At 72.3% G+C, this 44,854-nt stretch carries 35 protein-coding genes; 26 read left to right on the plus strand and 9 right to left on the minus strand.

The genetic code is table 11. The features are described from left to right. Nucleotides 1–116: 116 nt before the first annotated feature. Together AB0K36_RS29680 and AB0K36_RS29685 are read right to left on the minus strand one after the other, a co-directional pair. Nucleotides 117–1,712: an NADH-quinone oxidoreductase subunit NuoF family protein gene (locus AB0K36_RS29680; RefSeq protein ID WP_189467938.1), complete on the minus strand. Its 1,596-nt coding sequence runs from the start codon at nt 1,710–1,712 to the stop codon at nt 117–119. Continuing rightward, nucleotides 1,709–3,340 (minus strand): hypothetical protein, encoded by a 1,632-nt coding sequence (locus AB0K36_RS29685; protein WP_364600194.1) that lies wholly within the window; start codon nt 3,338–3,340, stop codon nt 1,709–1,711. Before AB0K36_RS29685 ends, AB0K36_RS29680 begins: the two co-directional genes overlap by 4 nt. A 429-nt stretch (nt 3,341–3,769) precedes the next feature. Between AB0K36_RS29685 and leuS the strand changes: the two genes are divergently transcribed. From leuS to AB0K36_RS29710, 5 genes are all read left to right on the plus strand, one after another. Continuing rightward, the gene (leuS, locus tag AB0K36_RS29690; RefSeq protein ID WP_364600196.1) at nt 3,770–6,622 is read left to right on the plus strand and encodes a leucine--tRNA ligase; all 2,853 of its coding nucleotides are present in this window, start codon (nt 3,770–3,772) and stop codon (nt 6,620–6,622) included. Nucleotides 6,623–6,788: 166 nt separating this feature from the next. Next, nucleotides 6,789–7,541, plus strand: a complete 753-nt coding sequence (locus AB0K36_RS29695) for a hypothetical protein (RefSeq protein WP_364600198.1) — start codon at nt 6,789–6,791, stop codon at nt 7,539–7,541. Nucleotides 7,542–7,631: 90 nt separating this feature from the next. Continuing rightward, nucleotides 7,632–8,477, plus strand: coding sequence for a DegV family protein (locus AB0K36_RS29700; RefSeq protein ID WP_364600200.1), 846 nt, complete (start codon nt 7,632–7,634; stop codon nt 8,475–8,477). A 734-nt stretch (nt 8,478–9,211) separates the two neighbouring features. After that, on the plus strand, nt 9,212–10,309 hold the full coding sequence (locus tag AB0K36_RS29705; RefSeq protein ID WP_364600237.1) for a ComEA family DNA-binding protein: 1,098 nt from the start codon (nt 9,212–9,214) through the stop codon (nt 10,307–10,309). After that, nucleotides 10,306–13,050 carry a ComEC/Rec2 family competence protein gene (locus tag AB0K36_RS29710; protein ID WP_435877960.1) on the plus strand — a complete coding sequence of 915 codons (2,745 nt, stop codon included), beginning with the start codon at nt 10,306–10,308 and terminating at the stop codon, nt 13,048–13,050. The genes AB0K36_RS29705 and AB0K36_RS29710 overlap by 4 nt, the downstream gene beginning before the upstream one ends. Nucleotides 13,051–13,166: 116 nt before the next feature. On the opposite strand, the gene AB0K36_RS29715 is transcribed toward AB0K36_RS29710, so the two are convergent. After that, entirely contained in the window at nt 13,167–13,622 is a 456-nt protein-coding gene (locus tag AB0K36_RS29715) for a pyridoxamine 5'-phosphate oxidase family protein (protein WP_364600202.1), read from the minus strand. 121 nt (nt 13,623–13,743) lie between these two features. Between AB0K36_RS29715 and AB0K36_RS29720 the strand changes: the two genes are divergently transcribed. The 3 genes from AB0K36_RS29720 (at nt 13,744) to holA (ending at nt 15,973) form a co-directional block, all read left to right on the plus strand. Further along, on the plus strand, nt 13,744–14,592 hold the full coding sequence (locus tag AB0K36_RS29720) for an arylamine N-acetyltransferase family protein (protein WP_364600204.1): 849 nt from the start codon (nt 13,744–13,746) through the stop codon (nt 14,590–14,592). 106 nt (nt 14,593–14,698) lie between these two features. Further along, nucleotides 14,699–14,944 carry a hypothetical protein gene (locus AB0K36_RS29725; protein ID WP_189467956.1) on the plus strand — a complete coding sequence of 82 codons (246 nt, stop codon included), beginning with the start codon at nt 14,699–14,701 and terminating at the stop codon, nt 14,942–14,944. A gap of 45 nt (nt 14,945–14,989) precedes the next feature. Beyond that, on the plus strand, nt 14,990–15,973 hold the full coding sequence (gene holA / locus AB0K36_RS29730; protein WP_364600206.1) for a DNA polymerase III subunit delta: 984 nt from the start codon (nt 14,990–14,992) through the stop codon (nt 15,971–15,973). A gap of 533 nt (nt 15,974–16,506) precedes the next feature. On the opposite strand, the gene rpsT is transcribed toward holA, so the two are convergent. Next, on the minus strand, nt 16,507–16,773 hold the full coding sequence (gene rpsT, locus AB0K36_RS29735; RefSeq protein ID WP_189467957.1) for a 30S ribosomal protein S20: 267 nt from the start codon (nt 16,771–16,773) through the stop codon (nt 16,507–16,509). Nucleotides 16,774–17,026: 253 nt separating this feature from the next. Here rpsT and lepA point away from each other — a divergent pair, with 253 nt between their 5' ends. The 4 genes from lepA to hemW all read left to right on the plus strand — a co-directional run bounded on the left by lepA (nt 17,027) and on the right by hemW (nt 24,586). Continuing rightward, the gene (lepA, locus tag AB0K36_RS29740) at nt 17,027–18,889 is read left to right on the plus strand and encodes a translation elongation factor 4 (protein WP_159692129.1); all 1,863 of its coding nucleotides are present in this window, start codon (nt 17,027–17,029) and stop codon (nt 18,887–18,889) included. Nucleotides 18,890–19,158: 269 nt separating this feature from the next. Then, on the plus strand, nt 19,159–21,048 hold the full coding sequence (locus AB0K36_RS29745) for an AMP-dependent synthetase/ligase (protein ID WP_364600208.1): 1,890 nt from the start codon (nt 19,159–19,161) through the stop codon (nt 21,046–21,048). Nucleotides 21,049–21,250: 202 nt separating this feature from the next. Then, nucleotides 21,251–23,338 (plus strand): SpoIIE family protein phosphatase, encoded by a 2,088-nt coding sequence (locus AB0K36_RS29750; RefSeq protein WP_364600241.1) that lies wholly within the window; start codon nt 21,251–21,253, stop codon nt 23,336–23,338. Between the two features lie 15 nt (nt 23,339–23,353). Continuing rightward, nucleotides 23,354–24,586 (plus strand): radical SAM family heme chaperone HemW, encoded by a 1,233-nt coding sequence (gene hemW, locus AB0K36_RS29755; protein WP_364600210.1) that lies wholly within the window; start codon nt 23,354–23,356, stop codon nt 24,584–24,586. 43 nt (nt 24,587–24,629) lie between these two features. Here hemW and AB0K36_RS29760 read toward each other — a convergent pair whose 3' ends face one another. After that, nucleotides 24,630–25,436, minus strand: coding sequence for a DUF3097 domain-containing protein (locus tag AB0K36_RS29760; RefSeq protein WP_364600211.1), 807 nt, complete (start codon nt 25,434–25,436; stop codon nt 24,630–24,632). Nucleotides 25,437–25,462: 26 nt separating this feature from the next. Then, the gene (locus tag AB0K36_RS29765) at nt 25,463–26,185 is read right to left on the minus strand and encodes an MBL fold metallo-hydrolase (RefSeq protein ID WP_364600212.1); all 723 of its coding nucleotides are present in this window, start codon (nt 26,183–26,185) and stop codon (nt 25,463–25,465) included. Nucleotides 26,186–26,371: 186 nt separating this feature from the next. Here AB0K36_RS29765 and hrcA point away from each other — a divergent pair, with 186 nt between their 5' ends. The 4 genes from hrcA to AB0K36_RS29785 all read left to right on the plus strand — a co-directional run bounded on the left by hrcA (nt 26,372) and on the right by AB0K36_RS29785 (nt 30,454). Then, the gene (gene hrcA, locus AB0K36_RS29770) at nt 26,372–27,397 is read left to right on the plus strand and encodes a heat-inducible transcriptional repressor HrcA (protein ID WP_005317821.1); all 1,026 of its coding nucleotides are present in this window, start codon (nt 26,372–26,374) and stop codon (nt 27,395–27,397) included. Further along, a complete protein-coding gene (gene dnaJ / locus AB0K36_RS29775; RefSeq protein WP_189467968.1) occupies nt 27,398–28,534 on the plus strand; it encodes a molecular chaperone DnaJ in 1,137 nt (378 codons plus the stop codon). A gap of 100 nt (nt 28,535–28,634) precedes the next feature. After that, nucleotides 28,635–29,711 carry a nitronate monooxygenase gene (locus AB0K36_RS29780; protein ID WP_364600214.1) on the plus strand — a complete coding sequence of 359 codons (1,077 nt, stop codon included), beginning with the start codon at nt 28,635–28,637 and terminating at the stop codon, nt 29,709–29,711. Next, nucleotides 29,711–30,454, plus strand: coding sequence for a 16S rRNA (uracil(1498)-N(3))-methyltransferase (locus tag AB0K36_RS29785; RefSeq protein ID WP_364600216.1), 744 nt, complete (start codon nt 29,711–29,713; stop codon nt 30,452–30,454). Before AB0K36_RS29780 ends, AB0K36_RS29785 begins: the two co-directional genes overlap by 1 nt. Before the next feature lie 46 nt (nt 30,455–30,500). Here the strand turns inward: AB0K36_RS29785 and AB0K36_RS29790 are convergent, their stop codons facing one another. Next, on the minus strand, nt 30,501–30,893 hold the full coding sequence (locus tag AB0K36_RS29790; protein ID WP_364600217.1) for a hypothetical protein: 393 nt from the start codon (nt 30,891–30,893) through the stop codon (nt 30,501–30,503). Nucleotides 30,894–30,967: 74 nt separating this feature from the next. Here AB0K36_RS29790 and AB0K36_RS29795 point away from each other — a divergent pair, with 74 nt between their 5' ends. The 4 genes from AB0K36_RS29795 (at nt 30,968) to AB0K36_RS29810 (ending at nt 36,159) form a co-directional block, all read left to right on the plus strand. Beyond that, nucleotides 30,968–31,495, plus strand: a complete 528-nt coding sequence (locus tag AB0K36_RS29795; protein ID WP_364600219.1) for a hypothetical protein — start codon at nt 30,968–30,970, stop codon at nt 31,493–31,495. 45 nt (nt 31,496–31,540) lie between these two features. After that, the gene (locus AB0K36_RS29800; protein ID WP_364600221.1) at nt 31,541–34,744 is read left to right on the plus strand and encodes a S41 family peptidase; all 3,204 of its coding nucleotides are present in this window, start codon (nt 31,541–31,543) and stop codon (nt 34,742–34,744) included. Between the two features lie 132 nt (nt 34,745–34,876). Further along, nucleotides 34,877–35,236 carry a histidine triad nucleotide-binding protein gene (locus AB0K36_RS29805; RefSeq protein ID WP_364600223.1) on the plus strand — a complete coding sequence of 120 codons (360 nt, stop codon included), beginning with the start codon at nt 34,877–34,879 and terminating at the stop codon, nt 35,234–35,236. Between the two features lie 14 nt (nt 35,237–35,250). After that, on the plus strand, nt 35,251–36,159 hold the full coding sequence (locus AB0K36_RS29810) for a ribonuclease Z (RefSeq protein WP_364600225.1): 909 nt from the start codon (nt 35,251–35,253) through the stop codon (nt 36,157–36,159). A gap of 144 nt (nt 36,160–36,303) precedes the next feature. Here the strand turns inward: AB0K36_RS29810 and AB0K36_RS29815 are convergent, their stop codons facing one another. Then, on the minus strand, nt 36,304–37,602 hold the full coding sequence (locus tag AB0K36_RS29815) for a YncE family protein (RefSeq protein WP_364600227.1): 1,299 nt from the start codon (nt 37,600–37,602) through the stop codon (nt 36,304–36,306). A 153-nt stretch (nt 37,603–37,755) separates the two neighbouring features. On the opposite strand from AB0K36_RS29815, the gene AB0K36_RS29820 reads away from it, so the two are divergent. After that, a complete protein-coding gene (locus AB0K36_RS29820) occupies nt 37,756–38,421 on the plus strand; it encodes a TetR/AcrR family transcriptional regulator (RefSeq protein WP_364600229.1) in 666 nt (221 codons plus the stop codon). A 341-nt stretch (nt 38,422–38,762) separates the two neighbouring features. Here AB0K36_RS29820 and AB0K36_RS29825 read toward each other — a convergent pair whose 3' ends face one another. After that, nucleotides 38,763–40,061: a glucarate dehydratase family protein gene (locus AB0K36_RS29825; RefSeq protein WP_364600231.1), complete on the minus strand. Its 1,299-nt coding sequence runs from the start codon at nt 40,059–40,061 to the stop codon at nt 38,763–38,765. Nucleotides 40,062–40,249: 188 nt separating this feature from the next. Between AB0K36_RS29825 and AB0K36_RS29830 the strand changes: the two genes are divergently transcribed. The 5 genes from AB0K36_RS29830 to AB0K36_RS29850 all read left to right on the plus strand — a co-directional run bounded on the left by AB0K36_RS29830 (nt 40,250) and on the right by AB0K36_RS29850 (nt 44,744). Beyond that, complete coding sequence (locus AB0K36_RS29830) at nt 40,250–41,383, plus strand: carbohydrate kinase family protein (protein WP_435877961.1); 1,134 nt, start codon at nt 40,250–40,252, stop codon at nt 41,381–41,383. A 180-nt stretch (nt 41,384–41,563) separates the two neighbouring features. Beyond that, nucleotides 41,564–42,580 carry a PhoH family protein gene (locus AB0K36_RS29835; RefSeq protein WP_307706359.1) on the plus strand — a complete coding sequence of 339 codons (1,017 nt, stop codon included), beginning with the start codon at nt 41,564–41,566 and terminating at the stop codon, nt 42,578–42,580. A 12-nt stretch (nt 42,581–42,592) separates the two neighbouring features. Then, complete coding sequence (gene ybeY / locus AB0K36_RS29840) at nt 42,593–43,090, plus strand: rRNA maturation RNase YbeY (protein WP_159692161.1); 498 nt, start codon at nt 42,593–42,595, stop codon at nt 43,088–43,090. Further along, the gene (locus AB0K36_RS29845) at nt 43,087–44,391 is read left to right on the plus strand and encodes a hemolysin family protein (protein WP_364600233.1); all 1,305 of its coding nucleotides are present in this window, start codon (nt 43,087–43,089) and stop codon (nt 44,389–44,391) included. Before ybeY ends, AB0K36_RS29845 begins: the two co-directional genes overlap by 4 nt. After that, complete coding sequence (locus AB0K36_RS29850) at nt 44,388–44,744, plus strand: MmcQ/YjbR family DNA-binding protein (RefSeq protein WP_364600235.1); 357 nt, start codon at nt 44,388–44,390, stop codon at nt 44,742–44,744. The genes AB0K36_RS29845 and AB0K36_RS29850 overlap by 4 nt, the downstream gene beginning before the upstream one ends. Nucleotides 44,745–44,854 lie beyond the last annotated feature (110 nt).

The following is a 44,854-nucleotide window of genomic DNA, read 5'->3' on the forward strand; positions in this document are numbered from 1 at the left end:
GAGCGCCTGCATGGCATGCAGGAGGTCAGGAGTTCAATTCTCCTTAGCTCCACAAGAGACAGTGAAGCGGGCCACCCGGATCGGGTGGCCCGCTTCACTGTTGTGCGTGGCTGCCGTCAACTACGGCCGCTGCCCAGGGCCTTGCGGTTGCTGCTGGGGAGCGCCGGACGCGCGGGCGGCGGCGTCGGGCCCGACGAGGGCACCTGCTCGATCCGCATGGCGAGGGCGGGGCAGCGGCGCACGGCCCGCTGTGCACGGCCCCGCATGTGCATGGGGACCATCGCGTCGGCCACCGACGGATATCCGTCGGGGTTGAGCCGGATCAGCTCCGGGATGATGTCGGCGCACAGTCCGTGGCCCTGACAGAGCGTCCAGTCGACGAAGATCTTCTCGCCGCTGGGAATCGACTCCTCGGCCTCCTCGTAGCCCGGCAGCGGCAGGGGCAGCACACCCGTGGTGTCGCGCCCGCAGCCGCCGTGCAGGACGTGGGCCGCCAGGTCGTCCGTGAAGGCGGACAGCGTCGAGGCGAAGAACCGCGCCGAACCGTCGGGGTGTTTGCACGCGCCACGGCCCTTGACCGCCTGGGTGACCTCGCGCAGCGCCTCCAGCGCCGCCGGGCCGCCGCCGTTCATCACATCGGCCAGACCGCCGGCGGCCGCGGGCAGCCCGAGCTTGCAGGGGCCGCACTGGCCCGCGGTTTCCGCGGCCAGCCAGTTGGCCACCCGCAGCGCCTCGCCCAGCGGGCAGGTCTCCGGACCGATCGGCAGGATCGCGCCCGCGCCCAGGGCGCCGCCCACGGACGCCAGGGACTCCTTGGACACGACGGCCTCGTGGACCGCGGCCGCGTCGATCCAGTTGCCGTGGTAGCCGCCCGTCAGCACCCCCTGCGGCTGCGGCGGGGCGCCCGCCAGCTGGAGCACGTACCGCAGCGGCACGCCCGTCGGGACCTCGACGACCATCGGCCGGGCCACCGCGCCGGAGATCGTGAGCATGACCGTGCCCGGTTCGGAGTCGAGGCCGGTGTGGCTGTAGCGGCGGGCGCCGATCCGTGCGGCGACGGCGAGCTGCGCGAACGTCTCCGCGTTGGAGAGCAGCGTCGGAGCGCCGCCGACGCCCGTCTCCGCGGCGCGCACGCGCCGGCCCGGCGGCAGCGCGGGGCCGCCGTTGACGGCCCGGATGACGGAGGACGCCTCACCGGAGACCATGCGCTCCGGGGTGCGCACCACGCGGGCGCGCAAGGCCTGGCCGCGACGGTCCGAGAGGCCGCGCTCGGCGAGCGCGGCGCGCATCGAGATCTCGGTCGAGTTGCGGGTGACCGCGACGACGAGGGTCCGGGCGCCGAGCGCCTCCGCGGCGAGCAGCGCGCCGTCGAGGATGAGATGCGGCGCCCGGTTGAGCAGCACCGTGTCCTTGCGGCAGGCGGGCTCGCCCTCGCTGCCGTTGACGACGACCACCGGCCGTATGCCGCGCCGGATGGCGGACTTGGCGACGGCCCGCAGCTTCTTGCCGAAGGGGAAGCCCGCGCCGCCGCGGCCGGTGAGGGATATGTCCTCCGCGAGCTGCGCGAGCCGCTCGCCGCTCACGGGCTCGAGCGGCCCGTGCACCTTCAGGTGCATGGGCAGGTCGAGGCGGTCGACGAGGTCGAAACCCTGCGTCAGCTGGGGGAGGCCGACGACGCGGACCTCCGGGACGTCGGGGAGGGGCGCGTTCACGGTCGTTCTCCTGCTGGTGCGTGCCAGGGCTCTCCCGCCGGGGGCGGGAAGAGGGGTCCGGGCAGTGGCGCCGTCTCGTCGTACGCAGGGACGTTTCCGTTGTCGTACGAGGACCGGTCGCCGTATGGGGCCGCGGGTGCGGGATCGGTCAGGGGTGTGTCGTAGGCGGCCGGCGGCGGGTAGCCGCCGGAGGTGTCGTACGCGGCGGACGGCGCGTAGGCGGCCGTGGCGTCCTGGGCGGGGAAGCCGCCGGTGTCGTACGAGGGGACGCCGCCGGTGTCGTACGAGGGCACGCTGCCCGTGTCGTACGAGGTGGGCGCGTCGAACTGGGCGGAACCGCCGTACGGCGCCGGCGGGGTGTCGTAGGAGGGGGCGGCGTCGAAGAGCGGCGGGGGAGGGGTGTCGTAGAGGGGCTGGGCCGGCTCGGGCCGTACCGACTGCGCCGGGGGAGGTGGCGAGGGGGTCGGCCAGCTGCCCGTCCGCGGGCCCGTCTCCGACACCACGGGTATCTCCTCCGTCATCGGCACCCGTTCGGCGAGCGGTGCCGACGGCTCACCCGCCAGCGAGACCGCGCGGTAGGCGGCGGACATGCCTGTGCGCCGGCCGCCGGTGGGCCCGCCGCTGTCCGGTACGAACGCCGGTTCCTCCTCCTGAGGGCGTGGGGCCTCGTAGAGCTGCGGCGAGGGCGCGGCGAGCCTCGGGGGCTGGGCGCGCGCCTGGCCGAGGGGCGGCTGGAAGTCCTGTTCGTACGGGCGCTGCGACGGCACGCCGTTCATTGCGCCGGTCATGCGGTCCACGCGGTCCATGCGGTCCATGCCTGCGGGTACGGTCGGGCGGCCCGTCCCGTTCATCCCGCTGACGCCCGGAAGCGGCGCCGTGGCGAGATCACGCTGAGCCTGCTCGTCCGCGGCGGCCGGCCCGTCGGCTCCGGCGGCACCGGTCAGGGACATGATCTTGGCGGCGATCCGGCGCTGGACCGGACGCGGCATCATGCGTACGGAGACCGCCGCGGCGACTCCCAGGAGGGCCAGGCAGTACATGGTCACGACCCACGTCGCGGCCGGCCGGCCCGCGTAGAGGCCGTGGACCAGGGCGAAGCACCAGGCCGGGTACGCCAGCATGTGCAGCGGCCGCCAGCGGCCGGCGACCTTGATGTTGCCGGCCAGCGCACTGCGGAGGGCGCCGGTCGTACCGGCCACGACCATCAGGAACCCGGCCAGCGAGCCGAAGCCGATGAGCGCCTCCGTGCCGGTGACGCCCAGGCCGAACGGGATCATCGCGCCGAGCAGTGGCACGTGTCCCAGTGACACCTTCACCGTGGCGTGCAGCAGCAGGAACCCGAGCGAGGCGATGGCCGTCGCCCGGTGGATGCCCTGCGCGAGCAGCCGGTGGCGGGGCGAGAGAAGCAGACGGTCGGTGGCGATGAGGCCCCAGGCGACGGAGGCGGTCAAGGACACCAGGGAGAGGACCCCGGTGGTGAAGTCGAGCGCGGCGCGGAAACTGTCGCTTCCTCCGACGGCGAGCAGGGGTAGGAGCACCAACGCGGCCACGGAGATGCCGCCTTGCACCTGGCGGCTGAGTCCGCGGCCCGGACCGGGCGACAAACGCATCTTGAGACGAGGGTTCATGGGGCGACTCCGAATGGTGCGGGAAAGCTGTCCCGTTGACGCACTCTAGGTCGACCCATACCAACCAGTACGAGGTTTCAAGGTTTATCGAGGTGAAGTGAGCGCAACTGACTCGGGGGTTGCCCTGGATAGGGTCGATACGCGGAGTAACCCGTACGCCTTGATCGTCGGAGTCGGCCGGAACCCGCCGTTCACGGCTCCGGGGGCTCGGAACGGACACTCATGCGGGCGGTTCCCCCGCTGCGGTACCCTGACGCCATGCGTGCCGTACGCCTTCTGCTTAGCGAGCCGCGCTGATCAGTCCCGACGGATGAGAAATCCGGTCGGAATCGGCGCGGCGTCCCCTCCTGTGCGAGGGGATTTTTCATTTCCCCTGGTACGTGAATCGGCTGGCAGTCGGCAGAGACGATCGATGGAGCTTCAAGGATCATGAGCGAGATGAACTCGGCTGCGGAGACAGCAGCCCCGCATCGTTATACGGCTGCCATGGCGGCCGACATCGAGGCACGCTGGCAGGACTTCTGGGACGCGGAGGGTACCTATCAGGCGCCCAACCCGAGCGGGGACCTCGCGGGGGATCCCGCGGTGGTGGCCAGGCCCAAGAAGTTCGTCATGGACATGTTCCCGTACCCGTCGGGCGCCGGGCTGCACGTCGGCCACCCCCTGGGATACATCGCCACCGACGTCTTCGCCCGTCACCAGCGCATGACCGGGCACAACGTCCTGCACACCCTGGGCTTCGACGCCTTCGGCCTGCCGGCGGAGCAGTACGCCGTGCAGACCGGCACGCACCCGCGCGTGTCGACCGAGGCGAACATCGAGAACATGAAGGTGCAGCTGCGCCGGCTGGGCCTGGGCCACGACAACCGCCGATCGTTCGCGACGATCGACCCGGACTACTACAAGTGGACCCAGTGGATCTTCGTCCAGATCTTCAACTCCTGGTACGACCAGGAGGCGGACAGGGCACGCCCGATCGACGAGCTGGTGGCCCAGTTCGAGAGCGGCGCCCGTGAGGTGCCCGGAGGCCGGGCATGGAGCGAGCTGAGCTCCCTGGAGCGCGCCGACGTCCTGGGCGGCTACCGCCTGGCCTACGCCTCCGACGCGCCGGTCAACTGGTGCCCCGGCCTGGGCACCGTGCTGGCCAACGAGGAGGTCACCGCCGACGGCCGCTCCGAGCGCGGGAACTTCCCCGTCTTCAAGGCCAAGCTGCGCCAGTGGAACATGCGCATCACCGCCTACGCCGACCGGCTGCTGGACGACCTGGACGCGCTGGACTGGCCCGAGGCCATCAAGCTGCAGCAGCGCAACTGGATCGGCCGCTCCGAGGGCGCCCGCGTCGACTTCGCCGTCGACGGCCACGACGCCGCGCGGATCACCGTCTTCACCACCCGACCCGACACCCTGTTCGGCGCCACCTACATGGTCCTGGCCCCCGAGCACGGCCTGATCGACTCCATCGTCCCGGCCGAGTGGCCGGAGGGCGTCAAGGCCGAGTGGACCGGCGGCGCCGCGACCCCCGCGGAGGCCGTCGCCGCCTACCGCAAGCAGGCCCAGACCAAGAGCGACGTCGAGCGCCAGACCGAGCACAAGGACAAGACCGGTGTGTTCACCGGCTCGTACGCCGTGAACCCGGTCACCGGAGCGCGGATCCCGGTCTTCGTCGCCGACTACGTCCTGATGGGCTACGGCACCGGCGCCATCATGGCCGTCCCCGGACAGGACGAGCGCGACTGGGAGTTCGCCGAGGCCTTCGAGCTGCCCATCATCCGCACGGTCCAGCCGCCGGAGGGCTGGGAGGGCGAGGCGTTCACCGGTCAGGGCCCCGCCATCAACTCCGCGAACGACGAGATCTCCCTGAACGGCCTGGACGTCACAGAGGCCAAGGCGAAGATCACGGCCTGGCTGGCGGACAAGGGCATCGGCGAGGGCACGGTCAACTTCCGGCTGCGTGACTGGCTGTTCAGCAGGCAGCGCTACTGGGGCGAGCCCTTCCCGATCGTCTACGACGAGGACGGCGTCGCACACGCGCTGCCCGAGTCGATGCTGCCGCTGGAACTGCCGGAGGTCGACGACTACTCGCCGCGCACCTTCGACCCCGACGACGCGGACACCCAGCCCGAGACACCGCTGTCCCGCAACGAGGACTGGGTGAGCGTCGAGCTGGACCTGGGCGACGGCCCCAAGCGCTACCGCCGAGAGACCAACACCATGCCCAACTGGGCGGGTTCGTGCTGGTACGAACTGCGCTACCTGGACCCGCACAACAGTGAGCAGCTGGTCGCGCCGGACATCGAGCAGTACTGGATGGGGCCGCGCGAGGGACAGCCGCACGGCGGTGTCGACCTGTACGTCGGCGGTGCGGAGCACGCCGTGCTGCACCTGCTGTACGCGCGCTTCTGGTCCAAGGTGCTGTTCGACCTGGGGCACGTCTCCTCGGTCGAGCCGTTCCACAAGCTGTACAACCAGGGCATGATCCAGGCGTACGTCTACCGCGACGAGCGCGGCTTCCCCGTCACGGCCACCGAGGTCGAGGAGCGCGACGGGAAGTTCTTCCACGACGGCCTGCCGGTCAAGCGTGAGCTGGGCAAGATGGGCAAGTCCCTGAAGAACGCCGTCACTCCGGACGAGATCTGCGCCGAGTACGGTGCCGACACCCTGCGCCTGTACGAGATGGCGATGGGCCCCCTGGACGTCTCCCGGCCGTGGGACACCCGCGCCGTCGTCGGCCAGTACCGGCTGCTGCAGCGGCTGTGGCGCAACGTCGTCGACGAGGCGACCGGCGAGGTGACCGTCGTCGACGGCGAGCCGGACGAGGCGACGCTGCGAGCCCTGCACAAGGCCATCGACGGAGTCTCCCAGGACATGTCGGCGATGCGTTTCAACACCGCCATCGCCAAGATCACCGAGCTGAACAACCACCTGACGAAGACGGGCGGCCCCGTGTCGCGCTCGGTGGCGGAGCGCCTGGTGCTGCTGGTCGCGCCCCTGGCACCGCACATCGCGGAGGAGCTGTGGCGCAGGCTGGGCCACACCGACTCGGTCGTCCACCAGGACTTCCCGGTCGCCGACCCGGCGTACGTCGTGGACGAGACCGTCACCTGCGTCGTGCAGATCAAGGGCAAGGTCAAGGCCCGCCTGGAGGTCTCCCCGTCCATCACGGACGAGGAGCTGGAGGCACTGGCCCTGGGCGACGCGGCGGTCGTCGGCGCCCTGGGCGGCGCCGGAATCCGCAAGGTGATCGTGCGGGCGCCGAAGCTGGTCAACATCGTGCCCGCGTGACGGGCGACGGGTTCGCGACCGCGTAAAAGGGGCGGATCCCGCCTCTGTGAAGGGTGGCGGGCCGCCGGGGGTTTCCCCTACGGGCAGGTTGGGGGTTCCGAAGGAACCTACGGCCTGCCCGTTCCGTTTACCGTGGAAGGACCACAACCGACGCCGGAGGGCGCACATGGAAGCCGCGATCATGATCCTGGCGCTGCTCTTCTTCGCCTTCGTGGCACTTGGGGTGTACGTGGGCGTCAAAGCCGTGAAGGCGGCCAAGCGCGGTGTCGAGCGCACCGTCAACCAGGCGCGGCGCACGGTCGAGGACACCGCGCTGCGCGCCAAGAGCTACGGGCAGACCGGCGTGACCGGCGAACTGGCGCAGCTCCGGCTGAAGCTTCGCACCTCGATGCGGGCGACACAGGAGGCGCTGAACGCCGGCGCGGCCGAGGACGCCTCCCTGTCCGAGTCGCTCGCCCTCTTCCGGCGGCTCAGCGCACACGGACACGAACTGGACGAGGAGCTCAGGCGGCTCGAGCGCGAGCCCGACCGGGCCACGGTCGGCTCACTGATGCCAGGCCTGCGTGAGCGCACGGAGCGGATCACCCGCTCCGCCGAGTCGCTGCGCTGGGCTGCGCGTGACCGCGCCCAGAAGTTCGCCGAGGACGATCTCGACGCGCTGAGCTCGCAGATCGACATGGAGGCCGGGGCGCTGCGGCACTGGGCCGCGACCGACGGCAGCGGGACCGCCGAGCCCGCCGCATGGCCCGAGGCGCCGGAGTCAGGGCGTCCGGCGGCGGCGCGGCCCGAGCCGGCGGCCCGCACACGGAGCGAGCCGGAGGACGAGACGCCCGGCCGGCCGCAGGCGATCACCGCGCCGGACCCGCGGCAGACCACGTACCCGTGGCAGAAGACCGCCCGCCCGGAAACCACGAACTGACGCCTGCCGCGACGGCCCGACCACCCCTGCGCACGGCGTGTGAACAGCTCGGGCTGCCGTACGGCGCCGCCTGCGGGTAACCTCCCGCTCATGTCCCGCCATGTCGCGATCGTCACCGATTCAACGGCCTACCTGCCGCCACCGGCGATGGAACGGCACGGCATCACGGCGGTGCCGCTGACCGTCGTGCTCGGCGACCAGGCGCTGGAGGAGGGCACCGAGATCTCGGCCCGCTCGCTCGCCACCGCCCTGCAGAAGCGGCGTTCGGTCACCACCTCCCGGCCCAGCCCCGAAACCTTCGCGCGGGCCTACCGCGAGGCCGCGGCCGCCGGCGCCACGGGGATCGTCTCGCTGCACCTCTCCTCCGAACTGTCCGGGACCCACGACGCGGCGGTACTGGCGGCCAAGGACGCACCGGTTCCGGTCAGGGTCGTCGACACCGGGATGATCGCCATGGCGCTCGGATTCTGTGCGCTCGCGGCGGCGGAGGTGGCGGAGGCGGGCGGATCGCTGGACGAGGCGGTCGCCGCGGCGGAGAAGCGGGCGGCGGACACCGCCGCGTATTTCTATGTCGACACACTCGACTATCTGCGCCGCGGTGGGCGGATCGGGGCGGCGCAGGCGCTACTCGGCTCCGCGCTCGCAGTGAAGCCGCTGCTCCAGCTCGTCGACGGCCGCATCGACATGCTGGAGCGGGTGCGAACGGCGTCGCGGGCGATCGCACGGCTGGAGGAGATCGCCGCCGAACGGGCCGGCACGGCACCGGTGGACATCGCGGTGCACCACCTGGCGGCGCCGGAGCGGGCCGCCGCACTCGCGGACCGGCTGAGGAACCGGGTGCCGGGGCTGGCCGACCTGCACGTGAGCGAGGTCGGCGCGGTGATCGGGGCGCACACCGGGCCGGGACTGCTCGGCGTGGTGGTCTCACCGCGCTGAGGGGGGCGCGGGGCGGGGTGGTGGTGGTCGGTCGGAGTGCTGGGTGGTCGGTCTGCGTGCCGGGGTGGTCGGTCGGCGTGCTGGGTGGTTGATCGCCGGTCCGGGTGGTCGGTCGGCCTGCTGGGAGCCTTCACCCTTAGGGGTGGTCGAGTTATACACAACTGGCCGCTTTTCCACTGGAATCGGGTGTGCTCGGCGGGTTCGGGCGAATGTGCCTACCGTCCTGTGACATGGCTCTTCGATCACGTTCCGCAACCAGTGGCCCGGGCCGCGCCCCGGCCTCCGACCGCCGCGCACGCTCTCATGGCCTCGGTCATGGCCGTGACCCTGGGCATGGGCATGGGCATGGGCATGGGCATGGGCATGGGCATGGGCATGGGCATGGGCATGGTGCCGGCTTCGGCCGACCGCCTGCCCTGACCGGGCACGGGTACCGGTCAGGGGTGGCGCAGGCCGTCGGGGGTGCGCCTGCTGGTGTTGGTGCTACCGGTTCCGAGGGCTTGGAGCCGCGGGTCTTACGGCCTTCTCGTCTGCGGGGTGGACGCGCCCCGACCGCGGAGGCAGCCGCCCTGCGACGGCGGGCGGACGCCTTGTTCATGGCCACGGCCGCTCCGCAGGGCGCGGGCGGCATGCTTTCGGGGCTTCCGCGCGGCAGTTCGCCCATGCGTCCGGCCCCGCGCCCGCCCCGGCGTCGAGTGACGTACCTCGCGTCGCACTCGCCGCCGCACCTGCCGATGCCGATGCCGGTGGCCTCGGGCCCGGTAACGCGTCCGCCCTCACGCCCGGTGCCGAGGGGGCGTCGGGCCGGCGCGGGGACCGGCCCCGGACGCGGCGGCCACAGTGGGCGGGTGCGGTCGGCGGGGCGGACCGGACTGCCGGAGGCGGCCGCCCGGACGACGGCACCGCCGGCCGGCGGCTACGGAGGGGCCGAGGCCGGAAGAGCGGCCGGAGCCGCCCCACCCGGAACCGACGGCGGCGCCCCCGCCCCGGACGCCAGGGACGACGCACCGGTGTCAGCCGCCTCCGGGGAGGCACCCGTTACCCGCGCTGACCGGGACGAATCCGTGACCCGCAGGGAGACATCCGCTGTCCGCACCGGCAGGCATGTGGCCGGGGCCGGGCCGTCCCGCTTCGGGCTCGCGATCCGGGACCGGCTGCCGGTCTGGGTGCAGGTGCGATGCGGGCTCGAGCCGAAGACGCTCGCGGCGCTCGCCGTGATCCTCGTGGCGGCGGCCGTGTTCGCGGCTCAGCACTTCTGGGTGGGCCGGCCGCAGGCGGTACGGGCCCCGGAACTGGTCCAGCAGGGTTCGGCCCAGCCGCAGTCCGGGGCCGGGCCCGTCGCAGCACCGGCGGACGAGCCGTCACCTTCGCCGGGCCGGCCGCCCGTCGGCCCGCAGCAGGCGGCCCCGATCGTGGTCGACGTGAGCGGCAAGGTGCGGCGGCCCGGAGTGCTCGAACTGCCTGCGGGATCACGGGTGGCCGACGCGCTGGAGGCGGCAGGAGGCGTGAAGCCGGGCACCGACCTGACCGGGCTCAACCGGGCGCGGGTGCTGAGCGACGGCGAACAGGTGGTCGTGGGCGGGCCCGCGCCGCCCGCACCGGGCGGTTCCGGCGCGGGCCCTGCCGCCGGACCGGCCGCAGGACCGATCAGTCTCAACTCGGCGACGGCGGAGCAGCTCGAGACGCTGCCGGGAGTAGGCCCCGTGCTCGCGCAGCACATCATCGACCACCGCATGCAGAACGGTGGCTTCCGGTCGATCGACGAACTGCGTGACGTCAACGGGATCGGCGACCGCCGGTTCGAGGACCTGCGGAACCTGGTGCGGCCATGACCGTCGTCCCGGTCCACCCGGACACAGGCGACCGGCCGGGCACGTCCGGCTCTCCTCCGGAAGGCCCGACCGATCTGCGGCTCGTCCCGCCCGCGCTGGCGGCCTGGGCGGCGTCGGCTCTCGCGCTGGGGGCACCGGGCCGGTGGACGGCCGTCGGCGTGGCTGCCTGCCTCGCCGCCGCGGCACTGCTGCCGCTGTGGGCCACGGCGTCACGGCGCGGGAACCGCCGGGACGCGGCGTGTGGTGCGGCGCCACAGAGCAGAGGCCAGGACACGACGCGGGTCACTGCGGCACGGTACGGGGGCGGCGACACGGCGGGGGTCACTGCGGCACGGCGCGGGGGCGGCGACACGGCGGGGATTGCGATGGCGCGGCCATCCTGCCGCCGGGACGCGGCGAGGATTGCGGTGACACGGCGCGGGGGCCGACGGGGCACCGCCTCTGACCCGGGCGGCAGGACGGCCGCACAAGCCACCGCTACCGGTTCGCCGCGGTGGCGGCAGGGCGCCACCGCCGTCGCCGGAGTGTTGCTGTGCGCGGCGGCGGGCGCGGCCTCCGCCGGGCTGCACGGCGCGGACCTCCGCCGTGGGCCGCTGCCCGGCCTGGCTGACCGGCAGGCGCGGGTCACGGTCGAGTTGACCGTCACCTCCGATCCGCGTCCCACCCGCTCCAAGGCCGCGGGCGACCCGGCGGCCCCGGCGGCGCTGTTGCTGAACGCCGAGGCGACGAGGGTCACCGTGCCCGGCGGATCCGTCACAGAGACCCGTACCCCCGTCCTGGTGATCGTGTCCCCCGGTGAAGCGGACACCGCCTGGCAGCGCCTCCTGCCCTCCACCCGCCTGAGGGTGGGCGGACGGCTGGTGGAGCCGCTCCGCGAGGCTGATCCGTTCGCGGCCGTGTTACGGGCCGACGGCGGCCCTCCGCCGGTCATCCGCCCGCCGACCGGCCTGCAACGCACGGCCGGTGACCTGCGCGCCGGACTGCGCCAGGCCACGGACGGCCTGGCACCGGACGCCCGTGCGCTGCTGCCGGGATTGGTGGTCGGGGACACCTCCCGCATTCCCGCCGACCTCCACGACGCCTTCGAAGCGACGGACCTGACCCACTTGTTGGCCGTGTCCGGAAGCAATCTCACCATCGTGCTGATCCTGCTGATCGGTCCACCGGGCACGGCCCTCCTGGCCGAACGGCGGGGGCTGGCACCCCGGTTGGGCATCACTCTGCGCGGCACGGCGCTGCTCGGAGGTGCGCTCACGCTCGCGTTCGTGGTCGTGTGCCGGCCGGAGCCGAGTGTGCTGCGGGCAGCGGCCTGCGGACTCGTCACCCTGCTCGCCATCGGCACCGGCAGGCGCAGGTCCCTCGTACCGGCACTGGCCGCCGCCGCACTTCTGCTCGTGCTCTACGACCCGTGGCTGTCGCGGAGTTACGGCTTCCTGCTCTCCGTCCTCGCCACCGGCGCCCTCCTCACCATCGGCCCCCGCTGGAGCGAGGCGCTCCAACGGAGGCGGGTACCGGCGCGGCTCGCTGAGGCGCTCGCCGCGACGGCGGCGGCGCAGGCGGTGTGCGCACCGGTGGTGGCCGTGTTCGCGGCCAGAGTCAGCCTGGTCGCGATTCCCTGCAACCTCGTCGCCGAACTCGCCGTCGCTCCCGCGACGATCCTGGGATTCGCGGCACTGGCCACCGCACCCGTGGCCATACCGGTCGCCGAGTTGCTGGCGCGTGTGGCCGGCTGGCCGGCGGGCTGGATCGCGTCCGTCGCACGCTCCGGAGCGGCTCTGCCCGGCGCCCAGACCGACTGGCCCGGCGGCTGGCGCGGCGGCCTGCTGCTCGCCGGACTGACCGTGGTGCTGATCCTCGTGGCCCGCCGGCTGACACGACACCCGTGGGCGGTGGCGCTCTGCGCGCTCCTGCTCGTGCTGGCCGTGGTCCGCCCGGCCCCGCTGACCACGAAACTGACCGGCTGGCCCCCGCCCGGCTGGGCGCTGGTCATGTGCGACGTGGGGCAGGGTGATGCCATGGTGCTCGCGGCCGGAGACGGCGCTGCCGTGGTCGTGGACGCGGGGCCCGACCCCGGTCTCACCGACCGCTGCCTGAGCGAGCTCGGCGTCACAGAGGTGCCGCTGGTGCTGGTGACCCATTTCCATGCCGACCACGTGGCAGGTCTCGAGGGAGTGCTCCGCGGCAGGGCGGTGGGCGCGGTCCAGACGACCGCGTTCGAAGAGCCTCGCTGGCAGGCCACGTTCGTCCGGCGCACGGCAGCGGCGGCCGGGGTACCGGTGATCCACGCGATACCGGGGGAGCGGCGCAGAGCAGGTCGGCTCAGCTGGGAGGTCCTGTGGCCCGACCTGTCCCGCGGCGCGGCACCGGACGGACCGAACGACGCCAGTGTCGCACTGCTCGTCCGGGCGTCGGGCGGGCTGTCCATGCTGCTGCTCGGCGACCTCGAACCGCCGTCCCAGCAGCGGCTGATACGGGCGCATCCGGCGCTTCCGGCCGTCGATGTGCTCAAGGTCGCCCACCACGGCTCCGCCTATCAGGAGCCGGCGCTGCTGGCGGGAGCCCGGCCACGACTGGCACTCATCTCCTGCGGAAAGGACAACAAGTACGGACATCCCGCGCCCCGCACGGTCGCGGCGCTGCGCGCACGGGGTGCGGTGGTGATGCGTACGGACCAAGACGGTGCGATCGCCGTGACGGGCGCCGGCGCGGACCTGAGGGCTGTGGCACGCGGCACCGGATGAACCTGTCGGCGGAGCGGCGTCGGGACGAACCCATCGGCCGAGCGCCCTCGGGACCGGCCCGTAGGCCGAGGCCTGCCCCGACGGCCCGGCCGTCGGCCCGGCCGTCACTTCGGCCGTCAGTCCAGCCAGCGTCCGTCGTTCATGATCAGCCGGTCCTTCAGTTCGTTCACCTCACGCCATGCCTTCACCACACGAGGGGTGATCCGCAGATACACCCAGGGATGCCGGTCCCGCGGGTCCCAGCGCAGCTTCGCGGCGAAGGCGTCGGCCGACCCGGTCGGCAGTGCGGAGCCCTCGACGACCTCGGCGGCCCCCTCGATGTGCACGACGTCGCGGGTATGGCCGAGGGTCACGACGACCTCGCCCCGAGGCGTCAGGTTGCGGGCGGTGGGATTGGTGCGCCGGGTACACATCAGCAGAGCGGCGCCGTCCCATGCGAACGAGAGGGGCATCAGGCACGGTTGCCCGTCCGGGGACGTCGTCGCGACCCACGAGTCCTTGTCGTCGGCCAGCCGGGCGAGGGTGTCCCGCCGGCGTTCCTCGCGGCTGCGTGCCTGTTCCTGGGGCGTCATGGCGGCAAGCTATGCGGTGTCCGCGCCCCGCCGCTTCGGGCTGTGGGAGGAGCCGTCTCCGCCTTCCGGACCAGGACCAGCGGCCCTGGCGGGGCGGCGGAGCGCGCAGCAGACTGCGTTCATGAACACGCTCCCGCCGACCACGCCCGCCGCGCCCCAGCCCGACCGCTCGTCACGGGACATCGACCCACGGGGCGTCGACGCCTACCTCGCTCGCATCGGATGCGCACGTCCGGACCGGGCCGATGCCGCCGCGCTACGGGAACTCCAGCTGCGGCACCTGCTCTCCGTACCGTTCGAGAACCTGTCGATCCATCTCGGTGAGCCCCTCGTCCTGGAGGACGGGCCGCTCCTCGACAAGGTCGTCGGGGCCCGCCGCGGCGGCTTCTGCTACGAACTCAACGGCGCGTTCGCCGTGCTGCTGCGCGGCCTCGGCTTCGGTGTGACCCTGCTCCAGGCCAGGGTCTTCGGCGACGGCGGGCGCCTCGGCATCCCCTACGACCACATGGCGCTCAGGGTGGAGACGTCCGACGGCAGCGGACCCTGGCTCGCCGACGTCGGCTTCGGCGACCACAGCCATCACCCTCTGCTCCTCGCGGAGCGGGATGGGCAGAAGGACCCCGCGGGCACCTTCCGTATCGCGGAGGCAGCCGAGGGGGACCTCGACGTGATCCGGGACGGCAGGCGGCAGTTCCGTCTCGACACCAGGCCGCGTGAGCTGCCGGACTTCGAGGCGGGCGCCTGGTGGCACCGCACCTCGCCCCTCTCCCACTTCACCAGGTCGCTGGTGTGCTCCCGGCTCACGGAGGACGGCCGGATCACGCTGACCGGCCGCAAGCTCGTCACGACCGTGGCCGGTGAGCGGCACGAGCGGCTGCTGGACAGCGACGACGAGGTACTCGCCGCATACCGCGAGCACTTCGGCCTGGAGCTCGACCGGGTGCCGGAGGTCCGGCCCGCGGCGTCCTGAGATCGGCCGCCGGCCCACGGCGTCCTGAGACCGCCGCCGGACCGGCCGCCGGTCCGGTCGCGGGGCACGGTGACGGCTTGGCCGCGCGCCCCGGCACAATGTGCCGGTGAGCGACGTGAGACATGTGCTGGTGCTGCCCGACCGTGACGCCGCGGAGGAGGTGGCGGAGACGATCGGTGAGAGCTTCCCGGTGACGGAGGAGCCCCAGCTCGTGCGGGACGCGCTGGCGGGCGAGGACGACGCGGAGGACGCCCAGTGGCTGGTCGTCGTCGAGGACCCGGAGGGCGCGATGGACGCCGCCGCGCTCGACGCGTTCGTGGCGGCCTGGGACGGGTGGCGCGAGGCGCACTGACCGTTCGCCCGGGACTGTCGGCGGGGCGTGGGATGCTGGAGCGCGATGGCCACCAAGAACTCGACCGACGATCCGCTCGCCCCCGTGACTCTCGCCGTGGGCCAGGAGGATCTGCTTCTCGACCGTGCCGTTCAGCAGGTGGTGGCGGCAGCACGGGCCGCCGACGCCGACACGGACGTACGGGACCTCACCGCCGATCAGCTCCTGCCGGGCACGCTCGCCGAGTTGACCAGCCCGTCGCTCTTCGCCGAGCGCAAGGTCGTGATCGTGCGCAATGCGCAGGATCTCTCGGCCGACACGGTGAAGGACGTCAAGGCCTATCTCGGTGCTCCGGCCGAGGAGATCACCCTGGTGCTGCTGCACCCCGGTGGAGCAAAGGGCAAGGGCCTGCTGGACGCGGCGCGCAAGGCCGGGGCGCGGGAGGTCGCCTGTCCCAAGACGACCAAGCCCGCGGAGCGTCTGGGTTTCGTGCGGTCGGAGTTCCGTGCGCTGGGCAGGTCCGCCACCCCGGAGGCGTGCCAGGCCCTCGTCGACGCCATCGGGAGCGATCTGCGGGAGCTTGCCTCCGCGGTGTCGCAGCTGACGGCGGACGTCGAGGGCACCGTCGACGAGGCTGTCGTGGGCCGCTACTACACGGGCCGCGCGGAGGCGTCGAGCTTCAACGTCGCCGACCGGGCCGTGGAAGGCCGGGCGGCGGAGGCGCTGGAGGCTCTGCGCTGGTCACTGTCGACGGGCGTCGCGCCCGTGCTGATCACTAGCGCGCTCGCGCAGGGCGTCCGGGCGATCGGCAAACTGTCCTCCGCGCGCGGCGGCCGGCCGGCCGACCTGGCGCGTGAGCTGGGCATGCCGCCGTGGAAGATCGACCGTGTCCGCCAGCAGATGCGCGGCTGGACCCCCGACGGCGTGGCCATGGCCCTCCGCGCGGTGGCCGAGGCGGACGCGGGGGTCAAGGGCGGCGGCGACGACGCGGAGTACGCGCTGGAGAAGGCGGTCGTGGCGATCGCGACGGCGGCACGCTCGCGCCGCTGAGCCGGCCCCGCCGTCCTGGCGGGACGCCCGCCGTGTCGGTACCCGCCCGTGGGGGCAGGTACCGGCCTTCGCGCGAGCCGCCCCCCGGACCGGCACCCGCCTCTTGGGCCAGGCACCCGCCGCCCCTGGCCAGGACCACCCCGCGGGTGGAGTCGCCTTGGGACAGGCACGCACCTGCTCCCTGGGGCGAGGCATCCGCCCCTGCGACACGGCACCCGTCCGGTGAGCCAGGCCCGCCCACTGACTGCTTGGTCGCAGGCCCGGACCCGCTTCAGGCCCGGCCCAGCCCGCTGCAGGCCCGGATCACAGGAACCAGACCCGGATCACAGGGACCAGGCCCGGGACCGCACCGGATCAGGCCATGGCGAAGGCCCCGGTCCGCCGTCCTGGGGAAGGACAGTGGCCCGGGGCCTTCGTGTGAAGCTCGGTGCGCCGCACCCGCGTGGCGAACGCAGGCCGCGTGCGGCGCGGGGGTGCCGACCGGGAGCGGATGAGAGGGCCCGCTTGGTCCCTGCCGGCGATCAGTCAGTAGCTCAGCCCTGGAGGGAGCCAACCTTGGCAGCCAGCGCCGACTTCTTGTTGGCGGCGGCGTTCTTGTGGATGACGCCCTTCGAGACGGCCTTGTCGAGCTGACGGGAGGCCGCACGGGCCGCCACGGTCGCCGACTCGACGTCGCCGGTGGCGACAGCCTCACGGGCCTTGCGGATCGCGGTCTTGAGCGAGGACTTGACGGCCTTGTTGCGCAGGCGCGCCTTCTCGTTCGTCTTGTTCCGCTTGATCTGGGACTTGATGTTCGCCACGAAAGAGCCTTTTCAGGTTCGATGATCTCTGAGGTTGCGTCCCTCCCCCGTAACCCCGCGGGTACGGGAGGCGCCTCCGGAGAGGAAACGAGACACAGCTGCTCAGGCTACCAGTCGCCCCACGGGCGGCCCAAACCCGGCACAGTCGCCGACCCGTGGGACCATGGAGCCTACGTATCGATCCGACAAAGAGCCGAGCCGAGCCCGAGCCGAGCTCACCGACCCGGCGTCTGCCAAAGAATCAGGACCCTGCGTGCCCGCGACTCCTATCCACGTGCCCGAGCCGAGCCGTACCGACCCGGCTCTGATCCGCAACTTCTGCATCATCGCGCACATCGACCACGGCAAGTCGACCCTTGCCGACCGGATGCTCCAGCTGACGGGTGTGGTCGAGCAGCGGCAGATGCGCGCCCAGTACCTCGACCGGATGGACATCGAGCGCGAGCGCGGCATCACGATCAAGTCCCAGGCGGTCCGTCTGCCCTGGGCCCCCACCGAGGGAGAGGGGCAGGGGAAGACCCACATCCTCAACATGATCGACACCCCGGGTCACGTCGACTTCACGTACGAGGTGTCCCGGTCCCTGGCCGCCTGTGAGGGCACGGTCCTGCTGGTCGACGCGGCCCAGGGCATCGAGGCGCAGACCCTCGCCAACCTGTACCTGGCGATGGAGAACGACCTCGCGATCGTCCCGGTGCTCAACAAGATCGACCTGCCGGCCGCCCAGCCGGAGAAGTTCGCCGAGGAGCTGGCGAACCTGGTCGGCTGCGACCCGACCGATGTGCTCCGGGTCTCCGCCAAGACCGGTCTCGGCGTCGAGGCGCTGCTCGACCGGGTGGTCCGGGAGGTGCCGGCCCCGGTCGGTGTCGCCGACGCCCCCGCCCGCGCGATGATCTTCGACTCGGTCTACGACTCGTACCGCGGTGTCGTCACGTACGTCCGTGTCATCGACGGCCAGCTCAACAAGCGTGAGCGGATCCGGATGATGTCGACCGGCGCCACGCACGAGCTGCTGGAGATCGGCACCAACTCGCCGGAGATGCTGCCGGCCGACGGCCTCGGTGTCGGTGAGGTGGGTTACCTCATCACCGGTGTGAAGGACGTCCGCCAGTCCAAGGTCGGTGACACGATCACCACCCTGCACAAGGGAGCCACGGAGGCCCTCGGCGGCTACAAGGACCCGAAGCCGATGGTGTTCTCCGGCCTGTATCCGCTGGACGGCTCCGACTATCCCGAGCTGCGTGACGCCCTCGACAAGCTCCAGCTCAACGACGCCGCGCTGGTGTACGAGCCGGAGACGTCGGCCGCGCTGGGCTTCGGTTTCCGTGTGGGCTTCCTCGGCCTGTTGCACCTGGACGTGATCCGGGAGCGGCTGGAGCGCGAGTTCGGCCTGGACCTGATCGCCACCGCACCGAACGTGGTCTACCGCGTGACGATGGAGGACGGCACCGAGCACACGGTCACCAACCCGAGCGAGTTCCCCGAGGGGAAGATCGCCGACGTCCACGAGCCGGTCGTGCGGGCCACGATCCTCGCGCCCAGCGAGTTCATCGGTTCGATCATGGAGCTGTGCCAGACCCGGCGCGGCACCCTGCTCGGCATGGACTACCTCTCCGAGGACCGGGTCGAGATCCGCTACACCCTGCCGCTCGCGGAGATCGTCTTCGACTTCTTCGACCAGCTGAAGTCCAAGACCCGCGGTTACGCCTCCCTGGACTACGAGCCCACCGGCGAGCAGGCCTCCAGCCTGGTCAAGGTCGACATCCTGCTGCACGGCGACAAGGTGGACGCCTTCTCGGCGATCACCCACAAGGACGCGGCCTACGCGTACGGCGTGCGGCTCGTCGCCAAGCTGCGCGAGCTGATCCCCAGGCAGGCGTTCGAGGTGCCGATCCAGGCGGCCATCGGTTCCCGTGTCATCGCCCGTGAAACCATCCGCGCCATCCGCAAGGACGTCCTCGCCAAGTGCTACGGCGGTGACATCTCCCGTAAGCGGAAGCTGCTCGAGAAGCAGAAGGAAGGCAAGAAGCGGATGAAGATGGTCGGTTCCGTGGAGGTCCCGCAGGAGGCCTTCATCGCGGTGCTGTCCAGCGACGAGGGTGGCAAGAAGAAGTAGTCACCGCGTCGCCCTGGGTCCGCGAAAGCGCCCGTCCCGTGCCGGGACGGGCGTTTTTCGGCCTTGCGGAACCGTACCGACGGGTATGTGCTTGTTGCATCGATCCACTGCTCCAACTGGTGGATCCGCGTTCGGTTCGTTATGAAGCGGCGGCCCGCAGGCACTTACGCGCCGGTCCCACGGGCTTTACCCTGAGCACGGCTCGATGGTTACTCGCCAGTTAAACAACCAGCCAGTCGTGCAGTGTTGCCGCAGGCCCGGAGGACGTCGTGAGCGAAACCCAGACCCTGATCGAGAACCGGCCGCCTTCGGTGGCGACCCTCTTCACCGAGCGCGTGGCAGCCACGCCGGACGGCGAGGCCTACCGGTACCCGGTGCCCCCCGCCGCGGGCTCGGGCCCCGACGACTGGAAGTCCCTGAGCTGGGGCGAGGCCGCCGAGCGGGTCTACGCCGTCGCGGCCGGACTGATCGACCTGGGCGTGAACGCCGAGGAGCGGGTCGCGCTCGCCTCCTCCACCCGGGTCGAGTGGATCCTCGCCGACCTCGGCGTGATGTGCGCGGGCGGCGCCACCACGACGATCTACCCGTCCACCAACGCGGAGGAGTCGGCGTACATCCTCGCCGACTCCTCGAGCCGGGTGCTGATCGCCGAGGACGCCGCCCAGCTGGCCAAGGCGCGGGAGAAGCGCACCGAGCTGCCCGAGCTGAAGCACGTCGTGGTCATCGACCCGGCCGGCGTCGAGCCGGACGGTTCCGAGCCGGAGGGCTGGGTCCTCACCCTCGCCGACCTCGAGGCGCGCGGCGCGAAGTACCTCGCCAAGAACCCGGAGGCGGTCAAGGAGCGGGTCGCGGCGATCACCGCCGACCAGCTGGCGACGCTCATCTACACCTCGGGCACCACGGGCCGCCCCAAGGGCGTGCGCCTGCCGCACGACAACTGGTCCTACATGGCGAAGGCCATCGCCGCGACCGGCCTGGTCACCAAGGACGACGTGCAGTACCTCTGGCTGCCGCTCGCCCACGTCTTCGGCAAGGTGCTGACGTCGGGACAGATCGAGGTCGGCCATGTCACGGCGGTCGACGGCCGCGTCGACAAGATCATCGAGAACCTGCCGGTCGTCCAGCCGACGTACATGGCGGCCGTTCCCCGCATCTTCGAGAAGGTCTACAACGGGGTCGCGGCCAAGGCGCGCGCCGGCGGCGGCGCCAAGTACAAGATCTTCCAGTGGGCCGCGGGAGTCGCCCGCGAGTACGCGAAGGTCACGCAGGACAACTTCCGCCGCACCGGGAACGCGTCCGCCCCCTTCGGTCTGAACGCCAAGCACAAGGTCGCCGACGCGCTCGTCTACTCCAAGCTGCGCGAGGCGTTCGGCGGACGGCTGCGCGCCGCCGTGTCGGGTTCCGCCGCGCTCGCCCCCGACATCGGCTACTTCTTCGCCGGCGCCGGCATCCACATCCTCGAGGGCTACGGCCTGACGGAGTCGAGCGCCGCCTCCTTCGTCAACCCGGGCGAGGCCTACCGCACCGGCACGGTCGGCAAGCCGCTGCCCGGCTGCGAGGTGCGCATCGCCGACGACGGCGAGATCCTGCTCCGCGGCCCGGGGATCATGGAGGGCTACCACAACCTGCCCGAGAAGACCGCCGAGGTCCTCGAGTCCGACGGCTGGTTCCACACCGGCGACATCGGCGAACTGTCCGCCGACGGGTACCTGAGGATCACGGACCGCAAGAAGGACCTGATCAAGACGTCCGGCGGCAAGTACATCGCGCCCGCGGAGGTCGAGGGCCAGTTCAAGGCGGTGTGCCCGTTCGTCTCCAACATCCTGGTGCACGGCGCGGACCGTAACTTCTGCACCGCGCTGATCGCCCTGGACGAGCCGACGATCCTCGGCTGGGCCGAGGAGAACGGCCTGGGCGGCAAGAGCTACGCGGAGGTCGTCGCCTCCCCGCAGGCCGAGCAGCTCATCGAGGGCTATGTGAAGCGCCTCAACGAGGGGCTCCAGCGCTGGCAGACCATCAAGAAGTTCCGGCTGCTCCCGCGTGACCTGGACATCGAGCACGGCGAACTGACGCCCAGCCTCAAGCTGAAGCGCCCGGTCGTGGAGCGCGAGTACAAGGACCTGATCGAGGACATGTACGCCGGTTCCCGCGAGGCGTGACCGCGCACGAACAGCGGCGGAACGGCGTCGGACCGACGGCCGTTCCGCCGCATGCGTGTGTGCTCTTTACGCCTTCCTGCCGGTTTTCTTCCCCCTAGTTCGGTGACTCCGTGCTTATGAGCCCCCTCGGTCTGTCACTCTGTCGGTGTCATAAGCGGCGCACGCCAGCACCGACCAGGAGCCGCAGGTGGGGTCCATTCCGATGCAGCGCGAGACCGGCAACTCCTCGACTCCCGTGTGGCCGGCACGGTCCGACCCCAGGCTGGTCGCGCACACCAGCCTGCCCGGCAACCTCCTGGCCCCGGCGGCCGCACGCCGTTTCGTGCGCGACGCCGTCGACGGGTGGACGGGTCTCGGTCTGCTGTCCGGCGGCTCCTGCGCCGACCGGCTCGCCGACGACGCGGCCGTCGTCGTCAGCGAGCTCGTCACCAACGCCGTCGTGCACGCCGGCACCGCGGCGGAACTGCTCTGCCGCTTCGAGGAGTCCACGCACGAGGAACCGGCCGCGCTGGTGGTCGAGGTCTCCGACCACCACCCCGCCAGCGCCGTCACCGGCGGGCCGCACAACGCCGACGAGTCCGGCACCGCGGACTACGGCCGCGGCCTCCAGCTCGTCGCCTCCCTCGCGGAGCGCTGGGGCATCACCTTCCACGCCGCGCTGAAGACGGTCTGGGCACGCCTGCCGCTCGACGGCCGTGACATCCGACCGCCCGCCGCCGCGTACCCGGCACCGTCGGCGCGACGGGTCCCGGACCGGACGGAGACGTTCGCGCCGGGGCGCGGACGGGACGACCTGGAGTGGGTGAGCCGCGGGGCGCCCGCGTTCCTCGCCGAGGCGTCCGACCTGCTCGCCGGACAACTGGACGAGGACATGGTCGCCGCGCTGGCCGGCCAGCTGCTGGTGCCGCGGCTCGCCGACCGGTGCGCGATCTGGCTGGACGGCGGGACGAAGGGCCACGGACGCGGGACCGGGGAAAGAGGGGCGGGGGCGAGGCTCGTCGGGGTGTGGCACAGCGACGAGGCACGTGTCGGGCCGCTGCGGGAGGCCCTGGGCGAGGAACCGCCCCTGCTCCCACTCGCTTCGGACGGCGGACCGGTGCCGGTGGCATGGCCGGACGGGACCCGTGGGGAGCACCCCGCGTCCCCGCACGGGGGCCCGGCGGCGCAGGACGCCTCCCGGAGGTGGGGAACGGCCGGAGTGCCGCACCCGCCCGCGCCCGGCGCCGCCACTCCCTACCCGGGCGTGGCCGGGCCGCCCGCCGTCACCGGCGCCCAGGAGCCGGCCGGGCCCCTGCCCGCCGACGAGGAGCCGGCCACCGCCCTGGCCTACCGCCTCGGCGTCGGCGGCCACCGTCTCGGCGTGCTGCTCGTCGCACAGAACGGCCCGGGGGGCGTCCCCGCCGAAGTGGCCGCCCTCATCGAGGACTTCGCCCGGCGGGTCGCCCTGGCCGTCAGCGCCGCCCGCCGGTACACCCGGCAGGCCACCATCAGCAGGGTCCTCCAGCGCGGCCTGCTGCCGAGCAGGGTGGGCCAGATCCCGGGCGTCGACACGTTCCTGGTCTACGAGCCCAGTGACGACGGTGTCGCCGGCGGCGACTTCTACGACGTCTTCCCCGCCGGGTCCGGCGGCCGCTGGTGCTTCATGCTCGGCGACGTCCAGGGCAGCGGGCCGGAGGCCGCCGTCGTCACCGGGCTCGCCAGGCCCTGGCTGCGGCTGCTGGCCCGCGAGGGCTACGAGGTCGGCCAGGTCCTCGACCGGCTCAACGGCCTCCTGCTCGACGACGCGATGGAGGCGGCGGAGGCGGCTGCACTGATCGTCACCGGCGGGCACGGGCCGGGCCTCCCGGACGGGCAGCACGCGCGCTTCCTGTCACTGCTGTACGGACAGGTCGTGCCGTCACCGTCCGGAGACGGCGGCGCACGCTGCACCCTGGCCAGCGCCGGGCACCCGCTGCCCCTGCTGCTCCGGCCCGACGGCGCCGTGCGCGCCCTGGCCGAGCCGCAGGTGCTGCTCGGGGTCGTCGACGACGTCACGTACCAGAGCCACACCTTCGACCTGGAGCCCGGCGACACGCTGCTGTGCGTCACCGACGGGGTGACCGAGCGGCGGTCGGGGTCGCGGATGTTCGACGACGAGGACGGTCTCGCGGCCGTCCTGTCCGGATGCGCCGGGCTCACGGCGCAGGGCGTCGCCGAGCGGATCAGGGCCGCGGTGCACGCGTTCGCGCCCACGCCGCCCGGGGACGATCTGGCGCTGCTGGTGCTCCAGGCGGGGCGACCCGCCGGGTGACGGACAATGGGGGGCATGCCTTCCGTACTGCCTGACGGCGAGCCCATGCCCGAGGACGGCGCGCTGCCCGCGTCCGCCCTCCACGGCGCCGAAGCCCGGCCGCTGGCCTTCTACCTGCACGTGCCGTACTGCGCGACACGCTGCGGCTACTGCGACTTCAACACCTACACGGCCACCGAGCTGCGCGGCTCCGGGGGAGTGCTCGCCTCCCGCGACAACTACGCGGAGACCCTGGCGGACGAGGTCCGCCTCGCCCGCAAGGTCCTCGGCGACGACCCGCGGCCGGTGCGGACGGTGTTCGTCGGCGGGGGCACTCCGACCCTGCTGGCCGCCGGTGATCTCGTACGGATGCTGGACGTGGTGCGTCAGGAGTTCGGCCTCGCCGACGACGCGGAGATCACGACGGAGGCGAACCCGGAATCCGTCGACCCCGCCTACCTGGCGGCCCTGCGGGAGGGCGGCTTCAACCGCGTCTCCTTCGGTATGCAGAGCGCACGGCAGCACGTGCTGAAGGTGCTCGACCGCACCCACACCCCCGGCCGGCCGGAGGCGTGCGTGGCGGAGGCCCGCGCCGCGGGCTTCGACCATGTGAACCTCGACCTGATCTACGGCACCCCGGGCGAGAGCGACGACGACTGGCGGGCCTCGCTGGAGTCCGCCGTGGGCGCGGGACCGGACCATGTGTCGGCGTACGCGCTGATCGTGGAGGAGGGCACACAGCTCGCTCGCCGCATCCGCCGCGGCGAGGTGCCCATGACCGACGACGACGTCCACGCCGACCGCTATCTGATCGCCGACGAGGTGCTCGGCGCGGCCGGCTACGACTGGTACGAGGTGTCCAACTGGGCCACCTCGCCGGAAGGCCGTTGTCTGCACAACGAGCTGTACTGGCGCGGCGCCGACTGGTGGGGCGCCGGCCCAGGGGCGCACAGCCACGTCGGCGGCGTGCGCTGGTGGAACGTGAAGCACCCGGGCGCGTACGCGGCCGCCCTGGCGGAGGGCCGCTCGCCCGGCGCGGGCCGCGAGCTCCTTCCCGAGGAGGACCGCCGCGTGGAGCGCATCCTGCTGGAGCTGCGGCTGCGTGAGGGCGTACCGCTGGACCTCCTGCGTGAGGCGGGCCTCGCGGCGGCCGCCCGTTCCCTGGCGGACGGGCTGCTGGAGCCCGGCCCGTACGAGGCCGGTCGCGCGGTGCTGACCCTGCGGGGACGGCTGCTGGCGGACGCGGTGGTGCGGGACCTGGTGGACTGATCACTCGCCGGGGTGAATCCGGGACCTTGCCCGGGCGTCCCCGCTAGTCGGACACCGTGACGAAGTCGATCAGCTCCTCGACCCGCCCCAGCAGCGCAGGCTCCAGGTCCTTGTAGCTCGTCACCTTCGACAGGATGTGCTGCCAGGCCGCGCCCGTGTTCTCCGGCCAGCCGAGGGCGCGGCACACGCCCGTCTTCCAGTCCTGTCCGCGCGGCACCGTGGGCCACGCCGGGATGCCCACAGAAGAGGGCTTCACCGCCTCCCACACGTCGATGTACGGGTGGCCCACCACCAGCACGTGCGGGTCCGTGACCGAGGCCGCGATACGCGACTCCTTGGAGCCCTCGACCAAGTGGTCCACCAGGACGCCGAGGCGGGCGTCGGGGCCGGGGGAGAAGTCCGCGACGATCGACGGCAGGTCGTCGACGCCCTCCAGGTACTCGACCACCACGCCCTCGATCCGCAGGTCGTCGCCCCACACCCGCTCCACGAGCTCGGCGTCGTGGCGGCCCTCCACGTAGATGCGGCCCGCACGCGCGACCCGCGCCCGGGCGCCGGGAACGGCGAGAGAGCCGGAGGCCGTACGGGACGGACGGGACGGGGCCGCTGGGGCCGGACGGACCAGCGTGACGACCTTGCCCTCCAGCAGGAAGCCCCGCGGCTCGAGCGGGAACACCCGGTGCTTGCCGAAGCGGTCCTCCAGGGTGACCGTCCCCGCCTCGCAGCGGATCACCGCGCCGCAGAAACCGGTCGACACCTCCTCGACCACCAGCTCAGGGTCGGCCGGGACCTCCGGCACGGGCTTCGACCGCTTCCACGGCGGCGTGAGATCAGGGCTGTAGCTGCGCATTCGCACGACGATACGGCCGCACGCCGCTACGACACGCCGAAACGCGCCGCCAGTTCGCCGCGCTGGGCCCGTACGAACGCCGCGTCCACCACCGCGCCGTGCCCGGGGACGTACAGGGCGTCCTCGCCGCCGAGGGCCAGCAGCCTGTCCAGGGCCGCGGGCCACCGGGGCCCGACGGCGTCGCTGCCGGCCTGCGGCTCCCCGGACTCCTCCACCAGGTCCCCGCAGAACACCACCTCCCGTTCGGCGGGCACCAGCAGCGCCAGGTCGTGGCCGGAGTGGCCGGGGCCCACATTGGCCAGCAGCACCTGACGGCCGCCCAGGTCGAGCGTCCACTCCCCGCACACCGCGTGCTGCGGCGCCACCACCATGTCCGCGGCCTCCGCCGCCTCCTCGGCAGCGACCCCGTGCCGGATCGCGGACGCGCGGAGCGCGTCCCGCTCCCGGCGCAGCAGCGTGTCCATGCCCACAGCCCCGTACACTTCCGCCCCCGCGAAGGCCGCCGTGCCCAGCACATGGTCGAAGTGGGGATGGCTGAGTGCGATGTGCGTCACTCGGCGCCCGCCCAGCAGCGCCTGCGCCTGGGCCCGCAGCTCGGCCCCCTCACGGAGCGTGGAGCCCGTGTCGTACATGAGCACCGCGTCCTCGCCGGCGACCAGGCCGACGGTCGCGTCCCATCCCGGGAGGCGGCGGCGGCCGACCCCCTCGGCCAGCCGTTCCCAGCCGAAGTCTTCCCAACTGACGTCCATACGGCGACGCTATCCGCATCACATCCGCATCGACCTGCGCGGGCCGCACGAGCGCGTGTCCGACCGCACGGTCGGCCACCCTTGCTACCCGCGTACCCGGCAGCCGTACACTGGCCGGGGGAATGCTGGCACTCGGGCGCACCGAGTGCCAGGACACACAGAGGAACCACAGCTGGAGGTGCGCGAATGCTCAGCGAACGCAGGCTCGAGGTGCTGCGCGCCATCGTCCAGGACTACGTCGGCACCGAGGAACCTGTCGGGTCCAAGGCCCTCACCGAGCGTCACAACCTCGGCGTCTCCCCGGCCACCGTCCGCAACGACATGGCCGTGCTGGAGGAGGAGGGCTTCATCGCCCAGCCTCACACGAGCGCCGGGCGGATCCCCACGGACAAGGGGTACCGGCTGTTCGTCGACCGGCTGGCCGGCGTCAAGCCGCTGTCGTCGCCGGAGCGCCGCGCCATCCAGAACTTCCTGGACGGGGCGGTCGACCTCGACGACGTCGTGGGACGTACGGTGCGGCTGCTGGCGCAGCTCACCCGGCAGGTCGCCGTCGTCCAGTACCCGTCGCTGACCCGGTCCACGGTCCGGCACGTGGAGCTCCTCTCCCTCGCGCCCGCCCGCCTGATGCTCGTGCTGATCACGGACACGGGCCGGGTCGAGCAGCGCATGATCGACTGCCCCGCCCCGTTCGGCGACACCTCGCTCGCGGACCTGCGGGCCCGGCTCAACAGCCGGGTCGTGGGACGCCGCTTCGCGGACGTGCCGCAGCTGGTGCAGGACCTTCCCGAATCCTTCGAGCACGAGGACCGCGGCACCGTCTCCACGGTGCTCTCCACCCTGCTCGAGACCCTGGTCGAGGAGACCGAGGAGCGGCTCGTGATCGGCGGCACCGCCAATCTGACCCGCTTCGGACACGACTTCCCGCTGACCATCCGGCCGGTGCTGGAGGCGCTCGAGGAGCATGTGGTGCTCCTGAAGCTGCTCGGCGAGGCGAATGAGTCGGGCGGTATGGGCATGACCGTACGTATCGGTCACGAGAACGCCCATGAAGGCCTCAACTCCACGTCCGTGGTCTCGGTCGGCTACGGTTCGGGCGACGAGGCAGTAGCGAAACTCGGCGTGGTCGGACCGACCCGCATGGACTACCCCGGAACGATGGGAGCGGTACGCGCAGTGGCACGTTACGTCGGACAGATCCTGGCGGAGTCGTAAGTGGCCACGGACTACTACGCCGTACTCGGCGTACGCCGCGACGCATCGCAGGACGAGATCAAGAAGGCCTTCCGCCGCCTCGCGCGCGAACTCCACCCGGACGTGAATCCGGACCCGAAGACGCAGGAGCGCTTCAAGGAGATCAACGCCGCGTACGAGGTGCTCTCGGACCCGCAGAAGAAGCAGGTCTACGACCTCGGCGGCGATCCGCTCTCGCAGGCGGGGGGCGGCGGCGCCGGAGGCTTCGGCGCGGGCGGCTTCGGCAACTTCTCCGACATCATGGACGCGTTCTTCGGCACGGCGTCGCAGCGCGGGCCGCGCTCGCGTACGCGCCGCGGCCAGGACGCGATGATCCGGCTGGAGATCGAGCTCAGCGAAGCGGCCTTCGGCACCACGAAGGACATCCAGGTCGACACGGCCGTCGTCTGCACGACGTGCTCCGGCGAAGGCGCGGCGCCCGGCACATCGGCGCAGACCTGCGACATGTGCCGCGGACGCGGCGAGGTCTCGCAGGTGACGCGGTCCTTCCTGGGCCAGGTCATGACGTCGCGGCCCTGCCCGCAGTGCCAGGGCTTCGGCACCGTCGTGCCGACCCCGTGCCCCGAGTGCGCCGGCGACGGCCGCATCCGGTCGCGGCGGACGCTGACCGTGAAGATCCCGGCCGGTGTCGACAACGGCACCCGGATCCAGCTCGCGGGCGAGGGCGAGGTCGGCCCCGGCGGCGGCCCCGCCGGTGACCTGTACGTCGAGATCCACGAGGTCGCCCACCCCGTCTTCCAGCGGCGCGGCGACGACCTGCACTGCACGGTGACGATCCCCATGACCGCGGCGGCGCTGGGCACGAAGTGCCCGCTCGAGACGCTCGACGGCGTGGAGGAGGTCGACATCCGCCCGGGCACGCAGTCCGGCCAGTCGATCCCGCTGCACGGCCGCGGCATCACGCACCTGCGCGGCGGCGGCCGGGGCGACCTGATCGTGCACGTCGAGGTGACGACGCCGACCAAGCTGGACGTGGAGCAGGAGCGACTGCTGAGGGACCTGGCGAAGCTGCGGGGCGAGGAGCGGCCGCTGGGCCAGTTCCAGCCGGGCCAGCAGGGGCTGTTCTCGCGGCTGAAGGACGCGTTCAACGGGCGTTAGCCGGTGATCGCCGGGGGGCCGACGACGTCGGCCCGCCCGGTGACGGCTCAGGCGGAATGGGGGATTCGGCCCCGTCGCGGGGACGTGGCACGATGCGTGCATGTCGTCATCCGTGCTGGCCGGCCTCTGCCGTCATCCGATCGTGCAGGCACCCATGGCCGGCGGCGCTTCCTGTCCGCAGCTGGCCGCCGCCGTGTCGGAGACCGGTGGGCTGGGCTTCCTGGCCGCCGGGTACAAGACGGCGGACGGGATGTACGAAGAGGTCAAACAGGTCCGCGGGCTGACCGCGCGGCCCTTCGGCGTCAACCTGTTCATGCCGCAGCCCGGCAACGCCGACCCCGCCGCCGTCGGTGTCTACCGCGACCAGCTCGCCGGTGAGGCCGCCTGGTACGAGACGCCGCTCGGTGATCCGGACCGGGACCGGGACGACGGCTACGACGCCAAGCTCGCGATCCTGCTCGACGACCCCGTCCCGGTCGTCTCGTTCACCTTCGGCTGTCCCTCGCGCAGCGTCTTCGAGTCGTTCGGCAAGGCGGGCACCTTCACGATCGTGACCGTCACCACGCCGGAGGAGGCACAGGCGGCCCAGTGGGCCGGTGCCGACGCGGTGTGCGTGCAGGGCGTCGAGGCCGGCGGCCATCAGGGCACGCATCGGGACGACCCCGCGACCGACGGGTCCGGTTACGGACTGCTCGCGCTTCTCGCACTGGTGAAGGAGACCGTACAGATGCCTGTCATCGCCGCCGGCGGACTGATGCGCGGCAATCAGATCGCCGCGGTCCTGGCGGCCGGGGCGAGCGCCGCGCAGCTCGGTACCGCCTTCCTGGTGTGCCCCGAGTCGGGGGCGCACCCGGTGCACAAACAGGCCATGACCAACCCGCTGTTCGTGCGCACCGACCTGACCCGGGCCTTCTCCGGGCGGCCCGCGCGGGGCCTGGTGAACAGGTTCATGCGGGAGCACGGGCCGTACGCGCCGGCCGCGTACCCCGAGGTGCACCATCTGACGAGCGGGCTGCGCAAGGCCGCCGCGAAGGCGGGCGACGCGCAGGGCATGTCGCTCTGGGCGGGCCAGGGGCACCGGCTGGCGCGTGAGATGCCCGCCGCCCAGCTGGTGGGGGTGCTCGCCGCGGAGGCGGACTCCGCACGGGCCGCGCTGTCGCTCGGCGGTGGTGTGTGATGACCGCTCCCGTCTTCCTCGTCGCATCGCTCGCAGGCGTCGCGCCCGGCGCGGCCGTGGTCCTGGACGGGCCTGAGGGGCGGCACGCCGTCTCCGTGCGCCGGCTCCAGCCGGGCGAGGACATCGTCCTCACGGACGGCGGCGGCCGCGGAGCGTCGGGCACCGTCGTCTCCACCGAGGGCAAGGACCGTCTGACGGTCGAGGTGCGCGAGTGCCCCGAGGAGCCGCAACCGTCGCCCCGTATCACCGTCGTGCAGGCGCTGCCCAAGGGCGACCGCGGCGAACTCGCCGTGGAGACCATGACCGAGACCGGTGTGGACGCGGTCGTGCCGTGGTCGGCGGCGCGCTGCATCACCCAGTGGAAGGGCGAGCGCGGCGCGAAGTCGCTCGCCAAGTGGCGGGCGACGGCCCGTGAGGCGGGCAAGCAGTCGCGCAGACTCCGCTTCCCGGAGGTCGCGGAGCCGGCAACGACCAAGCAGGTCGCGGCACTTCTGGCGGACGCGGACTTCGCCGCGGTGCTCCACGAGGAGGGCGCCGTGCCGCTCGCCACGGCCGAACTCCCCGCGGAGGGCTCGATCGTGCTCGTGGTCGGCCCCGAGGGGGGCGTGTCCCCGCAGGAGCTCGCCCTGTTCGCGGAGGCGGGCGCCGGGCCGTACCGGCTGGGACGCAGCGTGCTGCGTACGTCCACGGCCGGCACGGCGGCGACGGCGCTCCTGCTGGGGCGCACCGGCCGCTGGTCCTGAGCGGGGGCCCTTCGGCTCCGCCGCCCGGAAGAGGCGGTCCCGACGCTCAGCCCGCCGGGCCCGCCGGTACGTCGCCGGCCACCGCCTCGAGCAGCGGCCACCCGTCGGTCTCGACCGTCCTCGGCGTGTCCGGCAGCAGCCCGCGGGCGGTGGCCGCGTCGAGGAACCGCCGTGCCACGCCCGGCTCATGGAGATTCAGCCAGGTCCCGCCCGAGACCACGGCCCCCGACGTGAGATACCCCCCGGAGACGGCCCGGCCAGGACCTTCCCGGAAGACGACCGCCAGGCGCTGCTGCGTTCCCTCGCGCCACAGCGACAGCGTCGTACGGCAGTCATGGGTGCCGGAACCGTCCCGTGTGTGCCGGTGCCGCACCGACCACATGTACACGTTGCCCGCGTCCACGACGAGGCGGCGGGCGCGCCGAAGCTTCCTGGCCATGGCCCGACCGTACGGGCCGCACCATGGCCGCAACCACTCTTTTACCGGCGGGGCGGTGCTGGCACTCTGGCGTCATGCCCGCCCCGACCGGAGCACGGCGCGCGTTGGCCGCGATCGCCGTCGCAGCAGCGGTAGTTCCCGCCCTCGTGGCCTGCGAGCCCACCGCAGGAGGGCTGAACACCGGTGCCGTGGCCGTCACCACCGACCTGACCGCGACCAGCACGCTCGAACGGCTCGAGTTCGAGGTCGCCTGGCTGAGCTGTACGGCGAAGGCCGACACCCCTGCCACCGCCTCGCCGGGTTCCACCGCCTCGCCCGGTTCCGGTCCGGGCCGTGCCTCCGTGGACTGCCAGGGTGAGACCGGATCCGGTCAGGACATCACCGTCACCGGCAAGGTGACGGAGGAACGCGGCGGGAAGTGCGTCCGAGGCGATCTGACCGCCAGGATCGAGAAGAAGATCGTCTTCCAGGCGACCATGCTCGGCGACTGCAGCGCCGCACCGAGCAGTGCGCCGGCCGGCGAGCCTCCCGCTCCCGGGGCGCCGTACCCGACCGTCACGGTCACCGTCACCGAAACGGTGACAGCTCTTCCGGGCAAGTGATCCAAAACCGCACCCTTGAGGCTGCCACCTGCCTAGGGTGACGGTGTGACGCACCCTGCCTACCTCCGGTATCCGCATCTGCACGGCGAGTTGATCGCCTTCACCGCCGAGGACGACGTCTGGGTCGCGCCGCTCGACGGCGGCCGGGCGTGGCGCGTGAGCGCCGACAACATGCCCGTGAACCACCCCAGGATCTCGCCCGACGGCACCCGTATCGCCTGGTCCTCGTACCGCGACGGCACGCCGGAGGTCCACCTGGCGGCTGTCGACGGCGGCCCGTCCGACCGGCTCACCCACTGGGGCAGCCACCGCACCTCCGTACGGGGCTGGACCCCCGACGGCCGGGTCCTGGCGCTCACCACGCACGGGCAGGCGTCGCTGCGCCGCACCTGGGCGCACGCGGTGCCGCTCGACGGCGGCCCCTCCGAAGTCCTCCCGTACGGGCCCGTCGGCGGCGTCGCGTACGGCCCGCGCACCCTGTTGCTGTCGGCCACCATGGGGCGTGAGGCCGCGGCCTGGAAGCGCTACCGCGGCGGCACGGCGGGCAAGTTGTGGATCGAGGGGGAGACCGAGGGGGAGTTCGTACGCCTCCACGAGGACATCGACGGGAACGTCGAGTACCCCCTGTGGGTCGGCGAACGGGTCGCGTTCCTCTCCGACCACGAGGGCGTCGGCGCCCTCTACTCCTCCCTGCCCGACGGCTCGGACCTGCGCCGCCACACCGGCCTCGACGGCTTCTACGCCCGCCACGCGGCGACCGACGGCACCCGTGTCGCCTACGCCCGCGCCGGTGAACTGTGGCTGCTCGACGGCCTGGACGGCGAGCAGCCGCGCCGCCTGGACATCCGGCTCGGCGGCCAGCGCACCGACCTCCAGCCACGGCCGATCGACGCCGGCCACCACCTCGGCGCGGCGGACCCGGACCACACCGGCCGCGGCAGCGCCGTGGAGATCCGCGGCGGCATCCACTGGGTCACCCACCGCGAAGGGCCCGCGCGTTCGCTCGCCGCCGAACCGGGCGTACGGGCCAGGCTGCCGCGTACGTTCGGCGTCGACGGCGAGCAGTACGTCGTGTGGGTGACCGACGCGGAGGGCGACGACGCGCTCGAGTTCGCGCCCGCCACCGGTACCGCCGCCGGCGCCACTCCGCGCCGGCTCGCCGCGGGCCGGCTCGGCCGGGTACTGGCCCTCGCCGTCGCCCCCGACGGCAGCCGTGCCGCCGTCGCCTCGCACGACGGCCGGGTGCTCCTCGTGGAGCGCGAGACGGGGGAGGTCCGCGAAGTGGACCGCAGCGAGCACGGCGACGCCGACGGCCTCGTCTTCTCGCCCGACTCGGCATGGCTGGCGTGGTCCCACCCCGGCCCCAGCCCGCTGCGGCAGATCAAACTCGCCAACACCGGTGATCTGACCGTCTCCGAGGCGACGCCGCTGCGGTTCGCCGACTTCCAGCCCGCCTTCACCCTCGACGGCAAACACCTCGCGTTCCTCTCGGAACGTGCCTTCGACCCCGTCTACGACGCGCACGTCTTCGACCTCGCCTTCGTCGGCGGGTGCCGGCCGCACCTGATCACGCTGGCGGCGACCACGCCCTCGCCCTTCGGCCCGCAGCGGCACGGCCGGCCGTTCGAGGCGGACAAGGACGGCTCGTCGGAGACGGACGACGGCTCGGCGCCGGTCACCCGTATCGACCTCGACGGGCTCGCCGACCGCATCGTGCCGTTCCCGGTCGAGGCCGCCAGCTACTCCACCCTGCGCGCGGCCAAGGACGGCCTGCTGTGGCTGCGCCACCCGCTGCGCGGCGTCCTCGGCGCCAACCGCGCCACCCCCGACGACCCGGGGCCGCGGACCACCCTGGAGCGGTACGACCTCGGGCAGCAGCGGGTCGAGGAACTCGCCTCCGACGCCTCCTACTTCCGCGTCAGCGGCGACGGCAAGCGGGTGCTGCTCTACACCGGCGACAAGCTCAAGGTCGTTCCCAGCGACCGCGAGGCCTCGCACGACGACGGTGACAACGACAGCGCCGCGAGCATCACCGTCGACCTGTCCAGAGTGCGCCGCACCGTCGAACCGGCCGCCGAATGGCGGCAGATGTACGACGAGGCCGGGCGGCTCATGCGGGACCACTTCTGGCGGCCCGACCTCGGCGGTGTCGACTGGGCGGGCGTCCTCGAACGCTACCGGCCCGTCCTCGACCGCGTCGCGACCCACGACGACCTCGTCGACCTGCTGTGGGAAGTGCAGGGCGAGCTCGGAACGTCGCACGCGTACGTCATTCCGCACGGCGACCACGGCGACGCGTCCACCCGGCAGGGACTGCTCGGCGCGGACATCTCCCGCACCGAGGACGGTGGTTGGCGCATCGACCGCATCCTGCCGTCCGAGTCGTCCGACCCTCACGCGCACTCGCCGCTGGCCGCGCCCGGTGTCGCCCTGCGCGCCGGTGACACGCTGCTCGCCGTGGACGGCAGGCCCGTCGACCCGGTCAGGGGCCCCGGGCCGCTGCTCGTCGGCGCGGCCGGCAAGGCGGTCGAACTGACCGTCTCACCGGCGGGCGGCGGCGACCCCCGGCACGCCGTCGTCGTTCCCCTCGCCGACGAGGAACCCCTGCGTTACCACGCGTGGGTCGCCGACCGGCGTGCCTATGTGCACGAGAAGTCCGGCGGGCGCCTGGGCTATCTGCACGTACCCGACATGCAGGCCCCCGGCTGGGCGCAGATCCACCGCGACCTGCGGGTCGAGGTGGCGAAGGACGGCCTGGTCGTGGACGTACGGGAGAACCGCGGAGGCCACACCTCACAGCTCGTCGTCGAGAAGCTGGCCCGCCGCATCGTGGGCTGGGACCTGCCGCGCGGCATGCAGCCGTCCAGCTATCCGCTGGACGCGCCCCGGGGACCGGTCGTCGCCGTGGCCAACGAGTTCTCCGGCTCCGACGGCGACATCGTCAACGCCGCGATCAAGGCGCTGGGCATCGGCCCCGTGGTCGGCACCCGCACCTGGGGCGGCGTCGTGGGCATCGACAGCCGCTACTCCCTCGTGGACGGCACGCTGGTCACCCAGCCGAAGTACGCCTTCTGGCTGGAGGGTTACGGCTGGGACGTGGAGAACCGCGGCGTCGACCCGGACGTCGAGGTCGTCCCCGCCCCGCAGGACCACGCGGCGGGACGCGACCCGCAACTGGACGAGGCGGTGCGTCTGGCGCTGGAGGCACTCGCTTCCACCCCGGCGAAGCAGCCGCCGTCCCTTCCGTAGCCGCTGCCGGGCCCCGGCCCGCCCCGCCGCCCCCTGCGGCGGAGACGGGCGGGCCGCGCCCGGGCGGTGCCGGAGGCGGCCGGGCCGATAGCATGCCGACGGAAGTGGTCGAGCTCGAGGGAGGACCGGGGAATGGCCGGAGAACCGCAGGCGGACTGTCTGTTCTGCAAGATCGTCTCAGGGGAGGTGCCCGCCACGGTCGTCCGTGAGACGGAGACCACCCTCGCCTTCCGCGACATAAACCCCCAGGCCCCCACGCACGTCCTCGTCATCCCCAAGGCGCACTACGCGGACGCCGCATCCCTCGCCGCCGGCGCGCCCCAGCTGGCCGCCGACGTGCTGCACGAGGCCGGGCAGGTCGCCGCCGACGAGAAGGCGGACCGGAGCGGCTACCGGATCGTCTTCAACACCGGGTCCGGCGCCGGGCAGACCGTCTTCCACGCCCACGCGCACGTCCTCGGAGGCCGCGGCCTCGAGTGGCCCCCCGGCTAGACGAGGACCGCGCAGTGTCCGTACGCGAACTCGTGGTGCTGGGCACCGCCAGCCAGGTCCCGACCCGGCACCGCAACCACAACGGCTACCTCCTGCGCTGGGACGGCGAGGGGCTCCTCTTCGATCCCGGCGAGGGCACCCAGCGGCAGATGCTGCGTGCCGGGGTGTCCGCGCACGACATCAACCGGATCTGTGTCACGCACTTCCACGGTGACCACTCCCTCGGTGTCGCCGGAGTGATCCAGCGGATCAATCTCGACCAGGTGCCGCACCCGGTGTCGGCGCACTACCCGGCGAGCGGGCAGCGGTTCTTCGACCGGCTGCGGTACGCGACGGCGTACCGCGAGACGGTGAAACTGAAGGAGGTCCCGGTCGCCGCGGACGGCGTCGTCGCGCGGACCGGCGGGTACACGCTCCACGCGCACCGGCTCTCGCACCCCGTCGAGTCGTACGGCTACCGGCTCGTCGAGCCGGACGGCCGCCGGATGCTGCCCGAGAAGCTGGCCGCGCACGGCATCAAGGGCCCGGACGTGGGCCGGCTCCAGCGGGAGGGCGAGCTCGGCGGCGTGACGCTCGACGACGTGAGCGAGGTGCGCCGGGGCCAGCGGTTCGCCTTCGTGATGGACACCCGGCTCTGCGACGGCGTGCATGTGCTCGCAGAGGGCTGCGACATGCTCGTCATCGAATCGACGTTCCTCGACGAGGACGGCCGGCTGGCCGAGGAGCACGGCCACCTGACCGCCGGTCAGGCGGGCCTGGTCGCGCACCGGGGAGGCGTCCGCCACCTCGTGCTGACGCACTTCTCGCAGCGCTACACCGACGCCGCCGCCGAGTTCGAGCGGCAGGCCAGGGCGGCCGGCTTCGACGGCGAGGTGACCGTCGCCAGGGACCTGTGGCGTGTTCCGGTGCCCAAACGGTCCTGAGGCGACGGCCCTCGCGGCCGCCCGTGGCGCGAGTCCTGTTCGCGGTGTTCCTGTCCGCGCTGATTCCGTCCGCGCGGATTGGCTCCGCGCGGATTGGCTCCGCCCTGATCTGTTCGCGCCGGATTCCGTTCGCGCGGGGCCGGTTCAGCGCGCGGCGGGAGATGTCCAGCCGGCCGGCACCTGGGCGATGCGCACCCGCTGCGGATGGTCCCCGACCGCGACGGAGGCGACCTTCTTCCCGGTGGCGAAGTCGATCGCGGTGACGGAGTCGGAGCCGCTCTCGGAGATGACGCAGGACCTGCCGTCGCCGCTGACGGTCGCCCAGTAGGGCTTGGAGGCGGGCACGGGCGGGCTCTCCTGGAGGGTCGCCCGGTCGACGACGGTGGCGTAGTCGTCCATCGTGCCCGCGACGCACAGCTTGTCGCCCCTCGGGCTCATGGACATGCCGTGGTGGCGGGAGTCGTTGACCCAGGTCGTGCGGTCCTCGCTGGTCGCCGGGTTCTTCGGCAGGGTCTTGACCCTGGTGACCCTGTCCGTGGCCACGTCGTACTCCACGAAGCCGTTGAAGAACGACACCTGGAAGTAGAGCTTGGACTCGTCGGGGGTCAGCGCGACGGGCCGGACGGAGTCGGAGAGGTCCTCGCGGCCGAAGGCGTCGAGCCGCTCCCGCATGTCGATGACCTTCACCTGCTGATAGGTCCGCGTGTCGACGACGGTGATGCGCCGGTCGCCCTTCGTCCAGTCGAGCCAGGGGGCGTCGAGCGCGGTGTTGACCTCGCCGATGGACATGTTCCAGAGGTACCTGCCGCCGTCGGTGAAGACGTTCTCGTGCGGCTTGTCGCCGGTCTTGAACGACCCGGTCTGCTCGCCGGTCCTGATGTCGAGGACGTGCACGGTGTTGGACGTCGAGGCGGAGACGGCGACGCGCGTGCCGTCGGGGGAGACGGCCATGTGGTCGGAGCGGAAGCCGGAGACGGGGAAGCGCCAGTTGATCTTTCCGGTGGCGAGGTCGATCGAGACGACGTCGGCGAAGCTGGGGCGGGAGACGACCATGGCGGACCCGTCCGGGGTCGAGTACATGTCGTCGACGAACTGGTCGTGACCCTCGCCGGGGCCCTGGCGGATGCCGAGGAAGAAGGCCAGCTTGAGCGGGTTGAGGTAGATCTCCCTCAGCCGCTCCTCCTTGTCCGGGACGACGTCGACGCGGCCGATCTTCGCGAAGTCGCCCCGGGCCTCGATGACATCGGCGGTGCCGTCCCAGTTGTTGCCGACGAACATCACCTCCCGCAGTCCCGCGGCCCGCTCGCCCGCCGGGCCGGAGACGCCCGCCGCTCCCGAAGTGTCCGCCGCCGGCGCCGCGTTCGCGGTCACCGAACCGGTGGCGGCCAGGGCCAGGGCGGCGACGGCCGCACCCACGGCCCGCCTGGTGCTGGACAGAGACATCGTCGTTCCTTCCATGAAGGGCGGCCCCATGGCGCGGGCGCAGTCTGAAAACGCATCCGTTCAGATTGAGCTACTGGAAAGTAACGAGCGGTGGCAGGCTTCACAAGACTTCGGACACGTGAAAATGAGTCCGCGACGACGAGGGAGGCGCCAGTGGCGGGCAGGGTCAGACAGCCCACCGGCCGTTACGGAGGCAGGTCGGCCGAGGAACGCCGGGCGGAGCGGCGCAGCCGGTTCCTCGACGCGGGCCTCCGGCTGTTCGGCGACACGCCCGGCTACCGTGCCACGACCGTCGCGGCGCTGAGCGACGCGGCGGGCCTGTCCACCCGCCAGTTCTACGAGGAGTTCCGCGGCCTCGAGGACGTGCTCGCGGCCCTGCACCTCCAGGTCAACGACTGGGCGGAGGAGGCGGCGCTCGCCGCGCTCGCGGAAGCCGCCGAACTGCCGCTGGCTGAACGGGCGACGGCCGTCTTCCGCGCGTACGCGGCGAACGTGACGGGCGATCCCCGGCGTATCCGGATCACGTTCCTCGAGATCGTCGGGGTCAGCCCGCAGATGGAGCGGCAGCGGCTGGCGCGCCGGGCCCGCTGGGTGGACTTCATCTGCGCGCAGGCCGCGACGGCCGTCGAACGAGGCGAGGCGGATCCGCGTGACTACCGGGTCGCGGCCGCCGCGTTCATCGGAAGCGTCAACGGGCTGCTGCACGACTGGACGGTCGGGTGGGTGGACGCGACGCTCGACGACCTCGTCGACGAGCTGGTCCGGATGCTGCTGGGCATCCTGCGTCCGGCCGCGCCGTGGCGCGCGACGGCTCCCTAGCGTCGGGCTGCTTCGTCACGTGCGGCGGCTCCGTGGCGTCGGGTTGCTTCGTCTCGTGCGGCGGCTCCGTGGCGTCGGGTTGCTTCGTCTCGTGCGGCGGCTCCGTGGCGTCGGGTTGCTTCGTCTCGTGCGGCGGCTCCGTGGCGTCGGGTTGCTTCGTCACGGGCGACGGCTCCGTGACGCCCGGCTGCTTCGCTACGCGCCCGCCTCCGTAGCGCTGCTCGTGGCGTCCCGTCGGCTCCGGCGGCCCGGCCCCTGTGCCCGGGGTCCGGGCGGGCGGGATCTCGCCCGCCATGCCCCGGCCCGCTCCGGCCGGGTGTCCGCGGACACCCGGCCGGCGTTCACCAGCGTGGCACCGGCGGTGTCGTCCACCCCGGCTCCGCCACCCGCATCGCCGCCGCGTCGTCCCGGTCGCGCATCGAGCCGTCGTCGTCCAGCCAGCGCCGGTGCAGCCGGGCCAGCCGGTCCCGGTCGAGCTCGACGCCGAGCCCGGGCAGGTCGCTCACGGCCAGGCGGCCGTCCCGGAAGGTGAGCCGCTCGGTGATGACGTCCTCGGTCTGCCACGGGTAGTGGCTGTCGCAGGCGTGGTCCAGGTTCGGCACGACGGCCGCGACATGCGTCATCGCGGCGAGGCTGATGCCGAGGTGGGTGTTGGAATGCATCGACAGCGCCACGCCGAACGTCCGGCAGACGGCGGCCAGTTCCCGGGTCGCCTGGAGCCCGCCCCAGTAGTGGTGGTCGGAGAGGACCACCTGCACCGCGCCGCGGGCGAAGGCCTCGGGGATCTCGGCGAAGGTCGTCACGCACATGTTCGTCGCGAGGGGCACGTCCGTGCCGGCGGCCACCTCCGCCATCCGGGCTGTGCCGCTGGCCGGGTCCTCCAGATACTGCAGGACGCCGCCGAGCTCCTTGGCGACCTTGAGCGAAGTCTCCACCGACCAGGCGCCGTTGGGGTCGAGCCGCAGATGCTGCCCGGGGAACGCCGCCGCGAGCGCCCGGACCGCCGCGATCTCCTGCTCCGGTTCGAAGACGCCGCCCTTGAGCTTGAAGGACGTGAAGCCGTACTCGCGGGCGAAGCGCCGGGCCTGGGCCACGATGCCGGCCGGGTCGAGCGCGGCGCCCCAGTCGTCCGGCTCGCCCGCGCCGCCCGGGTGACGGGCCCAGCGATAGAACAGGTAGGCGCTGTAGTCGACGGCGTCCCTGACCTTGCCGCCCAGGAGGGCGTGCACGGGCAGCCCGAGCGTCTTGCCGAGCGCGTCGAGGCACGCCACCTCGAAGCCGGACACCACCGACAGGCGCAACTTGTCCGTGGTCTGTACGCCGCGCAGCCCGCCGACGTCCACCGCGTCCGCGCCGGTCGCCTCCGGCGAGTCGCCGCAGACGCGTTCCGCCAGCCGGTGCAGGGCGTTGACGTCGGAGACGGCGCGGCCGGGCAGCGCGTCGGCCAGCGGGGCGGCCAGGTCGAGGTACTTGGTGTCGCCGTAGGTCTCGCCGACGCCGGTCACGCCGCCGGCCGTCACGACCTCGACGATCAGCCGCGGGGTGTACGGCTGGTGCACGCCCTGGGTGTTCAGCAGAGGAGGGTCGGCGACCAGGATCGGGGTGAGCCGTACCTCGGTGACGGTCAGGTCCTGCCCCATGCTGTCTCCCCAGATCGCGTACATGTATGAGAACCGAGGTTAGGTACGCGAACACTCGAGCGTCAATGGTGCGAAGCTCGCCGGTAGCCGCCCGCGCGCCCGCACCGGCCGCGGTATTTCCTTCCGGCCGAGTGTCGGTGCCGTCGGGCAGACTGGCTTGAACTGCACCACTTATGGGAGCGCGCACGGTGACCATTCGCAGCGGAGAGCAACTGCCCGGGACGACGTGCCGAAGCGACATCGCGGGCACCTGCCTCGACCCCCTCGCGGGCGTCCGCGCGCCCGGCGATCCGGACTGCGACGTCTACCTCACCGGCAGCGTCTTCCTCGACATCATCTTCACCGGCCTCGACTCCGCACCGGTGCGCGGCACCGAGTCATGGGCCCGGGGGATGGGATCCAGCCCCGGCGGCGTCGCGAACATGGCGACCGCACTCGCCCGCCTCGGGCTGCGCACGTCCCTCGCCGCCGCCTTCGGCGACGACCACTACGGCGAATACTGCTGGGACGCCCTCGAACAGGGCGAGGGCATCGATCTGAGCCTCTCGCGCACCGTGCCCGGCTGGCACTCGCCGGTCACCGTCTCCATGGCCTACGAAGGCGAACGGACCATGGTCACCCACGGCCACGAGGCCCCGCCCTCCGAGTCGGCCCCCGACTGCCCGCCACCGGCCCGCGCCGCGGTCGCCTCCCTCACACCGGGCGCCCGCGCGGAGTGGATCGCCCAGGCCGCCGGCAAGGGCACCCGGGTCTTCGCCGACGTCGGCTGGGACGAGTCCGGCCGCTGGGACCCGGACGACCTGGCCGACCTGGAGCACTGCGAGGCGTTCCTGCCCAACGCGGCGGAAGCGATGCGCTACACCCGCACCGACTGCCCGCGTGCCGCCGCCCGCGCCCTCACCGACCGGGTCCCGCTCGCGGTCGTCACCCTCGGCGCGGAAGGGGCGTACGCGGTCGACGGCGCCACCGGCGAGAGCGCCGAGGTCCCGGCCCTCAGCGTGGAGGCCCTGGACCCGACGGGCGCGGGCGACGTGTTCGTGGCCGGATTCGTCACCGGCACGCTGGCGGGCTGGCCGCTGGCCGACCGCCTCGCGTTCGCCGGCCTGACCGCCGCCCTGTCGGTGCAGGAGTTCGGCGGCTCCCTCTCCGCGCCCGGCTGGTCCGAGGTCGCCGCCTGGTGGCAGCAGGTGCGGGCCACGCCGGGCCAGGACCCGGCGGCCCTGAGCCGCTACGGCTTCCTGGAGCGGCTGCTGCCGGCCCCCGCCAGGCCCTGGCCGCTGCGCCGCGCGGTCCCGACGATCGGCTTCGGGCGCTCCGCCTGAGTGAGCCCGTCGCTATCTCCCTCCGCCGGGGAAGGCCCTCGAGGGCCGGGAAGCGGCGGGTAGCGGCCCCGTAAAAGCCTTCGGCCTTGTCAGCGGCGCGTCGTACCCTTGGTGTTCCAGAGGTTGTCGAGCAGCGAGAACCCTGCAACGGGAGGTATGTGCAGGCCACAGAGCCGGCCCATGACTCAGACACCGACAGACCAGACCCCCGCGCCCGGCCAGGCGCGAGCCCACTTCACCGTCCCGGCCAAGCACCCGATGGTGACGGTCCTGGGCTCGGGTGACGCCCTGCTGCGCGTGATCGAGAAGGCCTTCCCGGCGGCCGACATCCATGTCCGGGGCAACCAGGTCAGCGCGGTCGGCGACGCGCGGGAAGTCGCTCTGATCCAACGCCTGTTCGACGAGATGATGCTCGTGCTCCGCACCGGGCAGCCGATGACGGAGGACGCAGTGGAACGCTCGATCGCCATGCTCAGAGCGGCCGAAGAGGGCACGGGCGCGACCGAGACCCCGGCAGAGGTCCTCACCCAGAACATCGTCTCGAGCCGCGGCCGCACCATCCGCCCCAAGACGCTGAACCAGAAGCACTACGTCGACGCGATCGACAAGCACACGATCGTGTTCGGCATCGGCCCCGCCGGTACCGGCAAGACGTATCTCGCCATGGCCAAGGCCGTCCAGGCGCTGCAGTCCAAGCAGGTCAACCGCATCATCCTGACCCGCCCCGCGGTCGAGGCCGGTGAGCGTCTCGGATTCCTCCCCGGCACGCTGTACGAGAAGATCGACCCGTATCTGCGGCCGCTGTACGACGCGCTGCACGACATGCTCGACCCCGACTCCATCCCCCGCCTGATGGCGGCGGGCACGATCGAGGTCGCGCCCCTGGCGTACATGCGCGGACGGACGCTCAACGACGCGTTCATCATCCTGGACGAGGCGCAGAACACGAACCCCGAGCAGATGAAGATGTTCCTCACCAGGCTCGGCTTCGAATCGAAGATCGTGATCACCGGCGACGTCACGCAGATCGACCTTCCGGGCGGGACGAAGAGCGGCCTGCGCCAGGTGCAGGACATTCTCGAAGGCGTCCCCGACGTCCACTTCTCGCGGCTCACGTCGCAGGATGTCGTACGGCACAAGCTGGTCGGCCGTATCGTCGACGCGTACGAGAAGTACGACGGCCAAAACGGGAAGTAGTCAACGCGCACCATGTCGATCGACGTCAACAACGAGTCCGGAACCGAGGTCGACGAGCAGGCGATCCTCGACATCGCCCGCTACGCCCTCGCGCGGATGCGTATCCACCCGCTCTCCGAGCTCTCGGTGATCGTCGTGGACGCCGAAGCCATGGAGCAGTTGCACATCCAGTGGATGGACCTGCCGGGTCCGACCGATGTGATGTCCTTCCCGATGGACGAGCTCCGTCCGCCGGCCAAGGACGACGAGGAGCCCCCGCAGGGCCTCCTCGGCGACATCGTGCTCTGCCCCGAGGTGGCGAAGAAGCAGGGCGAAGAGGCGCCGACGCAGCACTCCATGGACGAGGAGCTCCAGCTCCTGACCGTCCACGGGGTGCTGCACCTGCTCGGCTACGACCACGAGGAGCCCGACGAGAAGGCCGAGATGTTCGGTCTCCAGGCCGCGATCGTCGACGGCTGGCGGACGGAGAAGGGCCATACCGGCCCCTCCCCTGCGCCGACCGTCTCATGACCGGCCAACTGCTCGCCGGCGCGGTCGCGCTGGTCGTCGTGGCCTGGCTCGCCGCATGCGCCGAGGCGGGCCTCGCCCGCGTCTCCAGCTTCCGCGCCGCCGAGGCCGTCCGGTCCGGACGGCGCGGCGCGGACAAGCTCGAACAGGTCGCCGCGGACCCCACCCGCTATCTCAACGTCGCCCTGCTGGTGCGGGTGGCGTGCGAGATGGCGGCCGGGGTCCTCGTCACCTACGTGTGCCTCGAGGAGTTCGCCGAGACCTGGTCGGCACTGCTCGTCGCCATCGCCGTGATGGTCCTCGTGAGCTATGTCGCCGTCGGGGTCTCCCCGCGCACCATCGGCCGCCAGCACCCGCTCAACACGGCCACCGCGGCGGCGTACGTGCTGCTGCCGCTGGCCCGGGTGATGGGCCCGGTACCGCAGCTGCTGATCCTCATCGGCAACGCCCTGACCCCCGGAAAGGGCTTCCGCAAGGGGCCGTTCGCGTCCGAGGCCGAGCTGCGGGCGATGGTCGACCTGGCGGAGCAGGAGTCGCTGATCGAGGACGACGAGCGCCGCATGGTGCACTCCGTCTTCGAACTCGGCGACACCCTGGTGCGCGAGGTGATGGTGCCGCGCACCGACCTCGTCTCCATCGAGCGCTACAAGACCGTCCGCCAGGCGCTGACGCTGGCGCTGCGTTCCGGCTTCTCCCGCATCCCCGTCACCGGGGAGAACGAGGACGACATCGTCGGAGTCGTGTACCTCAAGGACCTGGTCCGCAAGACACACATCAACCGCGACGCGGAGGCGGACGTCGTCTCCACGACGATGCGGCCCGCGGTGTTCGTGCCCGACACCAAGAACGCCGGTGACCTGCTCCGCGAGATGCAGCAGAAGCGCAACCACGTCGCCGTCGTCATCGACGAGTACGGCGGCACCGCGGGCATCGTCACCATCGAGGACATCCTCGAGGAGATCGTCGGCGAGATCACCGACGAGTACGACCGAGAGCTGCCGCCCGTCGAGGAGCTCGGCGACGGCTGCTTCCGGGTCACCGCCCGCCTCGACATCGGCGACCTCGGCGAGCTGTACGGCCTCGGGGCCGACGAGCTCGACGACGAGGACGTGGAGACGGTCGGCGGCCTGCTGGCCAAGGCGCTCGGCCGGGTCCCGATCGCCGGCGCCAAGGCGGTCGTGGACCTGCCGGACGGCCGTGCCCTGCGGCTGACCGCGGAGTCCCCGGCCGGCCGCCGGAACAAGATCGTGACGGTGCTGTCCGAGCCGGTGGAACAGGTGACCGAGGAGCGGATGACCGGGTGAAGGCACAGCAGCTGAGGGCGTTCTGCCTCGAGTTCAACGCCGCGGTGGAGGAGTTCCCCTTCGGGCCGGAGACGTCGGTGTTCAAGGTCCTGGGCAAGATGTTCGCCCTCAGCGCGCTGGACGCCGTGCCGCTCACGGTCAACCTCAAGTGCGACCCGGACCTCGCGGTCCGGCTGCGCGCGGACCACCCGGGCGTGATCGTGCCCGGCTGGCACATGAACAAGCGCCACTGGAACACGGTGACGGTGGGCCGCCTGCCGGACCGGCTGGTCCGGGAGCTGGTGGAGGACTCGTACGACCTGGTGGTGGCGGGGCTGCCGCGGGCGGAACGCTTGCGGCTGGACCGGGGGTAGGGGGTCGGCGTAGCCGCTGCGCGGGGCCGTTTCCCCATCCCGCCCCTTCCCGAACCGGGCTCCGCCCGGACCCGCCACCGCGCTCCGCGCGGTGTTTCGGGGGCTCTGCC

Origin of the sequence: Streptomyces kurssanovii, assembly GCF_040677245.1 — a bacterium.
GTDB lineage: Bacteria > Actinomycetota > Actinomycetes > Streptomycetales > Streptomycetaceae > Streptomyces > Streptomyces kurssanovii.

Coding starts and splice junctions, on each gene's coding strand:
- hemW (WP_364600210.1), top strand. CDS start 23,354: ATGCCTTCCGTACTGCCTGACGGCGAGCCCATGCCCGAGGACGGCGCG.
- AB0K36_RS29795 (WP_364600219.1), top strand. CDS start 30,968: ATGCCCGCCCCGACCGGAGCACGGCGCGCGTTGGCCGCGATCGCCGTC.
- AB0K36_RS29785 (WP_364600216.1), top strand. CDS start 29,711: ATGACCGCTCCCGTCTTCCTCGTCGCATCGCTCGCAGGCGTCGCGCCC.
- AB0K36_RS29845 (WP_364600233.1), top strand. CDS start 43,087: ATGACCGGCCAACTGCTCGCCGGCGCGGTCGCGCTGGTCGTCGTGGCC.
- AB0K36_RS29815 (WP_364600227.1), bottom strand. CDS start 37,602: ATGTCTCTGTCCAGCACCAGGCGGGCCGTGGGTGCGGCCGTCGCCGCC.
- AB0K36_RS29695 (WP_364600198.1), top strand. CDS start 6,789: ATGGAAGCCGCGATCATGATCCTGGCGCTGCTCTTCTTCGCCTTCGTG.
- ybeY (WP_159692161.1), top strand. CDS start 42,593: ATGTCGATCGACGTCAACAACGAGTCCGGAACCGAGGTCGACGAGCAG.
- AB0K36_RS29780 (WP_364600214.1), top strand. CDS start 28,635: ATGTCGTCATCCGTGCTGGCCGGCCTCTGCCGTCATCCGATCGTGCAG.
- AB0K36_RS29700 (WP_364600200.1), top strand. CDS start 7,632: ATGTCCCGCCATGTCGCGATCGTCACCGATTCAACGGCCTACCTGCCG.
- AB0K36_RS29760 (WP_364600211.1), bottom strand. CDS start 25,436: ATGCGCAGCTACAGCCCTGATCTCACGCCGCCGTGGAAGCGGTCGAAG.
- AB0K36_RS29685 (WP_364600194.1), bottom strand. CDS start 3,340: ATGAACCCTCGTCTCAAGATGCGTTTGTCGCCCGGTCCGGGCCGCGGA.
- AB0K36_RS29790 (WP_364600217.1), bottom strand. CDS start 30,893: ATGGCCAGGAAGCTTCGGCGCGCCCGCCGCCTCGTCGTGGACGCGGGC.
- AB0K36_RS29765 (WP_364600212.1), bottom strand. CDS start 26,185: ATGGACGTCAGTTGGGAAGACTTCGGCTGGGAACGGCTGGCCGAGGGG.
- AB0K36_RS29825 (WP_364600231.1), bottom strand. CDS start 40,061: ATGGGGCAGGACCTGACCGTCACCGAGGTACGGCTCACCCCGATCCTG.
- AB0K36_RS29720 (WP_364600204.1), top strand. CDS start 13,744: ATGAACACGCTCCCGCCGACCACGCCCGCCGCGCCCCAGCCCGACCGC.
- AB0K36_RS29805 (WP_364600223.1), top strand. CDS start 34,877: ATGGCCGGAGAACCGCAGGCGGACTGTCTGTTCTGCAAGATCGTCTCA.
- leuS (WP_364600196.1), top strand. CDS start 3,770: ATGAGCGAGATGAACTCGGCTGCGGAGACAGCAGCCCCGCATCGTTAT.
- AB0K36_RS29835 (WP_307706359.1), top strand. CDS start 41,564: ATGACTCAGACACCGACAGACCAGACCCCCGCGCCCGGCCAGGCGCGA.
- AB0K36_RS29715 (WP_364600202.1), bottom strand. CDS start 13,622: ATGACGCCCCAGGAACAGGCACGCAGCCGCGAGGAACGCCGGCGGGAC.
- AB0K36_RS29705 (WP_364600237.1), top strand. CDS start 9,212: ATGCCGATGCCGGTGGCCTCGGGCCCGGTAACGCGTCCGCCCTCACGC.
- AB0K36_RS29710 (WP_435877960.1), top strand. CDS start 10,306: ATGACCGTCGTCCCGGTCCACCCGGACACAGGCGACCGGCCGGGCACG.
- AB0K36_RS29750 (WP_364600241.1), top strand. CDS start 21,251: ATGCAGCGCGAGACCGGCAACTCCTCGACTCCCGTGTGGCCGGCACGG.
- holA (WP_364600206.1), top strand. CDS start 14,990: ATGGCCACCAAGAACTCGACCGACGATCCGCTCGCCCCCGTGACTCTC.
- hrcA (WP_005317821.1), top strand. CDS start 26,372: ATGCTCAGCGAACGCAGGCTCGAGGTGCTGCGCGCCATCGTCCAGGAC.